The sequence below is a fragment of the Fodinibius halophilus genome (genome assembly GCF_011059105.1).
GTDB classification, from domain to species: domain Bacteria; phylum Bacteroidota; class Rhodothermia; order Balneolales; family Balneolaceae; genus Fodinibius; species Fodinibius halophilus.
This window is the reverse complement of the sequence record NZ_JAALLS010000023.1, coordinates 1-57671: the sequence shown is the minus strand read 5'-3', so window position 1 is coordinate 57671 and position 57671 is coordinate 1. Positions and strand designations below refer to the sequence as shown.

General features: G+C 40.3%; 30 protein-coding genes (1 of these 30 running past the window's edge). 21 read left to right on the top strand and 9 right to left on the bottom strand.

Going from position 1 to position 57671, the window contains the following annotated elements:
• The 4 genes from G3569_RS15090 to G3569_RS15075 all read left to right on the top strand — a co-directional run.
• Window positions 1-2891: the 3' portion of an STY4851/ECs_5259 family protein gene (locus G3569_RS15090; protein ID WP_165270684.1), read on the top strand. The gene continues 445 nt to the left of window position 1, outside the view; the window shows 2891 of its 3336 coding nt (coding positions 446-3336); the start codon falls outside the window, past its left edge; the stop codon is at window positions 2889-2891.
• 5 nt (window positions 2892-2896) lie between these two features.
• Window positions 2897-9127: a DEAD/DEAH box helicase gene (locus G3569_RS15085; protein WP_165270682.1), complete on the top strand. Its 6231-nt coding sequence runs from the start codon at window positions 2897-2899 to the stop codon at window positions 9125-9127.
• Between the two features lie 848 nt (window positions 9128-9975).
• On the top strand, window positions 9976-10584 hold the full coding sequence (locus G3569_RS15080; RefSeq protein WP_165270680.1) for a PEGA domain-containing protein: 609 nt from the start codon (window positions 9976-9978) through the stop codon (window positions 10582-10584).
• A complete protein-coding gene (locus G3569_RS15075; protein WP_165270678.1) occupies window positions 10585-12120 on the top strand; it encodes a lipoprotein N-acyltransferase Lnb domain-containing protein in 1536 nt (511 codons plus the stop codon). It begins immediately after the preceding gene.
• A gap of 384 nt (window positions 12121-12504) precedes the next feature.
• Here the strand turns inward: G3569_RS15075 and G3569_RS15070 are convergent, their stop codons facing one another.
• A complete protein-coding gene (locus G3569_RS15070) occupies window positions 12505-13458 on the bottom strand; it encodes a helix-turn-helix transcriptional regulator (protein WP_205720232.1) in 954 nt (317 codons plus the stop codon).
• Window positions 13459-13665: 207 nt separating this feature from the next.
• Here G3569_RS15070 and G3569_RS15065 point away from each other — a divergent pair, with 207 nt between their 5' ends.
• Complete coding sequence (locus tag G3569_RS15065; RefSeq protein WP_165270674.1) at window positions 13666-14688, top strand: hypothetical protein; 1023 nt, start codon at window positions 13666-13668, stop codon at window positions 14686-14688.
• 231 nt (window positions 14689-14919) lie between these two features.
• Window positions 14920-16023, top strand: a complete 1104-nt coding sequence (locus tag G3569_RS15060; RefSeq protein WP_165270672.1) for a PD-(D/E)XK nuclease family protein — start codon at window positions 14920-14922, stop codon at window positions 16021-16023.
• A gap of 173 nt (window positions 16024-16196) precedes the next feature.
• Here the strand turns inward: G3569_RS15060 and G3569_RS15055 are convergent, their stop codons facing one another.
• From G3569_RS15055 to G3569_RS15045, 3 genes are all read right to left on the bottom strand, one after another.
• The gene (locus G3569_RS15055) at window positions 16197-17012 is read right to left on the bottom strand and encodes a nucleotidyl transferase AbiEii/AbiGii toxin family protein (protein ID WP_205720231.1); all 816 of its coding nucleotides are present in this window, start codon (window positions 17010-17012) and stop codon (window positions 16197-16199) included.
• A 1-nt stretch (window position 17013) separates the two neighbouring features.
• On the bottom strand, window positions 17014-18009 hold the full coding sequence (locus tag G3569_RS15050; protein ID WP_165270668.1) for a type IV toxin-antitoxin system AbiEi family antitoxin: 996 nt from the start codon (window positions 18007-18009) through the stop codon (window positions 17014-17016).
• 771 nt (window positions 18010-18780) lie between these two features.
• On the bottom strand, window positions 18781-19128 hold the full coding sequence (locus tag G3569_RS15045) for a DUF3024 domain-containing protein (RefSeq protein WP_165270666.1): 348 nt from the start codon (window positions 19126-19128) through the stop codon (window positions 18781-18783).
• 391 nt (window positions 19129-19519) lie between these two features.
• Between G3569_RS15045 and G3569_RS15040 the strand changes: the two genes are divergently transcribed.
• The 4 genes from G3569_RS15040 to G3569_RS15025 are packed head-to-tail and all read left to right on the top strand — an operon-like array spanning window position 19520 to window position 33535.
• Window positions 19520-22072 carry a PEGA domain-containing protein gene (locus G3569_RS15040; protein ID WP_165270664.1) on the top strand — a complete coding sequence of 851 codons (2553 nt, stop codon included), beginning with the start codon at window positions 19520-19522 and terminating at the stop codon, window positions 22070-22072.
• Between the two features lie 19 nt (window positions 22073-22091).
• The gene (locus G3569_RS15035; protein WP_165270662.1) at window positions 22092-23054 is read left to right on the top strand and encodes a fibronectin type III domain-containing protein; all 963 of its coding nucleotides are present in this window, start codon (window positions 22092-22094) and stop codon (window positions 23052-23054) included.
• 32 nt (window positions 23055-23086) lie between these two features.
• Window positions 23087-31918, top strand: a complete 8832-nt coding sequence (locus tag G3569_RS15030) for an FG-GAP-like repeat-containing protein (protein WP_165270660.1) — start codon at window positions 23087-23089, stop codon at window positions 31916-31918.
• Between the two features lie 33 nt (window positions 31919-31951).
• On the top strand, window positions 31952-33535 hold the full coding sequence (locus G3569_RS15025; protein WP_165270658.1) for a hypothetical protein: 1584 nt from the start codon (window positions 31952-31954) through the stop codon (window positions 33533-33535).
• Window positions 33536-34056: 521 nt separating this feature from the next.
• Here G3569_RS15025 and G3569_RS15020 read toward each other — a convergent pair.
• The 3 genes from G3569_RS15020 to G3569_RS15010 all read right to left on the bottom strand — a co-directional run bounded on the left by G3569_RS15020 (window position 34057) and on the right by G3569_RS15010 (window position 38840).
• Window positions 34057-35688, bottom strand: a complete 1632-nt coding sequence (locus G3569_RS15020; RefSeq protein WP_165270656.1) for a choice-of-anchor B family protein — start codon at window positions 35686-35688, stop codon at window positions 34057-34059.
• A 356-nt stretch (window positions 35689-36044) separates the two neighbouring features.
• Window positions 36045-38084 (bottom strand): LVIVD repeat-containing protein, encoded by a 2040-nt coding sequence (locus G3569_RS15015; RefSeq protein ID WP_240894741.1) that lies wholly within the window; start codon window positions 38082-38084, stop codon window positions 36045-36047.
• Window positions 38085-38138: 54 nt separating this feature from the next.
• Window positions 38139-38840, bottom strand: coding sequence for a DUF305 domain-containing protein (locus G3569_RS15010; protein ID WP_350356570.1), 702 nt, complete (start codon window positions 38838-38840; stop codon window positions 38139-38141).
• A 560-nt stretch (window positions 38841-39400) separates the two neighbouring features.
• Here G3569_RS15010 and G3569_RS15005 point away from each other — a divergent pair.
• The 4 genes from G3569_RS15005 (at window position 39401) to G3569_RS14990 (ending at window position 46811) form a co-directional block, all read left to right on the top strand.
• Window positions 39401-39961, top strand: a complete 561-nt coding sequence (locus tag G3569_RS15005) for a hypothetical protein (RefSeq protein ID WP_165270654.1) — start codon at window positions 39401-39403, stop codon at window positions 39959-39961.
• Between the two features lie 26 nt (window positions 39962-39987).
• Window positions 39988-44736, top strand: coding sequence for a S8 family serine peptidase (locus tag G3569_RS15000; protein ID WP_165270652.1), 4749 nt, complete (start codon window positions 39988-39990; stop codon window positions 44734-44736).
• Between the two features lie 10 nt (window positions 44737-44746).
• The gene (locus tag G3569_RS14995; RefSeq protein WP_165270650.1) at window positions 44747-45499 is read left to right on the top strand and encodes an InlB B-repeat-containing protein; all 753 of its coding nucleotides are present in this window, start codon (window positions 44747-44749) and stop codon (window positions 45497-45499) included.
• Window positions 45500-45689: 190 nt separating this feature from the next.
• Window positions 45690-46811, top strand: a complete 1122-nt coding sequence (locus G3569_RS14990; protein ID WP_165270648.1) for a GNAT family N-acetyltransferase — start codon at window positions 45690-45692, stop codon at window positions 46809-46811.
• Between the two features lie 20 nt (window positions 46812-46831).
• On the opposite strand, the gene G3569_RS14985 is transcribed toward G3569_RS14990, so the two are convergent.
• Entirely contained in the window at window positions 46832-47047 is a 216-nt protein-coding gene (locus G3569_RS14985) for a hypothetical protein (protein WP_165270646.1), read from the bottom strand.
• Between the two features lie 205 nt (window positions 47048-47252).
• Between G3569_RS14985 and G3569_RS14980 the strand changes: the two genes are divergently transcribed.
• Complete coding sequence (locus G3569_RS14980) at window positions 47253-48209, top strand: PstS family phosphate ABC transporter substrate-binding protein (protein ID WP_165270644.1); 957 nt, start codon at window positions 47253-47255, stop codon at window positions 48207-48209.
• A gap of 28 nt (window positions 48210-48237) precedes the next feature.
• Window positions 48238-51267 (top strand): two-component regulator propeller domain-containing protein, encoded by a 3030-nt coding sequence (locus tag G3569_RS14975; RefSeq protein ID WP_165270642.1) that lies wholly within the window; start codon window positions 48238-48240, stop codon window positions 51265-51267.
• Window positions 51268-51322: 55 nt separating this feature from the next.
• On the opposite strand, the gene G3569_RS14970 is transcribed toward G3569_RS14975, so the two are convergent.
• Window positions 51323-51541 (bottom strand): cold-shock protein, encoded by a 219-nt coding sequence (locus G3569_RS14970; RefSeq protein WP_165270640.1) that lies wholly within the window; start codon window positions 51539-51541, stop codon window positions 51323-51325.
• Window positions 51542-51849: 308 nt separating this feature from the next.
• Between G3569_RS14970 and G3569_RS14965 the strand changes: the two genes are divergently transcribed.
• From G3569_RS14965 to G3569_RS14945, 5 genes are read left to right on the top strand one after another with little or no spacing between them, the layout of a single operon-like run.
• Window positions 51850-54105, top strand: coding sequence for a TonB-dependent receptor (locus tag G3569_RS14965; RefSeq protein ID WP_165270638.1), 2256 nt, complete (start codon window positions 51850-51852; stop codon window positions 54103-54105).
• A 12-nt stretch (window positions 54106-54117) separates the two neighbouring features.
• Entirely contained in the window at window positions 54118-54885 is a 768-nt protein-coding gene (locus G3569_RS14960; protein ID WP_165270636.1) for a tetratricopeptide repeat protein, read from the top strand.
• A gap of 4 nt (window positions 54886-54889) precedes the next feature.
• Complete coding sequence (locus tag G3569_RS14955; RefSeq protein ID WP_165270634.1) at window positions 54890-55780, top strand: CPBP family intramembrane glutamic endopeptidase; 891 nt, start codon at window positions 54890-54892, stop codon at window positions 55778-55780.
• A gap of 9 nt (window positions 55781-55789) precedes the next feature.
• Entirely contained in the window at window positions 55790-56881 is a 1092-nt protein-coding gene (locus G3569_RS14950) for a sensor histidine kinase (RefSeq protein WP_165270632.1), read from the top strand.
• 3 nt (window positions 56882-56884) lie between these two features.
• Entirely contained in the window at window positions 56885-57634 is a 750-nt protein-coding gene (locus G3569_RS14945; protein ID WP_165270630.1) for a LytR/AlgR family response regulator transcription factor, read from the top strand.
• Window positions 57635-57671: the final 37 nt, after the last annotated feature.

Sequence of the window (57671 nt, the reverse complement as noted above, 5' to 3'; positions counted from 1 at the left end):
TTGCTTATGTCTTACAAAGAACAATTGATTTGTCAGGTGATAAGGAGCCTACAAAAGATTTGATTATTTCGTGGATATCAGATTTGAGTAGCTATTTACCTAAAACTTACAGAAAGGAAGAAATCTATTTTTTACTTGCTGAAGTAATCCAAACAATTTCAAGAATTAAGAGTGAGGCTAATTCAACCGTACCAGAAGATGTAGTAAAAGAATGGCGGAATAATTCTGATTATTGGTCTTCGCAATTTCCAATTTCTGTAAGTGAACAAAAAACGTTTAATATACTTGAGAGTTTAGTTGAAAAAGTTGCTAAAACTACCATTAAAAAATCGACATCGTTCGTTGATATACAACGAAAAATTCTTCGAGATGAAGACAAGAGAGTTACTTTAAGAGTTGAATTGACTATTGATGAATTTATTGATGGTCAAGATATTAAAAACAAATTTGAATTAGAGATAGATAAGGACCTTCCTCAAAAACTTGTTCTTGGAATTAGTGCAGGTGAGAGTTTTCAGAATATCTATTTAAGAAGAACTTTAGGGGGGAGTTCATATAGATCAGAGAAGCAAACTATAGATATTGCTGGTTCTGATGTTTCATCTGAATTACGATTGGAGCTCAGAGATTTATTAGGAAATAAATGGATACAACCTATTGGTCAAGGTGAGGAACTAGACGAGGGATTACCATGGATATTCGATTTCTCAGAATCAAATACAAATGTAGGGTTATTTAATAAACAGGGTAGTGTAAATATTTCGGCAGAGAAGTTTATGCTTGTTATGCCTAAAGAATGGTCAGTAGAAGCAAGTAAGGTTAGCAAGCGATTGTGGGGGTATTTAGATAATAGAGAAATCTATGTTTGTGTTGGCAATGTGGTAGTAGATAGTGGGCAGGATCAATTTATTATTAGGACACAAAAGGCTGGGAAAGATGCTAGGTATGTGTTACATGGAGAAGAGATCTTAAATGTTTTTGAAAAGCCTCAAATTGCTTTCAGGGGAGGGCCAAGACTTCAGAAAAAGAGTTCATATGGTGATATAACTAGTGTAAGGAAAGGTGTAAGTTGGAAGCGGGGTAAAAAAAACTATACAGAATCTCTTAAAGGAATAATTGGTCCAACAACTTTAAAAGTGATGGAAGGGATTTACACTGATTGGAAAAAGAAGCTTGTTATTCTACCAAAAGATTCTAAAGAATACTTAGAGCCATCGAATAAACCTGATTGTGGTTATTGGATATTGAAAAATTGGAAAGTTGATTTAATCAAGGTCAATAATCCTCTTTTGGAAGTTGAAAAAGTTGGTACTAACAAGTGGTTTGTTAATTACACTGGGAAGGGTATTCCTCCTGAATCCTTTAATGCAGAGATTGCTTGGAAAGGCAATTCAACAAATGCCAGAATATGTCTAGACTTTCCCGGTAAAGGGGTTCAGATATATAATAGTAATGGTGAGAAGTTAGTATCGAATACTTTGGTATCTGTAAATAACTTACATGGTTTAAGGGCAAATATACTCCCAGCTGATGCAACAGATATTCAATTACTAATTGATTTAGTATCAGAAGATGCCAACAATGTGAGTAAGCTATTTAATTTAGGTCTTCAAAAAAATGAGACCTCTAAACAGCTTCGTCTAATTGATTATCGTGAAGTATTTGAAGAAATGCTTTCAATTACTGAAGAGGCAGAGGCATATATCAGTTTTGAGGTATTACTTGATGGTAGAAGATATGCTCAATTGAGAGTTTCGAGGTATTCTTTTGTCTTAGAGAATGGAACTGATGATAAATTTTTCATTCAAAATGATCATATAAAACAGGATTTAACTGGACAAGCTAGTTCGCTATCAGCTAGAGCGCAAAGGCTTGACATACCAGGTATTGATCATCTTGAGCTCCAATATCAAGAGTCTGGCCATCTTAAGTTACCGCCACAACTAAAGAGCCCTGGTCCTTGGATTGTTTATCCAAGTACTTCTGCTGATTATATGTTTAAACCAGTAATTAAATTTATTGATGGAAATGTTGATCAACTAGGTGGTTTGCGAAGTGCTTTACAAATATCTGATAAAGAGGAACGTATAAATGAGTTAGATGGGGTAATTGAAAAGCTAGTACAGAATCCATCACATGAAGACTGGACAGTAGTTGCACAGCTAGTTAATGAGTTTGGACATTTGCCACTTTCTTCATTAGACATGTGGAAACGATTGGCACATAATTATGATGCTATGGCAATGTTATCAACTGGCATTATCTCATGTCCTGATGATTTTCTAGATCGGTTTGCTTTAGAATTACCTTTCTTGTTTGAATTTATCCCAATAGCTAGTTGGGCAAAGGCCAGTTTATTATCAGTAAGTGATTATCAGGATCAATTTTCCCCAAGTGAGTTAAATGAAATATTAAATTCGAAATTAAAAGTGACCAACTGGTCTAGAGATATACTGGAATTACCACTTAGTTTTAGTGCATTTTTTGGTTTTGATTATTTGAGTCCTGATTTAGAGAGAATAAATGAAGAGATAATAAATTTTTCCTTTTTAGAAGGACCAGAATCAGCTTATCAAAATTTACGCAATAGAAATTCTGATAAAAATAAAAGCGAATGGCTTTCTTTTGACACAATTTATAGGTTGATCGAAAAGTTCAGCCAGGAAGAACCTTTTTTATATAATTTGGATGAGGAGTTTAGAACTGTAGTATATAATACTCCAATTCTTCTGGCTCACGCAGCAGCAAAGGATATTAGAATAAAACAATTCGAGGACCCAAATTTTGTTTCAATGTTGAGAAAAGTGAAAGAATTTGACTCGAATTGGTATATAAATGCTTATAAGTTTTCACTCGCAAAATTGTTTTGCAGAGATAAAATTGAGGTATAGATTTTATGGATAATTATTACAGTGATATGATACCAACGCTTGCTGATAGAGCAAGTACAAGTGCACTAAGTTCTTTCGGATTTTCCAATAAGGCTTTGAGAACTTATTTGGAATCCTATTTCAATAGGCCTTTAGGAAAAGAGGGCTGTTTTATAGGTGACCCAACTTTTGAGGCGGTGTTTGGCTGGGAGCCCGGATCCAAGAAGATTAAGGAACTAGGGGGAGATTTACTGCGAAAGGAATTAGTTAAGGCGTTAGATCGAGGAGAGTTGAAAAAGGAATATTATCCTTATACACATCAAGAGAGAGCTTGGAATATCTTAGATAAAGAGGATCCGCAATCAGTAATTATCTCAAGTGGCACCGGTTCGGGTAAGACTGAATGTTTTATGGTGCCCATACTTAATCGTTTGCTTGACGAAAGAGCGAGAAGGCAAAAACCATTAGTAGGAGTCAGGTCCCTTTTCTTATACCCACTAAATGCACTGATTAATAGCCAAAGAGAAAGGTTAAGAACATGGACAGAACCGTTTGGTGGTGACATTCGATTTTGCCTGTATAATGGTTTAACAGAAGAAAAGGTTAAAGCATCAAGAAGACATAGGTATCCAAATGAAGTCATTGATAGGAAATCTTTACGAAATTCGCCTCCGCCCATCCTTGTCACGAATCCTACGATGCTTGAGTATATGTTAGTGCGTGCAAAGGATAATCCAATATTGGAACAGTCAAACGGACTGTTAGATACTATAGTATTGGATGAAGCCCATACATACATTGGTTCACAAGCGGCAGAGATGACCTTGTTAATTCGTAGAGTTCTTCAAGCTTTTGGTAAGAAACCAAGTGAGGTTCGATTTATTGCAACTTCAGCAACTATTGGTGAAGAAGGTGAAGAGGCTCGTTCACAGTTAAAAAGCTTTTTAACTCAAATTGCTGGTGTCGATGAATCAAAGGTTCATGTTGTAGAAGGGAAAAGGGAAATACCACAGTTGCAAAATTTTCAGTTGGGTGAAAGCTCATTAGAAAGTTTGAAAACAATTGAAAATCCTGAAGAACTTTATAAAAGATTGACAAAACATTCGACAGCTAGAAAGATTCGGGGTTTGTTTGTCAGAAATTCAGATGCAATTGCTAAACTCAGCGATATATGTAGTGTTATTTATGAGCAGTCTGAAAATTATTCTTCAGAACAACAACAGAAAGCACTAGAATGGTTGGATTTACTTTCTAGAGCTGAATCAAATGAAGAATCCTTTTTGCCATTAAGAGCACATATTTTTCAAAAAACGGTTGCTGGACTATGGGCATGTGCTGATCAATGTTGCTCTCAAGTTCAAGGAACATCGTTAGAAGGAAATGAATGGCCTTTTGGGATGGTGTATTTAGACAATAGAACTGAGTGTGATTGTGGGGCACCTGTTTATGAAGTTGTTTCGTGTACTGAATGTGGAGAAGTTTATTTGAACATCGAGGTTAAGGAAGTCAACACTGGTGGAGAACTTTCAGCTAAAATTATTCAACCAGCTAAAGATGAAGGATATGATGAATTTGAACTTGAACTCGAAGATGATCCTGAAGCTATTAATCCAGAAGAAAATGAAAGTATTAACCGACATGGAAATACAGCAATTATAACCAATAGGGATTTGGAGGGGACTGGTACTGTATACTTAAATAAGAATACAAGAATAGTCGAAGAGGGAACTGATGGTTTAAGATTATCTATTAGAGAGTATGAGGGAGAAGAAAATGGATTACCCTGTCCAAGTTGTTTGGATGGTAGTTATAAAAGGCATAATAGATTTAGGGCTCATCGGATAGGTGCTCCTTCTCTTTTAAATGTATTGCTTCCGACGCTTCTTAATTATGCAGAAGAGAAAAATGAATCACCTGAAAACCCATTTAATGGTCGAAGATTATTAACTTTTAATGATAGTAGACAGGGTACAGCTAGAATAGCTGCGAAGTTACAGCAGAATGCTGAAATCACTAAAGCAAGAGGTCTGATCTATCATTATGTACTACAAGAAGGGGGTAAAAAGAATAAAGCAAAAGTTAAAAAACTGAAAAATAAAATAAATAGGCTAACGGAAGCTAATAATGGAGATTTAGATGACATAATCGAGGATGAGAAAAAGGAGCTAAAAAAACTTAAAGGGTTTAATCCTGTAGAGTATAGTACCTTAAAAAAGTTACTTGCCAATGAAAATGGGGATTTTTCATATATATGTAATAATTACAAACGTCATGACCCCCATATTTTCAGCAGTTCAAAGGCTGGCTCATTAGTTTCAGAGTTACTGGTTGTTAGAGAGTTTGCAAGAAGACCACGAAGACAAAATAACCTCGAAACGCTAGGTTTAATAGGCCTTGAGTATCCAAAGATAAATGAAATCCGAGAAGCTCCTGATAAATGGCTTGGAAATGGATATTCTTTAGAAGAGTGGAAAACATACTTGAAATTATGTGTTGATTATTTTGTTAGAGCAGGAGGAAGTTTAGGTAGTACTAAAATATTAGATAACTGGTTAGGACTACCTTTTTATAGGTCTCATCTTTTGGGTCCAGATGAAGAAGATGTAGGGAAATATCAACGTCGTTGGCCAAACACTAGAAGGGGTAAGGCTCGTAGCAGGATTGTCCGTTTATTAATTTATCTGTTAGGGGTAGACGTAGAGAGTCCTAAAGGTGAAGATATTGTTGATGACCTCTTGTATCGAGGATGGAAAGACTTGATTGATACTAGCACTTTGGAAAACCGGGATAACGGATTTGTATTACCACTGGACAACATTTCATTTACGATACCTACCAAAGCATGGATTTGTCCTATAACTCGAAGATTTTTAGATAAAACTATTGGAAAGGTTACACCATATCTCCCCAAATATTTTGAAGGGGATATCAAGTGTGAAGAAGTAGAGTTGCCACGATATGACAAGCCTTTCGGAAATACACAAAATCCATTTAAAAATCGAGATATAGCACAAAAATGGTTAAATGATCAAGAAACTATAAACAAGCTAAGAGAGAGAGGTTTGTGGTCAATTTTTAATGATAGGGTAATTGAGATGATGCCCTATTATTCTACTGCCGAACATTCAGCTCAACAGGATTCTTACCTCTTAAAAAAATATGAAAAAGGATTTAAGGAAGGTAAAATCAATATTTTGTCCTGTTCAACAACAATGGAAATGGGGATTGATATTGGAGGAATTAGAATAGTGGCTATGAATAATGTTCCTCCTCATCCAGCTAATTATTTACAGCGAGCTGGAAGAGCCGGACGTAGAAATGAGTTAAGATCAACTACTGTAACGCTTTGTAAGCCTAATCCGCATGACTTAGCGGCATTTGAAAACAGTTCCTGGGCCTTTGATACACAATTACCTGCTCCTACTGTATCGCTGAATAGTCAAGTTATTGTCCAAAGACATGTTAATGCTTATCTACTTTCCCACTTTTTGAATAATGTACAAGGGTTAAAGGATGTAGATAAATATAAATTGACATCTGGTTGGTTCTTTACTAATGAGGAATCAACCTACAGAAAGTTCATAAATTGGTGTGAAAACCAACAGCTGGAGGAAGATAAAAATGTATTTAGGGAAATTAAGATTTTAGTTAGAGGTAGTGTGTTTGATGAGACGGATCCAATTTTCCTAATTAAAAATTCTGCAAATAACATTGATCAAATAGCTGTCAAATGGAGAAATGAATATGAAACTATAACAAAGCAAAGGGAAGATATCCTAGAAAATGGGGGGAAAGATCAACCAGCTGTTAAAGCTATTGACCACCAGTTACGAAGACTAACTGATGAATATCTATTGCGAGAACTTGCTTCTAAAGGTTTCCTTCCTGGTTATGGTTTTCCTTCAAATATCACAGTTTTCGACCACTATAATATTGCGGCATTTAAGCAGGAAAAAAATAAGAAAAGTAAAACACGGGATGACAATACTCTGCAAAATAGGGAATTGCCATCAAGAGATATTGTGTCAGCACTTAGAGAATATGCACCTGGGGCGGATATAGTTGTTGATGGAGTGGTTTATAAATCAGCTGGTATCACACTCAATTGGCATATACCAAGTAACGTATCTGAAGTTAAAGAGTCACAGGCAATAAAATATGCTTGGAGATGTCACAGTTGTGGTGCAAGTGGTTCCACGTTTAATCGAAAAGGTGCACTATTATGTGATCACTGTGGTGAGCAAATAAGACCTTCTAATATTGAAGAGTATCTTGAACCCTCTGGGTTTAGTGTAGATTTTTATGAATCTCGAAAGAATGATGTTACATCGAGAAAATTTATTCCAGTTGAAAGGCCATGGGTGGAAGTAGGAGGTGAATGGTCACCACTGATTAATCCAAGTTTAGGTCGTTATCGTTCAACTTCTGAAGGACAGATTTTTCATCATTCAAAGGGAGAAAATGGTACAGGTTATGCGATTTGTATGATGTGTGGAAGAGCTGAACCTTTAGATAACGAAGGGAACTTGCCTAAGAAGTTTGAATCTGGTAAGCAACACAACAAACTTAGAGGGAAAAAGGGTGACAGAGTGTGTCCAGGTAGTGCAAATGAATGGGCAATAAAAGAAAATATCTCACTTGGACATCAACAGTCTACTGATATACTTGAGATACAATTAAAGGATAGTGAGGGGAACTGGTTAAAAGATAGAAACAAAGCGGCTACTTTAGCGGTAGTATTTCGAGATAGTATTGCTGATTTATTAGGAGTTCAATCAATGGAGTTAATTTGTGATGTGAAAGAAGCTTCTATCGATGGTATAAGGTCAACTTATTCGATCTTGGTTTATGATAGAAATGCAAGTGGTTTCTCTTCTAACATTGATCATATTATTAGCAATATTTTTCAGAAAGCTTATGAGAAATTGAACTGTTCTAACAATTGCAGTTCAAGTTGTCCAAAGTGTGTTTTGGATTATGACCAAAGATTTAGATTTGATGAGTTAGATAGGTTTGAAGCTCTTTCATTGCTTAATGAAGAATGGCTAAATAAGCATCAGTTGCCGAAAGAATTAGACTATTTCGACGAAATTTCAAATATAGAACATGAAGATATAGAGAAAGCATTAATTCGGGAGGTCAATAATAATCCCTCTGGTACAGTTTATTTGTTTGCCGATGGAGATAGCGAAGATTGTGATATTGCGGTCTCTCCTTTACGTAATATGGCGATTCACCTTTCTGAAAAACCAATTGAAGTAAAAGTTGCATTCCCTCAAAATTTATTTGAGGATTTAGGAGATGAAGACCTGTTATCTTTATTGGGAATGATGGATAGGGATTACCTGGAAGTTATTGGAATTAATAAATTACCGAAACAAAATAATGTTCCCATAATTGCTGCTATAAAATTCTCAAGTGATATTTTAGCTTGGGTAACTCAAGATAAAAGTGCTTTTAAAGCAAATAAATCATGGAGTAGTTCAGAAAGAGATAAAAATCCACTGATAAGTGGAAATTTAAAAGATTGGAGTCTGAATTATGAGTTAAAGGAAAGAAAAGGGCTGAGACAAAAGCTTAAGGGAAAATCTGATTTAGAATTAGAGTTAAAGAATGATTTAGATGGGACTCTTAAAGATTTTGGCAATAAGTTTTGGGAAATAATCACTAATAATCATAGCAAAACTAAATCCCTTTTTAGTGTTGGAGGAAAAAATATAAGTGAAGTTAGTTACAGTGATAGGTATTTGCACAACCCCCTTAGTATTGCAATGGTTAGGTCTTTATTTAGTGGACTAAAAGAAATTCAATCAAAGGTGGATACATGGGATCAAATTCCACTTACCATAAATACCACGAAAAAGAATAAGGGGTACAACAATTATGGGAATTTGATATTCCATGATTGGGAAGAATCTAAATATCGAGATTATGTTTTAAAAAATGTGTTTGATAAGGATGGTTTCAATATTTCATTGAATGTTTTACGTCGAAAACAGATAAAACATGGTCGTATAATAGAGATTATATTTAAAGATGATTCAGTTTTATTTGTGAGGTTGGATCAAGGGGTGGGATATTGGAAAGTAGAGAACCCAAGATATTCTAATAATCCTCAGGAGGCACAATTTGATTTCACCCATGTAAATACTGGCGAAAGTGGACTAAAGAAAGAAGTCGATCAAGTTCTGAAAGCTAATCCAAAAATTATCGGGAGAAATACACCTACACAGATTTTTATTAAGTACCGAGATTAAATGGGAAAAACTTATAGTGTAATTTATTAATCACCTAATTGATCAAAACATAGTTAATTCCACGATCCCATGGGTTAAATAACCTGCTATTATATTTATCATTTTGGCTTGTTAAATTTCCCATGGGATGGTTTTTTCATATTGCCTTTCTAAGCGGCTTAAAATTAAAGAGGAGGTGGTTATCTTCTTGTTTTTTTGCCGATAATTCCCCTAACCAGATATTTAAAAAAGCATTTGTGGATCTTGAGAATAGAGAGGATCAATGATTCGTTAGAACGTGTTTTTTTAGTTTCAGATGATTAGCTTTTTCAGGAGATCAGTAATTTAGGGAAGAATTAACAATAGTACCTTATTGCAATTAACAAAATAAAGTTATTCACTCTGATAAATGTATTTAATAGGTAATTAAGGCTGATCTCATCGTTTTTTTGATAGTAATCATATTATAAAAATTAACAAGACGGTTGTATGATATTTAACAAAAGCCATTCATTTTGTTTGTTGGATATTGCAAAGAATTAATAGCTAGTATTCAGTTTCCTAATAAAATGCAGCAAGTTCACTTTTCGAAAGTGCAGGCCTAATTATACAGTGATTGACATCAAAAAATATTCACATAGAATATCATAATCACCTTATAAATAACAGGTTAGTCGTAACTCTCTATTGAGAGATTTACCATAGCAAATTCAGGAATTATTAATCTTTGGTAGTGTACTTTTAAATTAATAGTATTAGAAAAATTACACGTTGGCTTAATGGTTTTCATCGGGATGAATTACATTTTTCATGCAATTCTACGTTTGCTTTAAGCCCAAATTTATAATTAATACATCTACAGGAGAAAAATGATAAAACGTACACTATTATTACTAGGGATTTCTGCATCCATAATCATAGCAGGTTGTGCAACTTTAACAAAGGGAACAACACAAATAGTTACTATCAACTCTAACGTTGATGGTGCTGGAGTTTACTTAAATGGTGCTCAGATAGGGGAAACCCCTTTTGCCAGTAAGATTAAAAAGAACGAAGATGCCCTGGTTATTCGAAAAGAGGGGTATAAATCGCACACCTTAAGCTTATCAAAAAGTCTGGAGCCAATTTTTTGGGGTAATATAATAACCGGAGGTACACTGGGAAGTATTACTGATTGGATTAGTGGTGCGGCTTACTCATACTCACCATCCACATATCAAGTGGAACTTTACAAGAAAGGGGAGGGACAGGAAGCATTTTTAAATCGCTATGAGTTAAGACGTTATACCTTATTTAATATGACTGATATAGCTATTGATCTAGGTAATAATGGAGGCGATCATCTCGAAACGTTGATTGCTTTAGCCAGTTTACCGTATAACCAAGAATCAATAGATCTTATTAAGTCAAAGTTTGAAACAACCGATGGAAATGAAGTCCGTTTCGGTAAAGAGGTCGTTAAATTATTAGATGCATAGATGATTTATATCACCCGAAGGTGGATACTTTTATTGGTATCCGCCTTTTTTTTATTTCCACTTTTCACACATGCTCAAAACAAAACCGTAGTTTCCCAAAGCAGTTCAATCAATGAAGAGTTAGAGGGCAATTTTGACCAACTTTATTTAGTATTTGCGGGTCCATATCCGGCAAGTCCATCATCCACATTCGGACACCTTTTTCTCTTAGTAAAGTCTAAAGAAAATACGTCTACAAATCCGCAGATGTGGAAGGCCATAAATTTTGCTGCTGATGTAGAAGGCCATTCCGGGGCATCGACTCTATATAATGGTTTAGTTGGGAACCTTGATGGGAGCTTTGAAGAATTACCATTTTATAAGAAAATACGGGATTACTCTTATGGGGAATCACGTGATCTTTGGTTGTTTCCACTGAGGTTAAAGCCGGAAGAGAAAAAACGATTCGCAAAGTATCTCAACCAAGAACAAGGCTCCTCGAAACAATATCGATTTTCAGATAAGAATTGTGCCACCCGCATAAGTGAGGTGTTGCACTATACGCTTGGAGAAACCTATTCCAAAGAATTATTTGTATTACCTCAAGAGGTTCTAAGTAATGATTTTATTGCACCAAGGCTATCTGATCCGTTATGGATTGAAAATATTGAGGGCCAGCTAAATGATATTTTATCAGGCTATGATAGCAATGGTTTAACAAGGACCAATATCGATTCCTTATCGACTGAAGAAAAAGTACATTTTTTAAAGACTTTTGAGTGGCTTTATAATAATAAATCGGATCACATAGATACCGAAAAACAAGAATTGATCAGGAAGCTTAGATATGAAGTTGCCCAAAAGGAAACGGATTATAATTTCAGAAGTTTAAAAAGAGTCCCCTTTGCTATTCATCCCCCCGGACGAGTTGGCATTGATTATGGGTATACCCACAATGGATCAAGTGCTATGTTGGTGGATCTACGCCTTGGGCTTCATAGTTTTACTGATAGCTACAATACGTACCCGAAGTTTGATTATATCGATGTATTTCGAATTCGTTCGATGTTTTCTCAGACCGATATCTTAATTGATGAGTTTTGGTTATTCCAGCAGCTGAGCAGGCAACCCAAAAATGAATTTAATTCTCCATTATCATGGGGCTTAGGATTGGGTGGGAAAAGATTTACCTATAAAAACGAGTCCTTAATGGCCATGGGATTATACGCTGGTGTCGGTAAAACCTTTGCAATGGTTAAAGAGTATTGGGCTACGTCCTTTATGCTCTCTTTCAATCCCGTTTTCTTTGAAAAGGAAGGGGGAGAATTAATATTTAATCCCAAGATAGAAAATCGATTTTTCCCCTCACAAAAAGTGAAGGGTTCTTTTACTGTCAGTAATCCAATATTTCTCAAGTCCCAAACAGCGTTTGCCCCCAAATTTACCTTGAGAGGCGTTTATTCAATAACGAATAGCATCCAATTAGCTAGCACTATAGAACTGCAGGATATGCAATTGAGGGCGTTTGTGGGGATCTATGTGAATCTATCCTTATAGCAAAAACAGGATGACTAGAAACAGATGAATTGGGAACTATCCCCCAGAAACCACACTAACACACCTTGTCATTATCGCAGCTGATTAAAACCCAAGATATCATTTATTAACTGGTAATAGAACCGGCCAATAAACCGGCCATATATACATATTTTTGGGATATAATATTTTTGTAAGTTCATATATATCATGAACTTATCGCAAAAAAGGAATCGGCCATATGTCCGGCCAAATGACCGGTCAAAATAAGGAAGAGTAAGACTTTAATAAGTGGGCTTAAGCGAGAAAAGGCTACTCGTTGTCCTTCTTCTAAATAATGGGTTAATTGGCCTTAAAATGTCCAGTTAGCCTTAGTATTCAGCTCTTAAATAGCTAAGCCCCAAGTTATTTAAGAGGGGTTGGTTTCAGGACCTCCACCTGGTCTCCATAGCTTCTGATAAGCGCTCGTAGCTCATAATTAATCCGCAGATATAACTTTATGGTGATTGACTCATCATCTTGGTCAATTACCTCTTGGGAATCATGGATAGGTTTAGTCAGGATGTATTCAGATTGAGGATAGAAAAACTGAAGTATAATCTCTTGGGGATCTCCCACAAATCGGCTTACTCCTAAGGTGTGTTTAAAGATTTCCTCCCTGTCCCCGGAGAAATAACGATACTCGCCGCCTTTGTCAGTTTCAAGATCCTGGATGCGGTCTAGCCCAAAGATACGTTCCTCTTCGGTCTCCTCATCAAAACCATAGACGTACCACCGGTCATCGTACTCTTTAAGTAGATACGGATGCAGTCTCCGAGTTTTGGTGCTTTGGCCGCTAATAGATCGGTAGGTAATTACTATTACTTTCTTAAGTTCAATGGCATTTACCAGCGGCTGGATCCATGTAAGTCCTTCTACCTCAACGGGCTCTTCAAACTTAATATATTCTGATAAATCTCCCTTTAGTTGGTTTTCGACCTGGGCAAATGTAACTGCTCGTTCTATAAAATTTTTGAACCTGTTGAGATAAGGCAGAGCCCCGCTTTGATTTAACAAGGTCAGGGCAAATTGAGCTGATTCAATCTCTTCATATTCTACCGGGAACTTCTTGATGGTATAATTGGGATCATCATAGTAATACCCTCTATGTGAGCGTGAATACTTGATAGGAGCATCAAAGCCAAGATCAGCTGATTTCTTCATCGCTCGGATATCCTTTAGCAGCGTTTCTTTTGCTATTCTCTGATCAAGAACCCTTTCAATTACCTCCATTAGTTTCTTGGGAGATGGATATTTCATCGATCGCCTCGTTAAACATTCATCAATGACTTGGTATCGCAGGTAAGCTCTTTTAGACATAAAAACCAGTTAAATTAGTAAACAGTATTTATAATACGGTTTACCCTTTTACATTACAAGTGAACAATCACTAAGAAAAGATATTGATGTGGATGGTCCTATAACTTTAGCTGAAATATGTTCTAATAAAAGCAAAAACCGGGAATACCATTCTACACAAATTGGGTTCACAGAATCACAAGGTTAAAAGCACAAATAATTAGTAATATGTTAACCCATTTGCACAACTTATTTACTGAAACGACGCAACGTTCGACTTCGCCAACAGAACGGTTCATTGCAGGAGGATTAGTAGCTCTTCTAAATGAAAATGAAGAAATCAAAAGTGTTTTTTTGCAAGATGTTATTCAAATGAATATTTCAGAAGCCGTTATAAAGGCTGAAGTTTTATATCCGGAAGATGACTGTCTAGTTGATATTGAAATTGCTGGTTTTTCGACATTAATTTTTATCAAGCTCAATATAGATACCAAACAAGACGAAAACCAGCTGTGGAAGTATCACATTCTATTAAATAAACTCAAGCGAAAGCATAACGATTTAGAAGTTCGACTAATAAATCTTACCAAAGACTATGTTAAGGGGCTTGAAAGGCTGAGCTACGCTCGTAATCGTAAACTAGTCATTAATAGGATATTCTGGTCCCAAGTATGCGAAATGCTTTGCAAATTCAGTAGCTCAAATGCACTTGTAGATTCTTATTTACAGTTTCTCAACGAACTTAGATTAGGAGCGATGCGAGAGATGACGAAAGAGGACTTACAATCATTGACTCTCCTACCAGATTTATATGAAATGGTTCATGGAATGATGGAAGTTATTAAATCAGAGTTTCTAGAAACTTTTGAAGCATCTTTATTCAACCAATTAAAAGTGAAGAAGCGGTGGATTATCTTAAATAAGTCGGTTATTAAAGGAAAAGGTTATTCTGAAATTGGTCTAGGTATTTATCTTCGGAGCACTCCATGTATTAGGGCCCATATCTATGTAAGTAAATACCAAGACCAATATAATGAGATAGCATCTTATGCTTATAAATATTATGATCAAGAATATGTAGAGCAGACTAGAGAAGGCTTGGCTATTAAGTTCGAACAAACTCTTATACAATTGGTTGGGGATAAATCACCTAAAGATCGTCTGGTAGCTATAACAAAAGATCTTCTTGACGAAGTTAAAGTTGTGATTAGGGATTCACCGCATATAAAATGGAATTTGTCTAAGTTCTAAAGCAACGTGATGGCCGCTTGAAGGGAATGCACAAGTTTAAGAAGATTCAACCTGGAAAAGCTAAAAGAGATTGCCGAACAACTGGGGAGAGATATTCAGCCTGAAGAGCCGATGACATTGGCAGAAATTTGTGTTTCGAATGGGGCGTCTAATGGATATAAATCAAAGAATATTGGATTTGATGCCCCCATCATCTAAACTCCATTCAACTGAACAAAAGACATAGTTATAATGAGAATAACAGAAGATGAACTTACAAAAGTAAAAGAGTTATTATCGAAGTTTAAGGATCTGGATCCTATCCCGAAATATATGCCCACCATTTTTGAAATATCCGGGTATCCTCACTATGAGGATGTAATCAGTAACGTTCTTCAATTCTTTTTAAAATCTGACTATGATCACGGCTTCTCTTCGATATTTGTTGAATCACTGTTGGATACAGTAGATGGGGAGGAAAGCTCTAGCATGCCATCTGATTCTTCGGTATTGAACGTTGAAAGGGAAGTGACCACTAAAAAGAATAATCGGATTGACCTGGTCATAGAAACTGAGAATCGATGTATAGCAATCGAAAATAAAATCTATCATCATCTGTATCACAATGATCTACAGGATTATCAAGACTATATTAAGAGAGAATATCCAGATCACCAGTATACGTTTATTGTGTTATCACTGGGGCAAAAGGAAAAGCCTGAGGATTGGGAAGAGAATGAATTCAAATTTATAACCTATGATGCTTTTTTCGATCAGTTGGAAGGCAGGTTAGATGAGGTTATACCCAAAGCTGATGCTAAAGTTGGTATATATCTTAGAGACTTAATCAAGACCATTCGGAATATGAATAAAAGAACACAGCTAACAATGGAGTTTATAAATTTTCTGAGTGAAAATAGGGAGGAGGTTGAATCCCTTTATAACAATGCATTCAAGAAATTTAAAAAAGAAATTGAGGCCAAGGCTGATGAAGTGGAAGAATTAGTAACCTTAGAAGGTACCGGTTTTAGCTCTTCAACATACACCGAAAAAGGTAAACTTAAGTATGTCAGGTCTTTTCAAAGAGTGGTTAACTGGGAGGGAAGTGAATATAAAATACAGATTAAATTACGCCTTACACCTAAAGAATATCGGATGGAGATTTGGGATCGGAAGTCAACAGATGAAAAAATATTTCGCCAATTTATTGAAAGTAGGTTGGGAAGTGACATTGCAAATCGGGAAGGGCATAAAGACAATAGGTCGGGAAGTATAATAATTGAATATTTTGATTATGGGGAAAAGCCTGAGGAGGTAGCCGAAAAGTTAAATGATCTTATCCCCAAGTTAGCTTAATACTAGTGATAGACTTAGAGTTGTAACAAGAAACAGGTCGTATATAACCAAAGAGTGCATGTTCGCTTTTTCGTTTGTATTAGGTAGTGAGTTACTGCCTAATATTGTTCATTATTTCCTTACGTTCACGTTTCGTGAACATGTAAAATTAGTGAACAAAAGGGCAATAGTACTTACTGCTCTATGCCTTGTGCAATTCTATTAAACAACTCCTTTATTTTGTCGGTAGTAAATGATCCCCCTTGTGCTATCAACTCAGGAATTCTCTGATGATATTTTTTTGATAAAGAAAGAATATTCAATGTGCGATCTTGCAACGATTTATTTGAAACCAGCAAAGGTTTTAACTCTCGTCCTATTACGTGGGCAGCGATATCCTCCAACTCTAAATTTTCGTTATCAAATAGATCATTGTGTTTGTCGTAAATTAGCTTGTCCTCAATGTGAAAATAGTGGTGAATAATAATACCAACATCTTTGATGTCATGAGTACGTTTCTCCGGGCGGTCATCAAAGGCAATCAGTTTCAGTAATACAATTGAAGCAAGAGAAGCAATTTTAAAAGTAAGGCCTTCATCAGTTAAGATTGGTGCCAGACCTTCTTGGTATATCTCCTTAAAGCCATTAACGTGAACCTTTGTAAGTCCGTCTCCCTCCACTTCTACTGCTTCATCAATTTCCACGGATCCAAATGGCAGCAGGTCAACGGGATAACCATAGGGAGTCAGTAAGGCAAAGGCATTCGTTGATACTTCTTCAAAACCGTGCTCTTTGATAAGGATAGATTTTATCTCATCATAATCCCCGGATTCCGAAATAAATACTGCTAAATCAACATCTTTTGTAGCTCTGGATTGAATTTTCTCTTGAGCCAACCACATATCCTTTGCTAACGCACCAATGATATAAAAATCTACATCAAACTTTTGAAAAACTGTTTCGAGTGTTTGAATAACTTCCTCTAGCCCTTGATGATTAAAGCTAGACAACTTAATCTTGTATGAATTCGCCATATATTCTTTCAGCTATGTTAAAATTGCGTTCATCACCCGTCAAAATCAAGTCTGCGTAGATAGCCAAAGGCGGGGCAGTTTCATTCTCTGTTTTGGTATTCCAGAATGGCTCATAGACCTGGACAGTACCATCAGGATCAGGCTTTAGTCTAAATTTTTTCATTATATTAGCCTTGGTATGGGTGGTATAAAGAGTCAGATCCTGTGGCCTTAGCATTCCGGTTAGTAAATCTGCACCGGCCTCACCACCCCAGACTGTTTGGTCATCAAGTTCCATCTTTTTCCAATTAGCAGCCTCTTCTTTATCAATGAATGCAAACGTACCTTTATGTAGCTTAGGTTTTAGCTCTGTTTCATAGGCACCGATCCATTCATCAATTAATTCATCTTTGCGTACTAGCTGATTATTCTTTTCGTTCTTTTTAACTAGATAATTTCTCTTCTCAAGTCCATTGATAACATAACCGATGGTACCCAACGCAACATCTGCAGCTTCGGCGATTTCTCTATAGGTTTTTTGAAGCCACTTTTCATCGCGAAGAAATAGGAAGAGTACTTTTAAACCCGTTTTAGTAAAGGCTCGATCTTTTTCTTTTTTGACACGATAGGTCTTATTGTGGTCCACAAAAAGAAAGTGATCTTTGGTTCTGATATACATGTTACCAGCTCCATCAATCCAGTTGATTCCTTTATCTTTAAGCTTCTCTTTTATAGTGGGAAAAATTTGTCCTCCAATTAACAGAAATGGCTTATTGTTTTGTGCCAACTCATAAATTCTGGGTAGTTGGTGGGTTCGGACCTCTTTCTTGATTTCTGCAAAGAATTCTAATGTCTCATCTGGAAGGTGAAGCTTTATCTTTGCATCAACTTGATATCCATTTTGGATATACTTTTTCTGTTCCCCAATCTCTAGCTTAAATTGAGTTACCTTTTCTAGGTTTTCTTGTGTTATGGGAAATATATTGGCTTCCATATGTTCATTTTTTATTTATGTTCACGTTACGTGAACGAGGTAAATTAATGAACATGCGAGTTTTTTCCAATTAAAATAAGATAGGCAATACGCGCTACTCTGGAATATTCTGTTATTAAGTGACTCCCAAATAGGGGGATTTATACCCGCACAACTATCATCTGATTTAAAATACTTTATGAAGAGTCTTCACCAGTGATACGAAAAGTTGGTACATTAGTGGGTACACAATAGTCATAAATCGGCCTCTATAATCCATATGGCCAATTATGAACTACACTCATAATCGATTGGTCGCAGGTTCGAATCCTGCCGGGCCCACATTTATTACCCTCCCCTTCGACTTTAGCGATCTCGTATTACTTACTCCCACACAAGGCTTATGCCAGGTTTTAAGATCCGGTCCTCATGTTGCGAAGCAGTGCTTCGCGGTTCGAATCCTGCCGGGCCACTTTTCTTTACCTTCCAAGCTCTTTAAATAGTATAAAAATTAGCTAAAAAAGGGACCCAATATAGATCCGATCAAATAAACAGTGAAAAGAGTTGGGAGGAGAGCCAAAGTATATCTTGTCTGAGATGATGCCATGGTAAAAACTCCCAGTGCAGATACCCAAAGGGTACAGGGCTTTCTGGGAGCTCAGTCCAAAGGGGGCTTGGGGAGAGTGATAATTCGTTATATCAGAAAAATATAGGATGTCATTTTCTCAATTTGTATCACTTAAGCAGTGTATAAGAGGGGGTTAATACTTTCACTATATTTAGAACTGAAATTTATCCCCAAAAACAGGCATAGGGATCCTCTTTCAACTCCTCGATAAACTTTTCAAGTTTATCTGTTTGGGGTAATGGGTCATAACTGTGCCAATTCATATCAGCCCGTTGCCAATAAATCTTCCATATTTGCTGTCTTCTACCCCAAGTGATTTTAGCAGCCGGTATCTTCATCTTTTCCTTCGGTTGATCCAATTTGGGACGTATGGTATAGATGATGATACTTTGTTCTTTAATAGTATAACCAAGATCAATTTTAGGTCGAATCTTTTTGGGAGGTCTTTCTTCGTCGATGTAGGAGGCAATAATTGGCTCCCAATTTTTTAGTTCTTTTTGCCTGAATGCCATAGTAATGCTGTTTTTATATTGGTAAATATAGTATATAAGATATATACAAATTATTTGTCAATTCAAGGAGTTGTTTGGCTAAATGATTTAAACGATTTTTAGCCTGAATGTAGAAAGATCTATCGCAAGCAATACCTGTTTTGTTTGTAGAAAATGATCCAATAGCCTGCATTCAAGTAGTAAGTACAAAATGTGGCGAGCTTACTGTAGTATCAGCTGAAATGGAGATGGTGGAAATGGCTGATATACCGTTACTAATATTTAATGTGATTTTTAAAAGTAATTTGTGTAGAATAACTTTGATTGATTAGACAAAAGAGAGTTAATGTACGTTTGGCTTTAATATATTATCAAGGTGTTTAATATGGTAGCAGGGCATTTGGAATTGTATATGAAAAGTATACTGGTGGCCTTTCTGTGTTTATTTATTTTGAATCCTGTTGTTGCTCAAGATACAGTTCAAAACAGGGGGCTTATCATAAAAAAACAAGCTGGGGATGGTAATGATTTAGAATATTATCAAAACCATTATGCTGTAATTGTAGGCATTGATGATTACCAAAAAAATGAATTCTCTGATTTAAACTATGCTACAGCAGATGCGAGAAGCATTAAGGATCTTTTAGTCCGAAAGTTCAATTACAAGGAGAAAAATGTAAAATTATTATTAAATGAGGATGCCACCAAGTACAATATTTTATCATCTCTTTCAGCATTGAAGGATATAGAACGGAACTCCCAGGTTCTCTTTTACTTTGCCGGGCATGGGCAGACACTACAATTAGCATCAGGAGGAGAAATGGGAATTTTGGTTACCCATGATGCCAGCAATGAAGATTTATATGTTACTGGGTTACGAATGAAGGAGCTCAGTGATGTCACTAATTTGGTTGCCGGAAAGCATCAGTTATATATGGTAGATGCCTGTTATGGTGGATTGGCCGCTGTTACAAACAGGGGGGGAGACAAGCAAAGAAAACGCTATCTTAATTCCCTACTGCGAGCAGATGCTAGACAAATCATAACAGCCGGAGGTAAGGATGAACAAGTAATTGAGAAAGCAGTATGGGGACATAGTGCCTTTGCAAAAGTACTGTTGGATGGCCTTGGAAAAGAACTTGCAGACACTGATCAAAATAGGTTAATAACGGCAACTGAGCTTTCATCTTATATGAAGTCCCAAGTTTTTGCCCACAGTGGGGGGAGACAAAAACCAGTTTATCGGCGTTTTACGCCCGATGAAGGTGATTTTGTATTTAACTTAGAACAATCAAATCAAAGAGAAAGTAGAATAGTATTTAATTCAACACCGTCTAAAGCAGAAGTATTTATTGATGGGCAGAAAATTGGAACAACTCCAGTTAGCTATGAGACAGCGTATGGCACAAAAAATATTAGAATAAGTAAAGATGGATTTGTGGACTATTCTGAAAAAGTTGATATCTCAAATCCCGATTCAACTATTTATCCAACGCTTGATCGTGTCCAATCGAAGGTATTTATTTCTTCAAACGTTACTAATGCTGATATCTTCATAGACGGCAGAAAAGTTGGTACAACGCCTATGAGCTATGAGACTACTTACGGGTCTAAACAATTGACAATCAGAAAAGAGAGGTTCAATGAGCATTCTCAAAAAATAAATATTACAAGTCCCGATTCTAGTATTCATGCTGTTCTCAGTAAAGCGCGTTCCCAATTAAGTTTTTCTTCAAACGTATCTGAGGCTAATGTGTTTGTAAATGGAAGAAAAGTTGGTGTTACTCCTGTGACTTACGAAACCACCTATGGTCCTAAAGAGTTGAAGGTAACTAAGCAAGGATACCATGATTTTGTGCAAAAAATTAATGTCTCAACTCCTGATTCTATTATTAATGCAAAACTTAATAAAGCGTATTCGCAAGTAACAATTTCATCGAATGTTGCTGAGGCTAAAGTCGTGATAGATGGAGAGAATGTTGGGATAACACCATATTCGGGGTCGATTGAAACGGGTAGTGTTGAGTTAGTGGTCAAGAAAAGTGGCTATCTCCCCTACAAGGAATATGTGTTATTTTCTGACTCAACAGAGAAGATGGATATAGAGTTAGAAAGAGCAGCCTCATTTAGCATAACAAGCTCTCCTTCCGAAGCAAAAGTTTTCGTAAACGATTCGCTGCGAGGTGATACTCCTTTCAAAATTCAGGAGACCGATCCTGATGTATACCAAATTCGATTAGTTAAGGATGGGTACCCTGATGTTAAAAAGGAACTGGATCTGGAAAATAATTATCATAAGGAGTTGAATATTAATCTCAGAGACCATCTGGGTTCGTTACAGTTGATAGGTATTGAGGCAGATGCAGATGTGGAAATTACAGGCAATCATTTGTACGAATCCTCTGATAAACTACCGGCCACAGTTGAGTATCTGAGACCGGGGACCTATTCTGTAAGTATTAAAAAGAAGGGGTTTAAGTCTGTTAAAAAGACCATTCGCATTGATGATCAGCAAGAGAAGATCAATGTAATCAACGAATTGGAACCTAAATCTAAATTCGCATCGGTCGTCTGGTCATTATTTATTCCCGGTGGGGGGCAGTTTCATATGGGCAAAACCGGACGTGGAGCACTGTTCTTAATTGCAGGGGCTGCGAGTGCTGGTTATACCGTTAAGTCCACAATAGACTTTATGAACAGGGCAGATACATACGAAAATGCCCGGGCCGAATACAATAGTGCCGTTAGTGGCTTCGACCACAAGTATGAAATAATGCAAGAGGCTTACGAAGAGCGGAAGGCAGCCAAGGACAATCTTATGTTGGGGGCTGGTATTTTCTTGGGCGTGAAAGGTCTTGAATTACTTGATAACCTGTTATTTCGATCTCCCAAAAAACGCTTGGAAAAAGCCAAAATAGAATTTGAAGCTAAATCGAATGCAGTGGGGATGCGAATCAATTTTTAAAAAAAATCTTGAAGTTATAATGTCAGAGAGCAGTAAGTATTTATATCGTGGGGTACATAGGTTGGTGATAGTCGTGGTGATAGCTGCCATTGGATTACTATCCTGTGACATTGTTGATTCCGTACAAGAAGATCCTTCCGATCCTGATCGCGATAATCCAAGAGATCCTCAAAGTGAAAATGCCCAACCGCCCATTGCAAATATTACCTCTCATGATGCTACTCAGAGTTTTGTAATCAATAATCATACAGTTTCCATTAGCTGGGAACCTGATACTAGTGGTGTTGCTGAGAATATAGAATACCAGTATCGGCTGGCCCAACCCGGACAGGATATTGAAGATCAGCATTGGCAACCTTCGGGATGGATTTCTGATAATTCGATTGAGCTTTCCTATCTCGATGAATCTTTTCCGGGGGAGAATTACAATTTTCAGATTAAGGCTCGTTCAAGCGAGGATACGACGTTGGTGCAATCTGAGCCTTCCGAACTCGCCTTCTCCGTAAATGCAATATCTGATCGTGGAATTGTATTACAGCCCCGCAAGATTCAGCAAAATGAGTTCGGGTTATACTCAACTGAGCTTTGGCTGGATGAAATTGAAACCACTGATACTCTAACAGTTGTTCAAGCTGAAATTGAGATTCCGAGCAATCAATTGGAAGTCAAAAATATTGAGATATTTGCTGATGATCGGAGCTTGCTGTTAGATAGTGGAGGAGAGGTTACAGATATGGTGAGCATCGATCAGAATACAGGTCGTATATCTATTAGCATAGGGGTGTTGGGTGGGACTCCGGAAAAAATAGAAGGGTATGGAAAGATCGGTCAGATTACCTTCACTGAAACGGGAACTGCTGATTCCGTTTCGGAAATCGCTATCCAGCCGGGAAGCATTTTTTTCAATGGTGCAGGAGAATCACTGGGCATTGCTGAAAGTAATCTTGATTCCGGAATTTTTATGATCAATAGTGACAATTAAAATTAATGCTAACTTAAGCCTTCTTCATCTAGATGAATAGCAAAGTACGTAAGGTTACTTTCCTGACAGTGTTATTGGGATTGGCTTGTCTGCAACCGGCTATTGGACAAACGTTATTTAGTCCCCAACAGATTATATCTACCAACGTCGATTCAGCTGAGTCGGTTCATGCAGCTGATCTGGATGGGGACGGCTTTCAAGATGTGATTTCGGCCTCGTATAGCTATGATGAAATTGCTTGGTATAAGAATGACGGAACTGGAAATTTTGGGTCAAAGCAAGTAATAACAACAAATGCAGAAGGTGGCCAGTCTGTCTATGTAGCTGATCTTGATGGAGATGGAGATCAAGATGTGCTTTCAGCTTCTTCAATTGACGATAAGATTGCGTGGTATGAGAATGATGGGGCCGGAAATTTTGGATCCCAACAGATAATTACTACCAGTGCCGATGGAGCAGTAGATGTTTATGTGGCTGATTTGGATGGGGATGGAGCTGTGGATGTACTATCAGCTTCCTACGTTGATGACAAGATAGCATGGTATCAAAATGATGGTTCCGGAGTATTTGGTTCGCAGCAAGTAATAACGACGAATGCCGACGGGGCTCAAAAGGTTTATGCGGCTGATCTTGATGGGGATGGAAGTCCTGATGTTCTTTCAGCTTCAGGTATCGATGATAAGATTGCCTGGTATGCCAATGATGGAAATGGAAATTTTGATTCACAGCAGGTAATCACAACCAATACAGATGGGGCATGGGGCGTTTTTGCTGCGGATCTTAATGGAGATGGCAGTCAGGATGTGTTATCGGCTTCACAATATGATAATACGATTGCCTGGTATAAAAATGACGGGACCGGAACTTTTGGTCCCCAACAGGTTATTACAACAAATGCAGCCCGGGTTTTGAAAGTTTATGCAACAGATTTAAACGGTGACGGCAGCCAGGATGTGCTTTCAGCTTCGCGTGCGGATGATAAGATAGCGTGGTATAAAAATGACGGTTCAGGAAGCTTTGGCTCGCAACAGGTAATTACGACGAATGCCGAAGCAGCTCAATCGGTATATACCGAAGATCTTGATAACGATGGGGATGAAGATGTGCTTTCAGCATCATATGATGATGACAAAATTGCCTGGTATGAGAATGATCCGCCTCCCAGAAATATTATCCTCGGTATGCCTGAAGATTCAACCTTTCGTCGGTCGGCTGCTCCCAATGATACTATCACCGTAGGATATAGCTATTCCGAAATTAAGCCGGACTCTATGACGGTTATCTTTGCAAACCAAGCATCTGGAGATAGTGCGAGTTATGGTATTAATGATAGTAGTTATCCTGGAGACAAAACTCTTAAGACTACGACACTTGATCTTTCTAGTCCCCAAAGTATATCCGGTAATGGGTTACAAGATGGCACTACCTATGATATAACCATAACGGCAACTGATTCCTCGGCTCAGACGACTGATACAACATTGACAGATCGTTTGACAATTGATGAGACAGCACCAATTCTCGACAATGCAACTGTAAAAAGTGACAGTCTTTGGCTTGACTATAATGATGTTCTTGATTCCACCTCTGTACCGGCAACAAGTTCTTTTGAGGTAAGGGTCAATGGTTCAGTTGCAACTCTGGGATCAACCGAAATTATCTCTGATACAACAGTTATTTTGCTCTCCACTGCAGTTAAGGTGCAGGATAGTGTAGTTGTAGATTATACAGCCGGATCTGCACCACTGCGGGATAGGGCATTAAATCAGGCAGCAAATTTTTCTGCACAGTCTGTTACTAATATTACTGAAGATACAACCCCGCCCGATGTACCTACGGCACTTACCGCAAGCGCAACGGTGGACAGTGTACGTCTCTCTTGGACGGGGGCAGATTCATCGGATATATCCGTTTATCATATTTACCGAGAAATGATGCAGATAGATTCAACAGCGGGTCCAGCTAATTATTCGGCTATTGATACGGTAAACGCCCCCACTACCACGTATATCGATTCAGCAGTTACACCAGGAGCAAGTTACTATTATCGCATTGCAGCAGTAGATACAGCGAGCAATGAAAGTGGATTCTCCAATGAAGCAGAGACAGATATTCCACCACCGGGACTTGCAGAAATAAAACCCCAAAGCGGCGCTGTTGGAACGACCGTCCGAATCTATGGAGTTGGTTTCAGTACAGTAACGACTGATAATGAAGTTACCTTTGGTAATGTTAGTGCAACGGTAGACAGTGCATCAAGCAGAGTATTGTATGTGCAGGTGCCATCAGGAATTTCCGGTCCGACTTCTGTTTCTGTAGCAGTGCATGATACTACAATGACTGGCTCTGAAACGTTTGTTGGGATAACAGGCGGAATTGAAATTTTCAGTAATATTGAAGCGGCCTTCACGGGAGTCGATCAGAGTTCATCAAATTGGGGAGATTACGATGGAGATGGCGATCTTGATCTTGTTATTACCGGCTATGACGGAAGTGATCAAATAGCTAAAATATATCAAAATGACAATGGTACCTTTACCAATATTAATGCGGGATTGTCCGGCGTTAATAATGGTTCTTCGGATTGGGGAGATTATGACGGGGATGGCGACCTCGATCTTTTAATTACCGGCAGGGATAATAATGACAATCGAATTGCCACAATTTATCGCAATGATGGAAACGATACATTCACCGACATTGGAGTAGGATTGACAGGCGTGGATGTTAGTTCCTCGGAATGGGGAGACTACGATGGGGATGGAGATCTCGATTTGGTTATTACTGGCGATACTGGGAATAATTTGTTAACCACAATCTATAGAAACGACGGAGAGGGAGTATTTACAGATATAAGTGCTGGATTGACAGGGGTACGAAGTGGTTCCTCGAACTGGGGGGATTATGACGGAGACGGTGATTTAGACCTTGTAATTACCGGCTATGATGGAAGTAATCGAATAGCTGCGATCTACCGTAACGAAGGGAATGGCGTATTTACAGCAATTGGGGCCGGTCTTACAGTAGTTCGGCGAAGCTCTTTGGATTGGGGAGATTATGATGCAGATGGTGATCTTGATCTGGTAATTACGGGTGAGGGAAACAGTGGCACTCAGAATAGTGCCATTTACCGCAATGATGGAGGGGGGACCTTTACCAATATTGGTGCGGGACTAAATGGAGTTATCGATGGTTCCTCGAATTGGGGTGACTTTGATGGGGACGGCGATCTTGACTTGGTTGTTACGGGGCATGACGGGAACACTCAAATAGCTGCTATTTACCGTAATGACAGCAGTACTTTTACCAATATTAATGCCGGATTAACCGGAGTAAACAATGGTTCTTCCAGTTGGGGGGATTACGATGGAGATGGCGATCTTGATCTGAGTATTACCGGCAAAGACACTGATGCCAACCAGTTAGCTATAATCTATGAAAATGGTGATATTGTTCCGCCTGATGTACCGACGGCCCTGGCAGGTAGTGCCACCCGAGACAGCGTAAGTCTCTCCTGGACGGGTTCGGATTCCTCCGATGTGTCTTCCTATCGTATTTATCGGGAGACGACTGCCATTGATTCGACTGCCGGGCCGGCCGCATATACGGCACTTGATACGGTTTCTGTCCCTGCTACTTCCTATACTGACTCATCGATTACAACGGGCAATACCTACCACTACCGCATAGCAGCAACAGATACCGCTGGGAATGTGAGCGGTTTCTCCAATGAAGCTCAAATAAATACTCCAACATTACGAGTGACTGCTATCGAGCCAAAAAGCGGTGCAGCCGGGACGATAACACGTATATACGGGTCGGGCTTTAGTCTCACAGCCACTAATAACGAGGTGAAATTTGGTGAATCAGTTGCTACCGTAGACAGCGCAAAGAGTTCTGTGCTTTATGCAAAGGTTCCAAGTAATGCTTCTGGACTAACGAAAATATCGGTCTCAGTGGAGGGGAGCACTGTTACAGGATCGGAAACCTTTACAGCTGTAACGGGAGGGTCGGAGCTCTTTGGTGCTATTGAATCTGGACTGACTGCTGTGGAATCTAGTTCTTCGGCGTGGGGTGACTATGACGGGGATGGGGACCAGGATCTGGTAATTGCCGGCCGTGATACTAATTCTAACCCAACAGCCACCATTTACCGCAACGATGGCAGTGGCACGTTTACCGCACTAGGGACTGGGCTAACTGGTGTATTTAGAAGTTCCTCGGATTGGGGTGACTATGATGGAGATGGGGACCTGGATTTAGTGATAACCGGAATAGATGCCAATTCCACTGGGAACAAAACAGCTATCATCTACCGCAACGACGGGGGCGGCACTTTCGCTGCCATCGGCGCTGGACTGATAGGTGTGGACTTCGGTTCCTCGGACTGGGGCGACTATGACGGGGACGGTGATCTGGATCTTTTAATTACCGGCCGGGATAATAATGACAATAGAGTTGCCACCATTTATCGCAACGACGGAGGAGGGATTTTTACTGATATTGGGGCGGGTCTAACAGGCGTTGATCTTAGTTCCTCGGACTGGGGCGACTATGATGGGGACGGAGACCTGGACTTGGTGGTGACCGGCCGAGATGTCACTGGGAACAAAACAGCCATCATCTACCGCAACGACGGAAGTGGCACGTTCACTGACATTGGCGCTGGACTGACTGGTGTGGACTTTGGTTCCTCGAATTGGGGCGACTATGACGGGGACGGTGATCTGGATCTAGTAATTACAGGAGAGGGCGATGGTGGTACCCAGATGAGCACAATCTATCGTAACGATGGAGGGGGCACCTTTACTGACATTGGCGCCGGGTTGACTGGTGTAGATGGGAGTTCTTCGGATTGGGGAGACTTTGATGGAGACGGTGATCTGGACTTGGTGGTAATCGGAAGTGCCAGTGGGGGCGAGATAGCCACCATTTACCGCAACGATGGTAGGGGCATGTTTTCTGCACTCGGGGCCGGGTTGACCGGGGTGGCATCTAGTTCTTCGGCCTGGGCCGATTACGACGGAGACGGGGACCTAGATCTGGTGGTGACCGGCGATGATGAGAATAGTAACAATTCGGCCACAATTTACGAAAATGGCGATATTGTTCCGCCTGATGTACCAACGGCCCTGGCAGGTAGTGCCACTCGAGATGGTGTGAGTCTCTCTTGGATAGCATCAGACTCCTCGGATGTGTCCGCGTATCATATTTACCGGGAATCGAGTGGAATTGACTCTACAGCCGGGCCATCAAATTTTACAGCTCTCGACACTGTTGACGTTCTAGATACATCATATATCGATTCGACAATTGCGGCAGCTACTACCTACCACTATCGTATAACAGCAGTAGATACGGCTGGCAACGTGAGTGGTTTCTCCAATGAAGCTCAAGTAACGACACCTTCTTTACGATTGACAACGCATGAGCCAAAGAGTGGTGCCGAAGGTACAAGCGTTCGTATCTACGGATCTAGTTTTAACACTACGGCAGTTGGAAATGTTGTAAAATTTGGACAAGCCACCGCGACGGTTGATAGTGCAAAAAGATCAGTGCTTTATACAAAAGTACCCAATGGTATTTATGGACCGGTTGAATTATCAGTAGCTGCAAATGATACTATAGTAGTGGGAACAGAACGTTTTATTGGGATAAGAGGTGGTAGTAGTTCATTTGAGACTATTGGCGCGGGGTTGACGGGTGTGAATGGTAGCTCCTCGGCGTGGGGCGACTTTGACGGGGATGGGAATCTGGATCTGGTAGTGACCGGTGATGATGTCAATGGTAACCCAACGGCCGCGATTTACCGCAATGATGGGAATGGCACCTTTACTGATATAGGAGCGGGACTGACCGACGTGGACTTTAGTTCCTCAGATTGGGGCGACTATGACGGGGATGGGAAGCTGGATCTGGTGGTGATCGGACGAAATGTCAACGGTAACCCAACGGCCATAATTTACCGCAACGACGGCAATGGCACCTTTACTGATATCGGAGCGGGACTGACCGGCGTGGACTTTAGTTCCTCAGATTGGGGCGACTATGATGGAGATGGCGACCTGGATCTGGTCGTGACCGGACGGGATGTCAACGGTAACCCAACCACCATGATATATCGCAATGACGGGGGCGGCACGTTTTCTACCATCGGGGCCGGGCTGGCTGGAGTGGAAGATGGTTCTTCCGACTGGGGAGATTATGATGGAGATGGTGACCTGGACTTGGTCGTGACCGGACAGGATGACAATTTTAATTCAACGGCCATGATATATCGCAATGATGGGGGCGGCACGTTTTCTTTCGTAGGCGCCGGGCTGACCGGGGTGGAAGGTGGTTCTTCGGCCTGGGGAGATTATGACGGAGATGGCGACCTGGATCTGGTCGTGACCGGACGGGATGTCAACGGTAACCCAACAACCATGATATATCGCAATGACGGGGGCGGCACGTTTTCTACCATCGGGGCCGGGCTGGCCGGGGTGGAAGGTGGTTCTTCCGACTGGGGAGATTATGATGGAGATGGTGACCTGGACTTGGTCGTGACCGGACAGGATGTCAACGGTAACCCAACAACCATGATATATCGCAATGACGGGGGCGGCACGTTTTCTGCCATCGGTGCCGGGCTGGCCGGGGTGGAAGATGGTTCTTCCGACTGGGGCGACTATGACGGGGACGGGGACCTTGATTTGGTGGTGACCGGAGTGGATGGAAGCGGCAATGAAACGGCTGCAATTTACCAAAACGGAGGTGGAGATATTACCCCTCCTGATGTACCAACTGCTCTAGCAGCAAGTCCTACCCCGGATAGCGTGAATATTTCTTGGACGGCATCCGATTCGGCGGATGTGGCTTCCTATCATATCTACCGGGAGACAACCGCCATTGACTCGACGGCCGGCCCGGGAAATTATGCAATCTTTGATACTGTAGAAGTTTCCTCAACTACTTATACAGATACTACAGTTACTGAAAATGGTACTTATTATTATAGAATATCAGCAGCAGATACAGCAGGAAATGAAAGTGATTTCTCAAATGAAGTTGAGGTATTAGCAACAGATGTTACACCACCTTCGCCGCCTATTAATATTATGAGCAAAGCAGGTGTAGACAGTATCAATGTATCTTGGGTAGAGGTAAATGCAGCGGACCTGTTGCAGTACAAGGTGTATCGAGATACTTCTCCGATTGATTCAGTATCGGGATTAAGTGCTCATACACCTGTCGATAGTGTAAGGCAGGATACACACTTTGTAGATACCAATATTGAAAGTGGCAAAACCTATTATTTTCGTATAACAGCCGTAGATAGCTCTAGTAATGAGAGTGGTTTTTCTAGGCAGACTTCAGTTTGGGTACCAACGGCACCTACACTACAACTTGAAGAATTCGGTCCCGACTCATTAGTTTCTTATCAATACAACCGGAAAATATTCTTTAAATTTAGTCATTTGCTGGATACTGCATCTATTGGAAATGGAAACGGTGCTATCAGGCTGAATGGATCGCTAAGCGGAGAAGATATTCCCTTTGATTATAATCTTACGTCTGATGGTACGGGATTTAAAATTGAACCCGATTCCAGTTTTTATGGTACGGAAACGCTGACAGTAGAAATACATACCGGTCCTGATGGAATTAAAAGTACTACGGGAAAAGAATTCGACGGAAATCAAAATGAAAAGGTGGAAGCCTCTTCTATTGATGACTTCTCCTTTACCTTTGAAATGTCAATACCGGGCGATTTTGATGCTAATTCAGAAGTGAATTTTGATGATCTGACTAAGTTGCGTTCCGTTTGGAATAATGACTACGCGAAAGAGCTGGGACCGGTAACCGGTACTTTCCCGGCACTGAGGGTGCAGCCCGACAGTACGTTTGATGGTTTCGATCTGGTCACCTTTATCCGTTACTGGAACTATACACTTTCCAATGATTCCGGAAGTTCAAATGGAGTTTCCGCTAAAGCAGACTCTGGAAAATCGGTTGGTAAACCCGGAAAATTTGTGAATAAAAAGGATGTAATAGAACAGGATAATAGCTCCCCATCATCTTCAAAAGAAGACGTTGATAATGTGCTGACGAAACGGAAAGACCGTATGAAGTCTGCAACCCAAAATGAATTTAGCTATATCAATATTTCAACCAGTACTTATGGGGATGAGTACCAGGATGCCCGTAGTAGTGCCAAATCATCGCAGATGGTAGAATACGATTTGCTGGTAGATTATCCCGATAATTTATTGGGAATAGAGCTGGTAGTTGAATATGATCCGTCCAATTTTTCCCTTAAACATATAGAGAGTAGGCAACTGTTCGACGACGTTGAGAACGGTAAGACGGTCTTTGTTTCGCACATCGACAGTTCGAAAGGGCTGGCTGTTATTAATGTTGCCAACTTTGGTCAGCTGCAAGAGGGGCATCAGGATGACTCGTTAGCCACATTACGTTTTGAGGTTAGGAGAAGTAATACCGATGACATACAATTTGGATATGATATTCGAAATAAAAATAATAAAAGTGAAGTGGCTTGGTCGGGTATTTCGGAAGGAACCAAGATGGATTTACCTCAGGAAATTGTACTGGAGGATAATTATCCAAATCCATTTAATCCCCAGACAACTATTCAGTACCAAATTCCAGAACAGAGTACTGTTCAGGTTAAGATTTATGATGTATTAGGCAGAAGAGTAGCTACGCTTATTGATAAAGACATTTCACCGGGTAGCTATAGATTGCGTTTTAATGCAGAACAACATTTGGCCAGCGGGGTCTACTTTTATGTGCTTGACGGCAAAACGCTGACCGATGGCCGGAAATTCCGAAAAGTCAAGAAAATGCTGCTTCTCAAGTAATTTTATATTTGGTTTTCAAGTAAATAAAATACAATGAAGATTTTGTGCTCAAAAAAGTGGTTGGCCCGGTTGGTATTTTTAAGTGTATTTATTCTGCTGGGGAACTATTGTTACGGGAAACAGGAACAGCCAGAGTGGGTACAAAACTATGGCACAAAGACTCCAAGTTTGGGTAGTGGCTACATTATCGGCTTTGGGATGAGGGCTTTAGATGGAGCAAAGGAAGAGGCTTTAGCAGATGCCAAAACACAGGCTACGGGCGATTTGAGTCGCAAAGTACAGGTGTCTGTTCAGACTACGGTTACTTCGGAAGTTAATGAAACAGAGGAAACGATTTCCAGCAGTTTTAATTCGGTAAGCCATACAATTAGTAATCTTGAATTGAAGGGAATCAGTTTTAAGATTGCAAGTGAAGATGAAATGATTTACGCACTGGCTTATCTGGATAGAGATAAGGCTGTTGCACAATACCGGGAAAAAGCGAAACAGACGCTTGAAAGGATACGAACGATACATAATCAAGCTTCTGATTTTGAACAAAAAGGAAATACTAGTGAAGCCATTGAGCAGTATGTTCGGCTATATCCACTTTACAAGAGCTATTATGAGCAATATGCTATTGCAAATACGCTGTCTGGCAGTGAGTCAAAAGCGTTTGATGAGCTTACTTTTGAAACAGGAGGTGATGATAGCAATTCTTTAGTGAATCCCAGACAACTAGTAGCTCAAGAGAACGAAGTACGTAAAAAGATTAAGAAACTGACTCAAAAACCGGTAGGATCACTATCTGATGCATTAGAAGTGTTGGTAAATCAGCTTAAGATGCAGCAAGTGGAAATCGCAAATAATCAAGTCCGCAATTTCAGATATCAGGAGTCTGATTTTTCCAGTGAATTTGGTTCATATGTAGGGCAAAGTTTGCAACGTAAGATCTTATCAGCTTTTCAAAATAGTAAATCATCATCAAAAACAATTACCCAGGGGTACTATTGGGATTTGGGAGAAGAGATTGAGATGTCGGTTACTGTTAATACAGAGCAAGGCCAGAGGGTAGCCGGTGCCGAAGTACGACTGCCTAAATCGGGTGTGCCAGAAAAGCTTGAATTGAAACCACAAAACCATGAACAAGCACTTAAAACCAAAGAAGCCCTTTCTGAGGGTGCAATTGTTGATGGGGGAATTAATGTAGAGGTAATGAGCGATAAAGGTAGTAACGGAAGCAGTATCGTGCTTAATGATGGTGAGGATATTAATTTCTATTTTCGCGTAAACCAACCTTCTTTTTTGAGGTTAACTTATATATTGGCCAATGGGATGAAAGTTATGCTCTGGGATTCGTATTACATTGGCACTGACCGAGTCAATAAAGTAGTTGCTTTTCCACATACTTTTGAAGCAGCCCCCCCCTTGGGAGTAGAACGATTAATTGTAACTGCTTATAGCAAACAACCACCAAAGCAGAATATTGTAAGAAAGACAATAAATGGGCAGGTATATAAGGTGATCCCTGATGAAGTTTCTGAGATGGTAGCACAGACAAGAGGTCTTAAGGTGAAAGGGGATAAGATGATGAGAGTGGGGATGGATGATTTATCAATAACAACGATCTCCAAATAAACGATTTGTTTTTTCTACCCCTCGCTCAGCATATTGAATGGAAATAGAATGCTTTCGCTTCATTTACGGTTTCCTATTGGTATTGCAGAAAAGGTAGTCTGCAATTAAGAATATAAGACAGTTAGCATATATTGTAGTGAGCTTACATTTTCTATGCTTTATTACAATTTAAGAGCTTAAAAAATATTCAAGCTGTTGAACGTATGCTTTAATAAATAATGCCTTGGCTTCTACAATCTACGAAGGCTAATATGCGGAGTATATTGTTGGTCTATTTTGTCTTATCAGAAAAACAGAAATTCAATTCGTGAGTTTCCGGGGCCTCCCGTCGCTGACGCTCTGAGGCGTAAAAAGGTCGAATAGCTTTGCCGACGTAGGTTTTTATTCAGTACAATAGGTCGGAATACCCAAAATGGTCTGCCCCCCCCCCTCCAATGCTTTGCGTGGGACATTTTTTGATTAATATTTTGCGAAAAATAAGGACCTAACAATAACTAGTTATGCGAGGTTGAGTATATATTTTATATGTTGGGCCGCAGGATGAATAAGCCATTACTAATATCACTTACAATGATAAGCCCACTTTCAAAGAAGGGGTAACTACTCCATGCACCGTCAAATTCAGTCTCATTATGTTGGGGAAAGGTATCAAAATAGGCTACCTCATTTAGTGTACCCGAAGCGATATTGGACAGATCCAGAATACGCAGACCGGAAGTGTAATTTGCCTGGTAGGCATATCCATTTTTGATATACAAGTTGTGATCTATTGCGTTGGAAGCCGCTGTATGTTCGTTGATTAACTTCGGGTTGTCAAGGTCCCGTACATCCCACACATAAGTAGTGGTTTTTTTTCCTGACTTTTCATCTAGTTCATCATCCTGCAAAAAGTAGGAGTGATCTTCAGTGAGCCAACCTTGGTGGATATACTCGCTGTCGTCATAGGTAGCTTTAGAAATTGTAGCCGTTGCACTCTTATCACTAACATTTGCTATAACAAAATGTGTTTCACTACTGTTGAAGCAAATTTCTTCTCCTTGGTAATCCGGGTCCGGTCCTTTGTAGTTAACACACTGGGTATCATGGACATAGCCGGTCAAATTTCTGCCCACCGTACTGTCTGCATGGGCGCCCACAAAAGTAGGATTCAGGGGTTGGCTAAGGTCCAGAATATGTAACCCACCGCCATCCACATCTGAGCCAACGGCATAGGCATAACCTGACTCTTTATTAATAGCGATATTGTGGGCAGGAGAAAATCCCTGGTACAGATAATCTTCAGTAAATTGGACTGGCGGGCTTTCTACGTTTCGAAGTTTGGTGAGATCAAATACTTGTAGGCCATGTGGTTGAGCATCACTGACAACATATAAATGGTTGTTGTATACTTTAAGATCTCTCCATGTTGATTTACCTTCATCATCATGTTTGAGTGATTTGAGATGACCATTTGTTGTACCGGCAGATACTCTTTGGGTTTCTGATTCCGTGAGCTTTCCAAGTATACGAGCATTGTCTGGCTTAGACATATCAACAAATGTAACGCCATCAGATAATCCAACTAAAGCATATTCTTTATCGGTCATTGGATCCGTCCATCCCCAAATATCATTGACTCTTTCGCCCATCAAATCGTCAACGGTTAAAAATTGTACTAAATCGACATTTTTGCAGTCATATTCTTTATGAGCCATCCCATTTACACACCTTGGGTCATATATAATATTATTTATTGACAGTGTTCTAGTTGCAGACCACTCTCCGGCACCGGCACTATTTTTGGCTCTAACTTTCCAATAGTACTGCTTATATAGTTCATATTCTTCGTACTGGTAGCTTGGATTATCCGCTGATGTATTAGAGATAATATTTTCAAAGTTGGAGTCAGTGGCAAGCTGTACTTCATATTGCGAGGCATCGGTGACCTCATCCCATGTCAGGGTGATATTCGTGGAAACAGTTGCACCAGATTCTGGCGAGAGATTTGTAGGTATCGACGGTGGATTCGTACTCTGAGGTTCCTCTTCTTCCTTATTATTAACGGGGTTATCTTTACACGAGGAAACAAAACATAACATTAATCCCAGAATCAACAAGCAAGATGTTTTTAATGCTCGCTGACTGATTAAGCGGATAATACTTGATGAAATCATAATAGTGATGTTTAATTCCTACGCCTATGGTTTACTAGAACTACAAGAAACGTACCTTTTTGTAGCATAATTTTGTTTCGCTTTAAACGTAATTTCTTTTCTATTGAATTTCTTCAAGATAAGTGGATTTTAATATTATGGAGGCTCCCAAAAGTTAGAGGGTCGTACACCCAGGAAAGATATTTACAGAGATAACCTGGTGTATTGATTACATGTTGGGGTAGCTTTTTGGTCTATAGATTTTGATTGAAATTTATCTTTATAAAAAAATCCCTTTGACTATACCAAAAGGTAGAGAGTCAAAGGGATTTATGTAATTGTTAGTAAACGGATTGCTATTATCCGAATCTGTATCTCTATTTAGATGCCAAGCTGCGGACGGTATCAGCTAGTTTTTGTACTTTTTCTGATTGTTTGGAGTCCTTAGCTTTGTTTTCAACATCATCAGCCAGCGAATGTAGAATTTCTTGTTGCTCTGATTCGGAAGCTTTTTCAGCGTTGGCAAGTTGTATTCTTGCAGTTCTGATTGCGTTTGCTGACAGACCATTACCTCGTTGCAGCTGATCCAGGTAGGCTTTGGCTAATACAAAGGTAGTAGGCCAGTCATATTTTGGCTGTCCCTGGGGATTCAGTTGTTCAAACGTAACGGTGTTGGCTGCAGCAATCTCATTTTTGGTGAGGTAGGGATTTGGCTTGAGTTCAAAGATGTCAAGTCCACGGGCAATTTCTGAATTTACAATTACGCCGTTATACCAGTACACCGACCAGCTTCCGCCCATCTGCATACGTGTCGAATCAACGGGACCGCGGTCGTGGAAAGCGATTTCGACAGGATTGTTGGGATCCGTCCAGTCGAATACCGAAATGCCGCCCTGGTACCACGATTGTACCATGACATCACGATCGGGAATTGGTATTAGAGAACCATTGTGTGCTACACAGTTTTCTTGCTCGGTTTGTGGAGCGGGCATTTTAAAGTAGCTCTGAAAATCCATCTTATTATCTTCTCCTATGGTGAAGATTGCATTTGCCCCCCACTCCATAGGATCTTTTTCGCGACATTTAGGTTGGCCACCGCCTCCCCATTCGTCGGTAAAGAGTACTTGAGAGCCCTCATTATTAAAAGTAGCCGAGTGCCAGTATGCAAAGTTAGAATCAGCTACTGCATCAACACGCTTTGGGCTGGCAGGATCTGTAATATCAAGTAGCAGTCCGTATCCCTCGCAAGCACCGCCGGCTAGGCCAATTTCCGGATAAAGGGTAATATCATGACATTGATTAGGGCCTCGGCTTGGTCCTTCGTCACCGCTGTTGCCACCGAAACGAGCAGCAATAATTTTGGGTAGTTCTTTTCGAAGTTTAGCACTGTCGGCTGCTGTTGGTTCTCCACTGCCACCACGTTTTTTGACCATGCCTTTGAGCATCATTTGGACATAACGATCGGGTACAACACGTTTTTGGCCCATAATGTTAGCAACAAATGCTCCTTCTTTTTCAGCTTTTTTTACTTTGGCAATATCAGCAGGAGACATGCCGTGGGAGGGTGATTCTTCAAGATCTTCAAAGATGCGCGGAGAATTTACAATTTTAGCATCTTTGGGATTGTCCAAGGGCACTTTTATGACCTCAATACGGTAGAGGGCCGAGTTAGGGTCCTCACTGGGAGGGGCATCGGTACATCCGGGTAGTTCTTCTTCGGGACGTACAGGAGCAGAGCCCGATACATAGACATATACATTTTCATCGTCGTTGGGATCATCCAGTACGGAATGGGTGTGAGAGCCACGGCATGTTTGTACGTTGGATACATATTCGGGATTTTGGATATCAGAAATATCAAAAATTCGAATACCGCGAAGCCGTTTATCACTTACTTGTTTATCTATACCTTCGGTTCCACAATCGAGACGGCCACCGAGGCCTTCACCCGAAACAAAAAGCAAGTCGCCATACACAGAAACATCACTTTGAGAGGCCGGGCAAAGAAAGTCAACAACCAGTTCAGGGGAGCTGGGGGTAGACATGTCCCAAACCATAAAGCCATTATAGTTTCCTTGAATGATGTAATTGTCTTTAAAAGCCAGATCTGAATTGGTAACGCCTACAAAATCTTTTGGCGGGCGTTTTTGTGCAATCATATTCAGATTCCAGGAGGCCTCTTCAGCATCAAAAAGCCCTGCTTTAAGTCCCACGCGAGGATCCGGCGAGGGAGCATTTACTGAAGTCAGGGGTTTGGGAGTTATAGTAGGTGCAGAATAGGTGTCGTCGGCTACCTCAGAAGAAGAGGTACAGGCATAACTACCGAAGAGTACGGCAGCTACAAAAAGCCACAGGCAGTGTTTGCCTATCCCGGAAAAACCAGGTGACGTAACATTTTTATTGTTATGAAGACTCATAAGTATATCTGTTAGGTTAGGGGTGATAATAGTTAGAACGTGTTAAAACTGTTGTTAATCCGTTTCAGGAAGGGCTTCCAGCATCTCAAACATTCGGTCAATTTCAGTGCGTTGGTCTACTTGTATGTCAGAAGCAAGACGGAATGCAGATCCGTCTTGTGCAGCACCATCCGTATTAAAAAGTTTGTCTACCATTGAGACGGCCCCGGCGTGGTGTTCAATCATATAGGTCAAGAATAGACGATCAAATTCGGTATTTTTAGCTTTGGCCAATTCTACAATTTGTTGTTGGGTAAGCACGCCTTTCATTTGCCGATATTTTGTGTACTTCTTTTCATCAAGGGTAATGGTTAGTTGCAGGCTGTCGATGGAAATTTTAGGTACTGTTTCGCCCCGGTCGCGCAGCCACTGTTGCATCGTTTTAATCTCATCGCGCTGCGCATTAATAATTCGCGAAGTTAAAGTGCGTACTTGGGGGCTGGCTCCGTTATGGGGTGCCAATCGAGACATGACCAAGGCCTGGGCGTGGTGGGCTATCATCCCCGTCATAAATTTCACATCAGCTTCGGTATAAGAGGAGCGTGAATCTTCAACTCGTTGCCAATATAGCTCTTCCAGTTCCTTCTTTGATTCTGTAGAATCTGTTTGTTTCCTGGTGGTATTAGAACTTTTGCATGCGTTCATCCCAATTAGAAGGACAAGGGCAGTAATGAGAGTATGAATAGGAAAAAATGATCGGTCGATAGTTTGTCCCACGGTACTTATAAATAGTTAAATTGTGATAAGAAAAGTTGTTTGCCTTATTTGCAGCATTATAAATTCAATATGTCAGAAAAACCAATTGAAATAGTTAGCTTTCGTTGAAAGTAGTAAAAACATGTTAATACAGTTTGGGAAATGACTGTTGCATACCTGTGCTCTACGAACCTGGGTAATGGAAGTTTCTAAAAAATAGAATTAAGCATGTGTTTTGAAATTTGAATTTTAATAGTTATTGTATTAAACAAGAAAAGCGGAAAACATTTTTCTTTTTCCGGTTAAAAACTGAAATATCAATATTGGTTTATCTAGAGAGCTTTATAGGGGTAAAAAAATGTGCTATAGGTAGTGAGAAAGTGTGTGGTTAGAACTCAGAGAGTTTATCAAGTTAAATAATGTAATCTGCTCTTCTGTGTTGTTATACTACCCTACCTCTTTTTACTCGAGCTTTATGTTATGCATGGCCTGATGTGATAATATAAGGGCCAAGCTTGTTTATATGGGTTAAAAATATTTTGTAGTCAAGATTGAATATTGCCGTAATTAGGTAACATGCTATGGGGTTAAACAAATCAGTATTGAACTTGTTTGCGATTTTGTTTGTCGGTGTTGTAGCCACCGGGATCTATTGGATATATCAAAATGATTCTGGTTCTTCAGAACAAAAAAAGGGGTACTATATTCGTTATTCTAAAGGTGGGGGGATGGGTGAATATCAAAGTGGTGCTGTTTATGGATATGTTATAGAAGTATCATTTTCAGCTAATTATACATTGTATAAACAAATTTACAGCGAGAAGAATGGCAAGCAACAGATTCGAGAGGTAGAGGTTAAGCATGGGAGCCTTCCCAAAGAGACATTTACTAGTTTGTCCGATTATATTTCTCAGTCATCCTTTTCTTCTTTTCCCAGTTCACTTCCCAATATAGATCCGCGTAAGGTTGAGATCAATACTCCCGCCCCTCGCATTGAACTTTCAGTTCGGTTGAAGCAGGGAGAAAAACCTACAACTGTTAAAGCAAATATGGGAGCGGATCAAGAATATTATCCAAATCAATTTTTAAAACTAACAAAAAAGCTTGGGGATATATTGCGAAAGGTCCAAGAGACAAGTTAACACATCATCACTATCAGGAGGTAAATATGTCAGGATTAAACAAAACATTAGGGATTGCGTTTGCATTCCTATTCGTTCTCTTTTCGGGGAACCTATTTGCTCAAAGCCAGCAACAGGTTAACCGGCTTCAAGAGATCGCACAAGAAAGTAAAGTCAAATGGGAAACAGAACATCAGGCTGCTGTTGAAAGAGCACAGAAGGCAGGAATTCCTGTCCAGAGAGTGTTGCCCGACGGCAGAGTAATAGAATTACAAAAGTTTGAGAATGGGCATCCCGTATATTATACAACCTATAATTTGGGGGCGGCCGAAACAAGTTCTATTGATGAAATATGGTCGGGTGGTGCAGCAGGATTGTCACTCTCCGGTTCTTCAGAGACTTTAGGTGTCTGGGACGGCGGCGGAGTATTAGCCTCGCATCAAGAATTTGGAAGCCGTGTCACTCAAAAAGATTCACCCGGGGGAATTAGCAATCACGCCACTCACGTAGGTGGTACTATGGTTGCCGCCGGAGTTGATAATAATGCAAAAGGGATGTCTTTTCAGGCTGACTTAGATGCTTATGACTGGAGCAATGATGAAAGTGAAATGGCTACGGCTGCAGCCAATGGATTGCGAGTTTCAAACCATTCATATGGATCTATAACCGGATGGATTTATGATTATAAAGGTAATGGAGATTGGTATTGGTTTGGCAATACATCCATAGATGCTACAGAAGATTATAGCTTTGGGTTTTATAATTCAGCTGCTGCTCAGTGGGATGATATCGCATATAATGCTCCTAATTATCTTATTGTAAAGTCCGCAGGGAACGATCGTAATGATGGTCCCTCAAATCAGCCTACCGAGCATTATATTTGGGATTCCAGTAGTGGATCCAATGGGGCTTGGGTTACGTCAAATGCAACACGCGATCCTGATGGAGGATCAGATGGATTTGATTCTATCTCATCTAAGAGTTTAGCTAAAAATGTTCTTACCGTTGGAGCAGTGGATGGTATCCCCGGTGGGTATTCACAACCGAGCGATGTTCAGATGTCTTCATTTAGTGGGTGGGGGCCTACTGATGACGGGCGAATAAAACCGGATATTGTAGCAAAAGGGGTTAGCGTCTACTCTTCTGTTGGTTCAGGAACAGATCAGTATTCGTCATATAATGGTACCTCAATGTCTTCGCCCGTAGTTAGTGGTACAGTCGGTTTGTTACAAGAACACTATAGAAATCAGTTTGGAGGTACAGCACCCCTTTCATCTACAATGAAAGCTTTATTGGTACATACTGCGGATGAAGCAGGAAACCCTGGCCCTGACTATAAATTTGGATGGGGCTTATTAAATGCTGAAAAAGCAGCGGAGTTAATTACCAAAGATAAAGCAAACGGTGGGGGAGTTAATATTAAAGAGTTTTCTCTCGCCGACAGTAAAACGGTTGAGTATAAAGTAGAAAGTGATGGGCAAGAGCCGTTAATAGCTACACTTGCCTGGACCGATCCGTCAGGGTCACCGGTGAGTGCGCAACTTGATCCTACAACATCTATGTTGGTTAATGACCTGGATGTTAAGATTACTGATGAGAATGGAAATACGTATGAACCCTATGTGATGGATCCGGCTAATCCCAATACTGCAGCAACGAAAGGGAATAATGACCGTGATAACGTAGAGCAAGTAATGATTAAGGCCCCTACGGCTGGAGTATATACAGTTACTATAACTCATGAGGGTTCAATAACGGATGGCCCGCAAGATGCTTCGCTTATCTTAACAGGACAAAAGCAATTCTTGGTTAATATTCCGAGTCTTGATTTTAGGTTGACAGGACTTCCGTTACCGGCAACACCTAACTTTGTGGCGAGTGTTAGTGTTACGGAACAAGGTTCTCCGCCTAACCCAGCACTAGATCTCTCTGATTTTTCAGTGACCGAAGATGGATTAGCGGTTGATAAACAGAATTGTACTCTGACACCACCTTCACAAAGCGGTGCTCGTTTGGCTGATGTTGTTTTTATCGTAGATAACAGTGGAAGTATGGGATCGGAACAGCAAGAAGTAATTGACAACATTATAGCTTTTGTCGATACACTAAAAAATCGAGGTGTTGATTTTGCACTTGGTTTAACGCGTTACGGCCAATCCGGACAGGGAACGCTTGGGCTTACTTATGGTGGCCCTATATTTGAAGATGGCGGTGCCTTGACTACAGATGCCAGTTATTTTAAGAATGATGTCTTGGCAAGAAACGTAACATCTGGATCATCAGAGCCTGGGTTTTTATCGATAGAAAAGTCTATTTCAAACTTTTCTTTCCGCCCCGGTTCGCAGCGAGTATTCGTAATTATTACCGATGAACGCCCTGGTCAGTCATCGTTATCTGATGAAACGAGTGCAATTAATGCTGCTGTGTCAGGTGATGTTACGGTGCATGCTTCTACAACTACTTCGTTAAATGATGAATTTAAAGGAATAACGAGTAATACCGGTGGGCAGATATTTGATATCAGAGAGAACTTCAGTTCTACTGTTGCCGATGCCATAAGTCAACAGGTTTCAACTACCTATATTCTCTCCTGCAAGTCACCTAAATCATTCGACGGTTCAAGTAGAACTGCCGGCGATCGATTGGTAGAGGTTACGGTAACAGGTAATTCACAATCACAGGATTCTGACAACGCAACGTATGATCCGGCTACTAAGCCAATTCAGAATTTGTCTACCAATACATTGGCAAAGCGTTCGCAGAGTCAACCGTTAGATCAGAATATCGGTATAGAAACAGAAATAAAATCATTTGTGAGTTCCACAGTTCAAAAGGTTGAGCTGCTGTATCGAAAGGTAGGGGCAGCCGGTTCATTTAAATCAGTGGAGATGAATAAACCGCAAAGCTCTTCGAAAACGAAGGATTCATTCCAAACTTATACCTTATCTTCTGAATCGTCTTTCTATAAAGGGGAAATACCGGATACGGATGTGCAAGAACCAGGTATGGAGTTTTATGTGAAGGTCACGGATTCTAAGGGTACCCAAACAATACCTAGCAGTGACCCACAGAGAAATGCCTATAGTATGGCTGTAGGTAGTAACACGCCGCCTACTATTTCACATTCTGTGCCATCCTCATTTACACCGAGTAGTGATCTAACACTATCTGCCCAAATTGAGGATACAACAGGAGGTGTAGGAGATGCCACATTGTACTATAGAACAATAGGTGACCTTACTTATAAGACAGCATCTATGACCTCAAACGCAAATAACCAATACGAGGCTACGATACCCAGTAGTGAGCTGAGCTCGCTGGGAGTTGAGTATTATATCAAAGCGGAAGATGGTTCTGCCGGAGTTGTAAATACAGAAGGAACAGCTGATTTCCCCTTAACACCGGGCGGAGTCAATTTTGCAGCTCCTGATAATCCAAAAGGTATCAGCTTTAGTCTTTCAAGTGGGGATGCTGATATATCTTGGGATGCCAATACTGAGAAGGATCTCCATTTTTATAAAGTATATAAAGGAGATGACCCTGATCAGATGACAGCCATAGATAGTGTGAAGCGCAGTTCGCAGAATTATTCCTACTCCAATGCTGAAACAGATAAAACTCAGTTTTATGGTGTAACTGCGGTAGATAGCTTGGGCAATGAAAGTGGCTTTTCGGAGCTTGCCGGTAATTACAAAGGGTACGCCCATTACAATAACAGTTGGAGTATGATAAGTATCCCTACAGGCGCCGAGATTAAACTTCCTGCGAAAGCACAGCTTGTTAGCTATTCTGGGGGATACCAGATAGAGGATTCTTTGAAAGGAGGTAAGGGTTATTGGATAAAAGGTCCTGCCAAAGATAGCATTACCGTAGAGGGAAGCATTTTGACAGAGACCGGTGCAAATATTACCAAAGGTTGGAATATAATCGGTGGACTCGCGGATACTATAAAAGTTAATTCTATTATTGACTCCAGTAGTGTGCTAACATCTGTACCAATTTATGCTTTTAATGATAGTACCTATGAGGAAGTATCAGAGATTACCCCTTCTGGAGCTTACTGGGTTTATGCTGATAAAGAAGGTAAAATAGACCTGCTTTTTGATGCACCCACAAGTGTATCAGCTTCTAAGAAGGCCAAGGATAGTGACGCCCCATTAGTGCGCAACCTGCAAGAATTAAGGTTTGAGCGTGATGGGATAGAGCAATCTATTTATATGATGACTGGTAAACTTTCGAAAAAAGAAAAACGAAAGTATATGTTGCCACCGGTAGCACCGTCGGCACCTCTGGATGTTAGAATTGCCGGTAGTTATAAGATTGCTGATAACAGTATGAGGAGTTTAGATCTCACTGCCGCCTCTTATCCTGTTAAAGTAACCAGTGATAAAAATAACAATAGTCCTATTCGGATTGAGGCAATTGATGGAGAGAATGTGATCTATTATGATTTGCGACCAGGACAAAGCAGATTCATTGAGAAAGAATATGATGATATGCATTTTAAAACCCTGGCGTCTGACGAGATGGTTGTAGAAAATGATCTCCATCCCAACTATCCAAATCCGTTCAATCCAACAACGACAATTAGTTATGAACTGGCGAATAAAGCTGAAGTGACACTTAATGTCTTCGATGTTTTAGGCAGAAAGGTGCAAACTTTGGTTAATAAAGTTCAACAGTCGGGGACTTACACAGTAAACTTTAATGCCAGCAAGTTAGCGAGTGGCGTTTATTTTGTAAGGTTACAAACCGATTCATTTTCTAAAATTCAAAAAATGACTTTGATCAAATAAGGAGAGTCCAATGTTTAAATATATTCGTATAATATTTGTCTTAGGTTTAGTATCAGTACTCATAAGTTTTTGTGGAGGGTCAAGCACTGACTCCGGTGGAGGCAGTGACTCGGAACCTGCAATGTATGATTTAAGTTCTGATGTTTCGCCTAGCGATGCGGGATCAATAACTCCCGGTTCAGGAACGTATGAGGAAGGGGAAGAGGTAGAACTTACTGCCAATACTGAGAATTCAGCATGGTCATTTAATAAATGGACAGGAGATGTGGAGTCTACAGATAATCCACTGACAATAACCATGGATTCTGATACTGAGGTTACAGCTAACTTTGATGCTGTAGGATCTATATATGAGTTTGACCTGGAAATGGAAGATTCCCTATATTCTACGGATCTAGCCATTGGGCAACTCGAAGGTGCCTCAGAAGGCTTTGACAGTGGTATGGATCATGAAAGCCCTGGTGCCCCCCCACAAGGTGGTGATGCAATTTATCTGTTTCTTAAAGTTCAAGATCTGGAATTATTGAAGGATTTTCGAACAGTTCAAACAGGAGCTCTTACTTGGAATGTACAAGTAGGAAGTATGTCAGGTGATTCATTAACTGTAAATTGGAATTTAAAAGAAACAGTTCTTAATGGAGCACTGACTATTCAAAAGAATGAGGATACCTCAACTCAGGTAGATATGGCAGGTAATAGTTCTGCAAGCTTTCAGGCCACTGAGAGTGATAGCTTGCTCATTAAATACCAGTTATCTAATTGAGGTATCTGCCGCTATTAATTTAAAATGTCAAAATAGCCTGCTGGTTCTACCAGCAGGCTATTTTTGTATATATGAATTGGGTTTTAGATTGAGCTTATTCATTGGCGTTTCTGATCATCTTAGTTATTTTAGAAAATAAATTTCCATATATCATCAGCTATTATAGCTTATCGCCAATTAATTTTTGCACATGATTGAAATCAAAGAATTGACGACTTCTGCTGAGTTAGAAGAGTTTGTAAAATTTCAGTTTACACTATTAGAAGGAAATTCATTTTGGGTGCCGCCTATTATATCAGATGAAGTAGAAAATTTTGATCCGGATAAAAATCCCGTTTTTGAACAGGCTGAGGGGCGATACTTTTTAGCTTATAAAAATGGTGAACCAGTGGGACGTATTGCTGCTATCATCAACAGAATGGAGGTCGAAGAGCAAGAGAAGCCTAAAATGCGCTTTGGTTGGTTCGATGTTATTGATGATATCGAGGTTACTAAAGCCCTGATAGGTCAAGTTCGAGAAATTGGGCAAAAGTATGATCTCGAATATATGGAAGGCCCTGTTGGCTTTTCTACTATGAACAAGGCGGGAATGCTGGTTGAAGGTTATGATGAGCTCAACACGATGATAACATGGTACAGTTTGCCACACTATAAAGAGCATCTTGAGCAGCTTGGGTTTGAAAAAGAAAAGGAATGGATAGAGTTTGAGATTAAAATACCGGAAGAGGGACCCTCTGACAAGGTAAAACGGTTTTCTGGGCTCATCATGGAAAAATATGATTTGGAAGTTATCCATTATGAGAATAAGAAAGAGATCTTGGGACATGCGGAAGCAATGTTCGATCTAATTAACAAAACTTACAGCGATCTTAGTACGTTTGTACCTATTCAGCAAGAGGAGATCGACTATTATAAAGAGAAATACCTGAGATATCTACATCCCGACTTTATCAACTGTATTGCTGATCAAGATGGAGAGTTGGTAGCTTTTGCTATTACGATGCCATCGTTTGCTAAAGCTTTACAGAAAGCTCATGGAAAGCTTCTGCCCTTGGGATGGGCACATCTTCTTAAGGCTCGGTATTTCCACGATAAGGCAGCTTTTTACCTGATCGGTATCGATCCCAAATATCAGAATAAGGGTTTAACATCTATCATCTTTAAGGAGATGAATGAGATGTTTAACAACCGGGGTATTACAACGGTGGAAACGAACCCTGAACTTGAAGATAATGAGTCTATTCAAGCATTATGGAATAGCTATGAAAATAGGATCCACAAGCGAAGACGTACTTACCGCAAGGCATTATAGTTATCTTTAGCTGATGAATTTTAGCTTGTAACAAGCTGTTCTTCCTCCCAAAGCTGTGGATCAGTTTCAAAAGCCACAGCAAGGTGGTGAGCTCGCAGATCAGTTATGGAGAGTCGATTTTCGAGTATCCCCTTTACTTCGGGGAGGGGCATGCCCGATAATCGGGAGAAGGTTTCAGCAGAGATATTGTGAGTTTCTAAATATTGTTTCAAAAGATGTCCGCCTTTGGTACGCATGGGATCTTTATGATTGGTTCTATTTTTGACTAGGGAGAAGGTATAAAATAGATTTGACCAAATCGTAAAGCAGGTATTATGAAATCATCAAACAGAAGCGTACCAGTGCCCCTCTATTGGTTATTGTTTATTAGTGTAATGGTAATAATCTCATAAAATAGGTTGATTACTTTCTGTCCTCGCAAAAAGAAGGACAGTTATTTATATGAGAAAATATCTCGTTTACACGTTCGCTATTTGGGTACTTATTTCATGTACGGATATAAAAACATCTGATCCTAAACCCTATTTCAAGATAGATGGTTCCAGCACTGTACATCCTATCGTAAACTTAGCCAAATCAAAATATGAGAAGGTTGATGATGATCATAAAAATGTCATTAATTTAAGCGTATCGGGTACAGGCGGCGGTTTCCAGGCTCTTTGTGAAGGCAAAGCCGAGGTTGCTAATGCGTCTAGAAAAATAACAAAAAGTGAGCGCCGGCAGTGTGAGCGTAATGGTGTTTCTATCCTCAAAATTCCTATCGCAATGGATGGTATCGCCATTGTTGTACATCCGGGTAATAATTGGGTCGACTATTTGTCTGTAAACGAATTACGAAGGTTATGGCAACCTATTGCTGAGCGGTCACTTTCAAAGTGGAGTGAGCTGAGAAAGGGATGGCCGGATCGCACGATACGTATTTATGGGCCGGGTTCTGCATCGGGAACGTATGATTATTTTACACGCTCCATACTACCTGATCAGCAGGCGACACGGGGTGATTATATGGCTACGGAAGATGATAATTTCCTCGTAAAAGGGGTTGCTAATGATAGCAATAGCCTGGGAGTTTTCGGTTTGGGATACTACCAGGAAAATTTTTACCAGTTAAAGCTGGTTCCCATTAAGAATAATACGGCTTCTAAAGATATATCGCCGGTAATGCCCTCTCTTGAAACGGTGAAAAATGGGACCTACCAACCATTGTCTCGTTCGCTTTATATCTATGTGGCCCAAAAGGCAGTTCTTAACCCTGAGCTACGTGAGTTTATTTACTTTTTCTTGGATAATGCTCCCGAAATAGTCCGAGAGATCGGCTATGTGCCCCAGCCAAGTACATTTTATAGCGAGGCCAAGGAACAGCTTAGAATGGTTACAGTATCGGCTGATTCGAACTAAAGATCCGCATTAAGAAACAGTTTATTTAATGATCAGTTACAGAAGAGTTATTAGCAGAATTTTCTTTGTGATATTTAACCTATTGTTGACTATCCCATTGTCAGGTATAGCACAGCAGCATGTAATTAGGCATTATTCAGCAAGTGGGGCACTTCCCTCGGATAGTGTGACTGCCATTAACCAAACTCATGATGGTTTTATCTGGATAGGGTCTAAAAACGAGGGGTTGTTGCGGTTTACAGGTCGTTCGGCTAAGCAGTTTACGGACGAAGATGGGCTTAAGGATAACAACGTGCAGTTGCTATATCGGGATCAGAGAGATAAACTTTGGGTGTCCACAGCTGTCGGTGGGGTAGGATATGTGAAAGGCGATTCTGTGGTATATCCCGAGAAAAATACTCTTATTCAACAACATCTCATTACTGCTATCGCGCAAGATCATATGTCGCGTATGTGGTTCGGTTCCAGGGATGCAGGAGTTTTTGTCGGTTTGCATGGGCTTGGTGACCGTTTAACAATGGATGAAGGTTTGCCGACCAACTCCATTAATAAAATCCTGCGAAAAGAGAACCAAAAGATCTGGGTTGCTACCTCAAAAGGAATCGCCGTTGTAGATGCCAAAACCTTAGAAGTAGAGCGGCAGCTTGCAGCTTTCACAGGAATAGATTGTAAAACGATGATGCAAGATCATCGAGGAATTGTTTGGGTAGGCACTGATGATGGGATAGCAAAGGTAAGACAAGAAAAGACAGTGTGGGTACGGGAGATCGATGATAAAAAAATCGGGGAAGTGACCGGTTTTGTTGAAAATGAATACGGCACTATTCTTATGGGTACGGCCGAAAATGGAGTATTTACCATTGATGATGGGCGACTTAATCAAACTGCTATCCAAAACGGTGCCTTGAGTAATGAAATTACTGATCTGTTTCGGGATCAAAGTGGCAGAACCTGGGTGGCGAATAAGGCTAATGGTGTGGGATTGTTTGTTAACGAAGCCTTTGTTTTTAGCACGCACCAAAGTGCTCCGATGAGTGTAGAGGCAGTAGCCTACCAGGATGATAAGGTTTGGTTGGGCGGTGAGCAGGGACTGGCTGTCAAGAATACTGGGCAAGAATCATCGAGGGTGGTGGAGAACGGTATTAAGGTGTGGGATATCGAAGCTGTAGGCAGTGATTCGCTTATACTGGTTACCGATATTGGATTGCGTTATTATAGCATTTCTGAGGAAATGCTATATCCTTTTTCGGTAGCTAATAATACAGTAGAAGGACAGATTTATGATGTTCAAATAACAGAGAGCGGGACTATTTTTATAAGTACAGGGCAGGGGGTTTCCCGATATTCAGGACAGCAATTTGAGCGGATAGGAAGTGATAAATACGCAGATCGAGTGTATTGGCATATGATGGCTGATCAGGCGGATCGTCTTTGGCTCAGTACCAGCAAGGGGATGCTTCTTTATGCGGACGGACACTTAAAAGAGTTGCCAGAGCTTAAAAAGCACGGCTTTACGGGACTTTTTCGCTATTCCGTTGAAGATAAAAATGGTGATATATGGATGGGGACGAATCGGGGGATTGTTTACTACCAGCAACACAACGATTCGGCAAAGGTTACACTTTTTGATAATGAGTCCGGACTGCTTTCGGTGGATACCCAATTTTTAGCCATCGATGCTAATAATCAATTGTGGCATGGTACGTCGGCTGGCTTACATAAGCTAGACTTGGTTAACTATTGGAAGAGCGGAGAGATGGAAATTAATCATTACAGTTTGTCACTGGAGACCCCCGGTTTGCCATTTAATCATAGTGCAGTAAGTAGTGATAAAAATGCGAAGCTTTGGTTTGGCAGTAAAAAAGGTATTGTCAACTATGACCCTGCCAAGAAGTTGATAAATAAGGCGACTACCTCGGTCTACTTAACGGATGTCAGTTTGGGCCTTAATAAAGAGCATGAGTATAAATATAACAGGAAAGTGCAATTGGATTACCCAGTAACAAATCCGCCCAAAACGAGATTATCAAACCAAGAAAACAATTTAACGATCTCATATAGCGGACTCAATTACCAGGAACCGGAAAATATACAGTATCGATATCGGCTTAAAGGGAAAGAGAAAACGTGGACAGAAGATACAGGCGAAAATAAGGTAAAATATGAAGATCTGTCTCCCGGGAACTATGTATTCCAGGTTCAAGCTAAATCAGTAAATGGAGGTTGGAATACGGAGGGTGCTACGTTTAGTTTTGTGATAGCAAAAAGCATATGGAGTACGTATTGGTTTAATATACTGCTGGTTATAGGAGGTGTGGGAGTGTTGTACGGTTCTTCCCAAATTTGGCTGAATGCCTATGAAAATCGGAAATTACAGCATTTGGTTGATTACCAGACCAAGGAGTTACGAGAAGGAATCAAAGAGAAAGAGGTGCTTCTTGCTGAAATTCATCATCGGGTGAAAAATAACCTGGCCGTTATTTCGGGCCTTCTGGAACTGCAGCAGAGTTCGGTGATGGCGCCCTCGGCCTCTCGAGCCTTGGTAGAAGCCCAAACGCGTATTCAAAGCATTGCTATGGTTCATGAAAAGTTGTATAAAAATGATACGCTGGCGAATATCAATTTCCAAAACTACATCAGAGAGTTGGCTGAAGTAATTGCCCATTCCTTTAATAAACAGGATGAAGAGGTTACTCTACATGTTGATACAGATAATATCTTAATCACTATTGATCAGAGCATCCCTTGTGGACTCATTTTAAATGAGCTTTTATGTAATGCGTTTGAACATGCTTTTGAGGGTATGGAAAAGGGCAATATCTGGATAACGCTAAAAGAGGAGGGAGAGAAAGTAAGCCTAACAATCGCCGATGATGGTTGTGGGTTGCCTAAAGATTGGGAGCAAAAGAAATCAGGAACCCTTGGATTGACGTTGGTGCAAACGTTGACTCACCAACTTGATGGGGAGTTATCGGTAAAAAACGAGAGGGGAGCTTGTTTTGAAATTAATTTTACCAAACAACTTAAACCTACAGGACACTTGGAACAGGCAAAATAAAAAAGCCCACTTCTAAAAAGAAGCGGGCTAAAAGATCAAAAGAAATGCTTAAGCATTACTTGTAATCAAGGCTGCGTACATCAGTAGCGCTTAACCCTTTGTCGGTTTCTTCAACGTCGAATTCAACATTCTCACCGTCTTCGAGGCCTTGATTGTAATCTAAATTTTCTACGTTATTTCGGTGGACGAATACGTCTTTGCTTCCGTCCTCAGGTTCGATAAATCCATATCCTTTTTCAACGTCGAACCATTTAACTTTGCCTTGTTGTGTCATTTATACTAAGTATTGTTTTATACACCTCAAGCTCATCTGTCAAGAAGAATAGTTATAACTACATATTCTATATAAGACGTATTGCTAAAGGTGGGAATTAAAAATTGAGCTTAAAGATAGGGGTCTTTTTTCGGAATGTCCATAGTTTTTTCCGTGCCGAGAGCAGTTTTACTTAAAAGAAAAGGTTTCAAGGGGGATATCAGCATTTCATCGATTTATACTCCCACTTATCGATTCTTATAGGTAAAGTCTGTGGCTGTTCATTACTCTTTGTAACAGAATAAAACGACAAAGAAGAATCGCAGGCTATGTTTTACGAATCAAATAGAGGCTCATATTTATTGTTCCTGTTGCTTACAGTAGGGCTAATCACTTGTTTTTCTAACGTAAGCAGGGCACAGCATAACGGTAGTCCAACAGAGATAACAGGAGAAGTTACGGGAGAGGAAAATGAATCGTTGTATTTGGCTCATGTGATGATAAAGGGATCGACAATGGGGGATGTAACGAACCAGCAGGGCCAGTATAAGTTTAAGGTCGATACTGTTGGAACGGTAACGGTAGTAGCTTCAATGGTTGGATATAAATCAACTGAAAAGAAGATTGATCTGTCTAGTGGAGAGGTGATAACACTGGACTTTGATTTAAACGTTAAAAGTAGCTCGTTGGGAGAAGCAAAGGTTACGGCCAATGCTTTTACTACGGGTGCCGGAGAGGGGGTAACACTGTCGCCAACAGAAGTTGTGACTACACCGGGAGCTGCAGCAGATATTTTCAGGGCATTAAAAACGTTCCCCGGCGTCTCAAATATTGATGAAGGGTCGGGCCTGTTCGTAAGAGGCGGAAATGTTAATGAGGTCTCGTTTATCCTTGGCCAAGCCTCGGTTGTACATCCTTATAAATATGAGACGCCAACAGGAGGTGTTTTTGGGACTATTCCGCCATTTCTGGTTTCGGGCACTCATTTTTCTACGGGGGGCTTTTCTGCGAAATACGGAAACGCCCTGTCAGCGGTATTGGCTATGGAATCGAAAGGAATGCCGAATAATACCAGTTTTAATACGAATATTGGTATAGGCGCATTCTCGGCGGGGGGAGCGGTTTCAATTATTCCTCAAAAGTTGGGGGCTCACTTTTCCGGAAACAAAAGTTTGACCGGCTTTATGTTTGATCTAAATGGCTTGGCTGATGAGTTTCGGGAGACTCCGCGATCAAAAGATGGAAATCTTAGCATTATTGCAAAGCCAGCCCACGGAACTACGATTAAACTCTTTAATTACCTTAATACAAGTAAAGTGGGCGTACGGGTACCGCAACCTTCTTTCGATGCAATATTCAGGGGAGACGACCAAAATCGCCTTCATAATTTGCAATGGAAGCAACTATGGGATGAGTGGCTTATTAAGACAAGTGTTTCGGTTAATAACTATAAGAAGGATCAGCGATATGGCGGTCTTGTCCTTGATGAAGAAGATCGTACCTATAAGTTTCGCTCGGATGTTGAATTCACTCCGGGACAGAAGGTCAGTTGGTATGGCGGTTTTGAGTGGATACGGCGCGAGAATAATTTCTTGGGAGAGGTCCCTGAACGGAAGGGCATACTGGCCCCCTCGGCAGGTTTTGTGTCTCTTGATGAGAAGTATGCCACAGATTATGTTGGCGGATATTTAGAGACAGAATATCAATTGGTACCGCCATTACAACTTAGGCTGGGAGTACGGGCAGATTATGAAGATAGTTCAGCAAAGGGGACTATTGATCCTCGGTTTTCAGTTACATATCGTGTTTCAAATACGAGCAGCTTTAGGCTGGCCACGGGCCGTTACCATCAGTATGCCGAACCATTTCAGTATAATACGGTATCTGGAAATAAAGATCTGCGTCCCCAGGAAGCATGGCATTATATTGCCGGCTATGAGTATAAAAAGGATCTTTACCACCTGCGCCTGGAAGGATATTATAAGTCCTATGATGAGTTAATAATAGAGGGTAAAAAGGAGGAGCTGAATAATACTGGTTATGGGGAAGCCTATGGGGCAGACGTTTTCTTTAAGTATTCTGATTTTATGCGAACCCCATTTAATGGCTGGATATCATACAGTTTTTTGCGTTCAAAACGATTATATCCCCGGCAGCTACAGCAGGGCGTTGAATATGAGTACGCCCCGTCTGCTTTTGATATCACCCATAATCTTAATGTCGTGGGTAAAGCAAAAATTATAGGGATGTTAACCGGCGGCATAACCTACCGTTATTCAACAGGCCGTCCTTTTACTCCTGTTATTAATGCCCGGGCAACTTCAAAAAATTACTATTTACCGGTAGAGGGAGCCATACATTCAGAACGCTTGCCCAACTTTCACCGAATGGACGTGAATCTGAGCTATTATTGGGTGCCAATGAAAGATTGGTCTGTCATATTTTATGCATCGGTATCTAATTTATTAAACCATAATAATGTTATGGATTACGCCTACAATAATGATTATTCCAAGCGAAAACCTGTCTACAGTAACTATAGGAGGTTTGTGTATGCAGGTGCAACAGTTAATATTAAACTATAACCAAATTGTATTATGAAGTATCTTATAAGTCTGATTTTATGTGTAGTTCTTCTGTTCGGTTCCGGTGAAATACAAGCCCAGGGACAACAGTTAATACAGCTAAAGCAATCAATAGAGAAGGCCATAGATTCTCTTGAAGCTGAGAAGCTGATCAAAATTAATGCAAAGCTTGCTTCGCTTTCGAAGAGTGATGATTCTCAAACCCGAAAGTATTCATACTATTACCGCGGGTATAGCTACTATCGGTTACAGTCTTCATTCCCGACTATCGGCGAAGATCAGCAAGAAAAATACCTGGAGCAAGCTATCAATATGTTTAAAAGTGCGATTAAAGCAGATAGCGAGTTTGCTGAAGCCTACGGTCTATTAGGTAGTTGTTATGGGATGAAAGCATCCGGTTTCTTTTCCGGGATGAAATATGGACCTAAGTCTGAAGAGGCGATGGGCAAGGCTAAAGAGTTGGCTCCGAAAAACCCACGTATTGCAATGCTGGATGCAGTGGGTACCCTTTATAAACCTTCTATGTTTGGAGGGGGTACTGATAAGGCGATTGAGGGGTTTCAAAAATCTGCCACATTTTTTGAAAAATGGACGTCCCCCAATAAATATGCACCTCAGTGGGGTAATGCCGAAGTGTTTGCCTGGTTGGGACAAGCTTATATGAAGAAAGAGGAGTATGAGAAAGCAGAAGAAGCTTTTCAAAAAGCACTGGAGGTCAAGCCGGGCTACCCCTGGGTAAAAAAGGTGTTGGTTCCTAAGCTTAATAAAAAAGCAGATTAACGATATGTTTTCACAGGCTAAGTATGGAGCTGAAAGCCGGGAGACGATCCGGGAGCAGTACAGAAATAAGATTTTGGCTATAAGCGAAATAGTACTGGTGTTTTTGTCTGCTGTTGGTGCTATGTGGATTGTGGATCTGATACCCGGGTTTGAAAGTTGGCAACGTGCCGGTATGGGAAGAACACTATTGAGCAGTCTTAGTACAATGGCACTGCCTACACTGTTAATGCTGTATCTGCATGGCAACCCAGTCCCGAAAAAACTATTTAAGGCAGAAGCTGTTAAAAAGGCGTTACAAAAGGGAGGCAAGGCGATGTCGGTTCTGTTACCTGCAACCTTTGCCTTCCCTATTGCACAGTTTTTAGAATTCGATTTTATGGATTGGGGAGGTGCAGTTATCATTGCTTCCTTTTACCTTATTGCTACACTGTTATATCTGCTCATGGTTAAAAAAGAAAAGACCGTGCAGGAAACCCCTTTTGTAAGGCAGGATGCAATAATTGTGGGGATGGTATTTGCGGTCGGATTTCTGCTTGCAGTCGCAGCTCATTATGTTAATACTATGGTCCGGGATGTAATAGTAGCCCTCGTGTTTATAGGGTTTATGGAAGAACTATTCTTCCGAGGATACATGCAGCCTCGGCTCAATATGGCATTTGGTAAACCCTTTCACTTATTGGGATTACAGTTTGGGTGGGGTATTATCATTACAGCAAGCTTATTTGGATTAATCCATGTTATAAGTCCGGGGGCGAACCCAATGGAATGGGCATGGGGATTTTGGACCTTCTTTGCCGGACTTGCCTTTGGAGTTGTGCGAGAAAAAGCGGGTAGCTTTTTAGCCCCTGCAGCGGTACACGGTATTACCATGATATTTCCTCTTGTATTTTCCTAAATTTGAAGTATGAATCAACAAATAGATACTCTTGAGATTGAGTTCTCCAAACCGAGAATAACATGGCGTGGAATAGGGCTGGTCTTTTTTATCAGCTTGCTCTACGTGTTGCTTTATACCGGCGCATTATCTTATGCAGAGAATGTACCCTTTCTGTCTGCTTTTATAGGATCCGTTTTAAGTACGGTTATAAAAGTGATACTGTTGTTTGGGAACTGGTATTTCATCGTTCGCGAATGCTACAAGTTAAGTGGTTGGAAGAAATTAATACTCCATATTTTAGCCGGTATCGCTTTTGCAATAGCTTGGTACTATAGCTACCTGATTCTTTTTGACCTCTTTTTTGGGATTGAATATTTGGAGGGCGGTGGTTTTATAGAGAATTGGATTTGGGTGGTCACGTCTGCTTATTTTGAATATGGAATTGCGTTTTCCATTATTCATGTTATCGATTCTATTAAAAAACTCAGGGAGCGTGAACGACAAGCCGCGAAATTGCAGGAGCTTTCAAACCAGCAGCAGATCGCAAATTTAAAAGCCCAACTTAATCCACATTTTTTGTTTAATACCCTCAATAGCATTAATGCTATGGTCTCGAGGGATGTAGATAAAACTCGTGATATGATTGCCCGCCTTTCAGATATGTTACGCTATTCGCTTCAAAGTTTTGAAAATGAAAAAGTTGCTCTCTCAGAAGAGATAGGTTTCATAGAGAAGTATTTACAGCTTGAGAAGCCCCGACTGGGTGATCGGTTATCATATGACATTAATGTTGATAGGGAGCTTCATGGAGTAGAAATACCGCCCATGATTATTCAGCCTATCGTAGAAAATGCTGTTAAGCACGGTATTAGTCCGTCCCCGGAGGGCGGAAAAGTAGAAGTTAATATTACCCATCAGAATGAACACATGGTGGTAGAAGTCAATGATACGGGTTGTGGTATCTCCGATTCTGTGATCAAGGGCAATTCGAATGGTATCGGTATCCGGAATACAGAAGAACATCTCCAAAAAAGATATGGTGAAGAGTCAGGACTCGCATTTTCTTCCAATGAGAAAGGAGGAACAAATGTACGGTTTAAAATTCCAATTGGCGGATAGGTCATGAAAAACTATAGAGCTGTTATCATAGATGATGAACCTCCTGCTCGAGATGTCATACTTGAATATATTGAAGATATAAATTGGATTGATGTTGTGCAGTCGGTGGGTAACCCTCACAAGGGACTCGATTATCTGAACAATCATGAAGTGGATGTATTGTTTTTGGATATCCAAATGCCACAAATGACAGGTTTTGAGTTAGTAAATCGCTTGGATGAGTTACCATATATTATTTTTTCCACTGCTTATGATGAATATGCTATCCATGCCTTTGATATAAATGCGGTAGATTATTTGTTGAAACCTTATACCAAAGCTCGCTTTAACGAGGCAATTACGCGTGTACAGAAGATCGCGGGGCAGGATGATACCCGACAAGAACGTATCCGGGCTTTGCTAAAGCAGGTAGATGAAAAAGAGAAATACCCTGACCGTTTGTTTGTTAGATCTCGTGATCAAATCATCCCCGTGGAGGTTGATGATATACAATGGATTGAGGCTGAGGGGGATTATTCCAGGATACACTATTCCGAGGGAAAGGTGCTTTGTGGAAAAGGGATCGGTAAATTATTAAAACAGTTAAACCCCTCAGATTTTGTTCGGGTTCACCGTTCCTATGCCATAGCGCTATCGGCGTTGGAAAATTTAGAGCCTGATGGTCATGGGGGATTTATGGCTACGCTGGAAGGTGAAACACAAGTTAAGGTTAGTCGTAGTTATGCCAATCGTATTAAGAATATTATTATTTAATAATAACGCGTTTACCGATTATCATTATAAATAATAA

What these genes read in the sequence shown, in the direction of transcription:
- G3569_RS14970 (WP_165270640.1), bottom strand. Translation starts at nt 51,541, where the DNA reads ATGACACAACAAGGCAAAGTTAAATGGTTCGACGTTGAAAAAGGATAT.
- G3569_RS14950 (WP_165270632.1), top strand. Translation starts at nt 55,790, where the DNA reads ATGAATCAACAAATAGATACTCTTGAGATTGAGTTCTCCAAACCGAGA.
- G3569_RS15045 (WP_165270666.1), bottom strand. Translation starts at nt 19,128, where the DNA reads ATGGCATTCAGGCAAAAAGAACTAAAAAATTGGGAGCCAATTATTGCC.
- G3569_RS14980 (WP_165270644.1), top strand. Translation starts at nt 47,253, where the DNA reads ATGAGAAAATATCTCGTTTACACGTTCGCTATTTGGGTACTTATTTCA.
- G3569_RS15075 (WP_165270678.1), top strand. Translation starts at nt 10,585, where the DNA reads ATGATTTATATCACCCGAAGGTGGATACTTTTATTGGTATCCGCCTTT.
- G3569_RS15070 (WP_205720232.1), bottom strand. Translation starts at nt 13,458, where the DNA reads ATGTCTAAAAGAGCTTACCTGCGATACCAAGTCATTGATGAATGTTTA.
- G3569_RS15035 (WP_165270662.1), top strand. Translation starts at nt 22,092, where the DNA reads ATGTCAGAGAGCAGTAAGTATTTATATCGTGGGGTACATAGGTTGGTG.
- G3569_RS14965 (WP_165270638.1), top strand. Translation starts at nt 51,850, where the DNA reads ATGTTTTACGAATCAAATAGAGGCTCATATTTATTGTTCCTGTTGCTT.
- G3569_RS15025 (WP_165270658.1), top strand. Translation starts at nt 31,952, where the DNA reads ATGAAGATTTTGTGCTCAAAAAAGTGGTTGGCCCGGTTGGTATTTTTA.
- G3569_RS14955 (WP_165270634.1), top strand. Translation starts at nt 54,890, where the DNA reads ATGTTTTCACAGGCTAAGTATGGAGCTGAAAGCCGGGAGACGATCCGG.
- G3569_RS15005 (WP_165270654.1), top strand. Translation starts at nt 39,401, where the DNA reads ATGGGGTTAAACAAATCAGTATTGAACTTGTTTGCGATTTTGTTTGTC.
- G3569_RS14960 (WP_165270636.1), top strand. Translation starts at nt 54,118, where the DNA reads ATGAAGTATCTTATAAGTCTGATTTTATGTGTAGTTCTTCTGTTCGGT.
- G3569_RS15040 (WP_165270664.1), top strand. Translation starts at nt 19,520, where the DNA reads ATGAAAAGTATACTGGTGGCCTTTCTGTGTTTATTTATTTTGAATCCT.
- G3569_RS15065 (WP_165270674.1), top strand. Translation starts at nt 13,666, where the DNA reads ATGTTAACCCATTTGCACAACTTATTTACTGAAACGACGCAACGTTCG.
- G3569_RS14990 (WP_165270648.1), top strand. Translation starts at nt 45,690, where the DNA reads ATGATTGAAATCAAAGAATTGACGACTTCTGCTGAGTTAGAAGAGTTT.
- G3569_RS14985 (WP_165270646.1), bottom strand. Translation starts at nt 47,047, where the DNA reads ATGCGTACCAAAGGCGGACATCTTTTGAAACAATATTTAGAAACTCAC.
- G3569_RS15015 (WP_240894741.1), bottom strand. Translation starts at nt 38,084, where the DNA reads ATGAGTCTTCATAACAATAAAAATGTTACGTCACCTGGTTTTTCCGGG.
- G3569_RS15060 (WP_165270672.1), top strand. Translation starts at nt 14,920, where the DNA reads ATGAGAATAACAGAAGATGAACTTACAAAAGTAAAAGAGTTATTATCG.
- G3569_RS15050 (WP_165270668.1), bottom strand. Translation starts at nt 18,009, where the DNA reads ATGGAAGCCAATATATTTCCCATAACACAAGAAAACCTAGAAAAGGTA.
- G3569_RS15020 (WP_165270656.1), bottom strand. Translation starts at nt 35,688, where the DNA reads ATGATTTCATCAAGTATTATCCGCTTAATCAGTCAGCGAGCATTAAAA.
- G3569_RS15080 (WP_165270680.1), top strand. Translation starts at nt 9,976, where the DNA reads ATGATAAAACGTACACTATTATTACTAGGGATTTCTGCATCCATAATC.
- G3569_RS14975 (WP_165270642.1), top strand. Translation starts at nt 48,238, where the DNA reads ATGATCAGTTACAGAAGAGTTATTAGCAGAATTTTCTTTGTGATATTT.
- G3569_RS14945 (WP_165270630.1), top strand. Translation starts at nt 56,885, where the DNA reads ATGAAAAACTATAGAGCTGTTATCATAGATGATGAACCTCCTGCTCGA.
- G3569_RS15000 (WP_165270652.1), top strand. Translation starts at nt 39,988, where the DNA reads ATGTCAGGATTAAACAAAACATTAGGGATTGCGTTTGCATTCCTATTC.
- G3569_RS15085 (WP_165270682.1), top strand. Translation starts at nt 2,897, where the DNA reads ATGGATAATTATTACAGTGATATGATACCAACGCTTGCTGATAGAGCA.
- G3569_RS14995 (WP_165270650.1), top strand. Translation starts at nt 44,747, where the DNA reads ATGTTTAAATATATTCGTATAATATTTGTCTTAGGTTTAGTATCAGTA.
- G3569_RS15030 (WP_165270660.1), top strand. Translation starts at nt 23,087, where the DNA reads ATGAATAGCAAAGTACGTAAGGTTACTTTCCTGACAGTGTTATTGGGA.